Source organism: Burkholderia sp. Bp9140, from assembly GCF_003853425.1.
Taxonomy (GTDB): Bacteria; Pseudomonadota; Gammaproteobacteria; order Burkholderiales; family Burkholderiaceae; genus Burkholderia.
Genome location: NZ_QTPQ01000057.1, coordinates 1 through 43,085, shown reverse-complemented (window position 1 = coordinate 43,085; position 43,085 = coordinate 1). Strand labels below are relative to the sequence as shown.

General features: G+C 61.7%; 49 protein-coding genes, 1 tRNA gene and 1 pseudogene. 2 read left to right on the top strand and 49 right to left on the bottom strand.

The genetic code is table 11. The features are described 5' to 3' along the window. The 3 genes and pseudogenes from DIE21_RS33720 to DIE21_RS33705 all read right to left on the bottom strand — a co-directional run. Nucleotides 1–145: pseudogene (locus DIE21_RS33720) on the bottom strand (c-type cytochrome biogenesis protein CcsB); the annotation flags it as partial. A 4-nt stretch (nucleotides 146–149) separates the two neighbouring features. After that, nucleotides 150–2,366, bottom strand: a complete 2,217-nt coding sequence (locus tag DIE21_RS33715) for a cytochrome c biogenesis protein ResB (RefSeq protein WP_124501699.1) — start codon at nucleotides 2,364–2,366, stop codon at nucleotides 150–152. A gap of 201 nt (nucleotides 2,367–2,567) precedes the next feature. Then, nucleotides 2,568–3,221, bottom strand: coding sequence for a cytochrome c (locus DIE21_RS33705; protein ID WP_124501700.1), 654 nt, complete (start codon nucleotides 3,219–3,221; stop codon nucleotides 2,568–2,570). Nucleotides 3,222–3,437: 216 nt separating this feature from the next. Between DIE21_RS33705 and yihA the strand changes: the two genes are divergently transcribed. Both yihA and hemB read left to right on the top strand, forming a co-directional pair. Continuing rightward, nucleotides 3,438–4,097 carry a ribosome biogenesis GTP-binding protein YihA/YsxC gene (yihA, locus tag DIE21_RS33700; protein ID WP_006758791.1) on the top strand — a complete coding sequence of 220 codons (660 nt, stop codon included), beginning with the start codon at nucleotides 3,438–3,440 and terminating at the stop codon, nucleotides 4,095–4,097. A gap of 254 nt (nucleotides 4,098–4,351) precedes the next feature. Beyond that, entirely contained in the window at nucleotides 4,352–5,350 is a 999-nt protein-coding gene (gene hemB, locus DIE21_RS33695; protein ID WP_124501698.1) for a porphobilinogen synthase, read from the top strand. Between the two features lie 102 nt (nucleotides 5,351–5,452). On the opposite strand, the gene dsbD is transcribed toward hemB, so the two are convergent. From dsbD to tuf (DIE21_RS33460), 46 genes are all read right to left on the bottom strand, one after another. Next, nucleotides 5,453–7,300: a protein-disulfide reductase DsbD gene (gene dsbD / locus DIE21_RS33690; RefSeq protein ID WP_124501697.1), complete on the bottom strand. Its 1,848-nt coding sequence runs from the start codon at nucleotides 7,298–7,300 to the stop codon at nucleotides 5,453–5,455. Then, nucleotides 7,293–7,619 carry a divalent-cation tolerance protein CutA gene (gene cutA, locus DIE21_RS33685; RefSeq protein WP_057924809.1) on the bottom strand — a complete coding sequence of 109 codons (327 nt, stop codon included), beginning with the start codon at nucleotides 7,617–7,619 and terminating at the stop codon, nucleotides 7,293–7,295. Before cutA ends, dsbD begins: the two co-directional genes overlap by 8 nt. Before the next feature lie 205 nt (nucleotides 7,620–7,824). Then, entirely contained in the window at nucleotides 7,825–8,220 is a 396-nt protein-coding gene (rplQ, locus tag DIE21_RS33680) for a 50S ribosomal protein L17 (protein WP_006477175.1), read from the bottom strand. A gap of 136 nt (nucleotides 8,221–8,356) precedes the next feature. Continuing rightward, nucleotides 8,357–9,334, bottom strand: a complete 978-nt coding sequence (locus DIE21_RS33675) for a DNA-directed RNA polymerase subunit alpha (RefSeq protein WP_006477176.1) — start codon at nucleotides 9,332–9,334, stop codon at nucleotides 8,357–8,359. 124 nt (nucleotides 9,335–9,458) lie between these two features. Continuing rightward, nucleotides 9,459–10,082: a 30S ribosomal protein S4 gene (gene rpsD / locus DIE21_RS33670; protein WP_124501696.1), complete on the bottom strand. Its 624-nt coding sequence runs from the start codon at nucleotides 10,080–10,082 to the stop codon at nucleotides 9,459–9,461. Between the two features lie 156 nt (nucleotides 10,083–10,238). Continuing rightward, on the bottom strand, nucleotides 10,239–10,640 hold the full coding sequence (rpsK, locus tag DIE21_RS33665) for a 30S ribosomal protein S11 (protein WP_004197937.1): 402 nt from the start codon (nucleotides 10,638–10,640) through the stop codon (nucleotides 10,239–10,241). Nucleotides 10,641–10,668: 28 nt separating this feature from the next. Next, a complete protein-coding gene (gene rpsM / locus DIE21_RS33660; RefSeq protein WP_014898353.1) occupies nucleotides 10,669–11,034 on the bottom strand; it encodes a 30S ribosomal protein S13 in 366 nt (121 codons plus the stop codon). Between the two features lie 38 nt (nucleotides 11,035–11,072). Next, a complete protein-coding gene (rpmJ, locus tag DIE21_RS33655) occupies nucleotides 11,073–11,189 on the bottom strand; it encodes a 50S ribosomal protein L36 (RefSeq protein ID WP_004199844.1) in 117 nt (38 codons plus the stop codon). Nucleotides 11,190–11,209: 20 nt separating this feature from the next. Next, on the bottom strand, nucleotides 11,210–11,428 hold the full coding sequence (gene infA / locus DIE21_RS33650) for a translation initiation factor IF-1 (RefSeq protein WP_004521905.1): 219 nt from the start codon (nucleotides 11,426–11,428) through the stop codon (nucleotides 11,210–11,212). A gap of 9 nt (nucleotides 11,429–11,437) precedes the next feature. Next, nucleotides 11,438–12,787 (bottom strand): preprotein translocase subunit SecY, encoded by a 1,350-nt coding sequence (gene secY / locus DIE21_RS33645; protein ID WP_006400642.1) that lies wholly within the window; start codon nucleotides 12,785–12,787, stop codon nucleotides 11,438–11,440. Between the two features lie 42 nt (nucleotides 12,788–12,829). Further along, complete coding sequence (rplO, locus tag DIE21_RS33640; protein WP_006482880.1) at nucleotides 12,830–13,264, bottom strand: 50S ribosomal protein L15; 435 nt, start codon at nucleotides 13,262–13,264, stop codon at nucleotides 12,830–12,832. A gap of 26 nt (nucleotides 13,265–13,290) precedes the next feature. After that, a complete protein-coding gene (rpmD, locus tag DIE21_RS33635) occupies nucleotides 13,291–13,473 on the bottom strand; it encodes a 50S ribosomal protein L30 (RefSeq protein ID WP_006400644.1) in 183 nt (60 codons plus the stop codon). A 15-nt stretch (nucleotides 13,474–13,488) separates the two neighbouring features. Further along, entirely contained in the window at nucleotides 13,489–14,007 is a 519-nt protein-coding gene (gene rpsE / locus DIE21_RS33630; protein WP_006752931.1) for a 30S ribosomal protein S5, read from the bottom strand. A gap of 14 nt (nucleotides 14,008–14,021) precedes the next feature. Then, nucleotides 14,022–14,387, bottom strand: a complete 366-nt coding sequence (gene rplR / locus DIE21_RS33625) for a 50S ribosomal protein L18 (protein ID WP_006477183.1) — start codon at nucleotides 14,385–14,387, stop codon at nucleotides 14,022–14,024. 12 nt (nucleotides 14,388–14,399) lie between these two features. After that, nucleotides 14,400–14,930, bottom strand: coding sequence for a 50S ribosomal protein L6 (gene rplF, locus DIE21_RS33620; protein WP_006758786.1), 531 nt, complete (start codon nucleotides 14,928–14,930; stop codon nucleotides 14,400–14,402). 18 nt (nucleotides 14,931–14,948) lie between these two features. After that, nucleotides 14,949–15,344 (bottom strand): 30S ribosomal protein S8, encoded by a 396-nt coding sequence (gene rpsH, locus DIE21_RS33615; protein ID WP_006477185.1) that lies wholly within the window; start codon nucleotides 15,342–15,344, stop codon nucleotides 14,949–14,951. Between the two features lie 14 nt (nucleotides 15,345–15,358). Beyond that, entirely contained in the window at nucleotides 15,359–15,664 is a 306-nt protein-coding gene (gene rpsN / locus DIE21_RS33610) for a 30S ribosomal protein S14 (protein WP_006482884.1), read from the bottom strand. Between the two features lie 7 nt (nucleotides 15,665–15,671). Then, a complete protein-coding gene (rplE, locus tag DIE21_RS33605; RefSeq protein ID WP_006477186.1) occupies nucleotides 15,672–16,211 on the bottom strand; it encodes a 50S ribosomal protein L5 in 540 nt (179 codons plus the stop codon). 16 nt (nucleotides 16,212–16,227) lie between these two features. Further along, a complete protein-coding gene (rplX, locus tag DIE21_RS33600; protein WP_006477187.1) occupies nucleotides 16,228–16,536 on the bottom strand; it encodes a 50S ribosomal protein L24 in 309 nt (102 codons plus the stop codon). Between the two features lie 9 nt (nucleotides 16,537–16,545). Beyond that, complete coding sequence (rplN, locus tag DIE21_RS33595) at nucleotides 16,546–16,914, bottom strand: 50S ribosomal protein L14 (RefSeq protein WP_006752929.1); 369 nt, start codon at nucleotides 16,912–16,914, stop codon at nucleotides 16,546–16,548. A gap of 309 nt (nucleotides 16,915–17,223) precedes the next feature. After that, nucleotides 17,224–17,496 carry a 30S ribosomal protein S17 gene (gene rpsQ, locus DIE21_RS33590; RefSeq protein WP_047899582.1) on the bottom strand — a complete coding sequence of 91 codons (273 nt, stop codon included), beginning with the start codon at nucleotides 17,494–17,496 and terminating at the stop codon, nucleotides 17,224–17,226. Then, nucleotides 17,493–17,687, bottom strand: coding sequence for a 50S ribosomal protein L29 (gene rpmC, locus DIE21_RS33585; RefSeq protein ID WP_006400652.1), 195 nt, complete (start codon nucleotides 17,685–17,687; stop codon nucleotides 17,493–17,495). The genes rpsQ and rpmC overlap by 4 nt, the downstream gene beginning before the upstream one ends. Before the next feature lie 9 nt (nucleotides 17,688–17,696). Further along, nucleotides 17,697–18,113 carry a 50S ribosomal protein L16 gene (gene rplP / locus DIE21_RS33580; protein ID WP_006752927.1) on the bottom strand — a complete coding sequence of 139 codons (417 nt, stop codon included), beginning with the start codon at nucleotides 18,111–18,113 and terminating at the stop codon, nucleotides 17,697–17,699. Between the two features lie 2 nt (nucleotides 18,114–18,115). Then, on the bottom strand, nucleotides 18,116–18,916 hold the full coding sequence (gene rpsC, locus DIE21_RS33575; RefSeq protein WP_006482899.1) for a 30S ribosomal protein S3: 801 nt from the start codon (nucleotides 18,914–18,916) through the stop codon (nucleotides 18,116–18,118). Between the two features lie 11 nt (nucleotides 18,917–18,927). Further along, nucleotides 18,928–19,257, bottom strand: a complete 330-nt coding sequence (rplV, locus tag DIE21_RS33570) for a 50S ribosomal protein L22 (protein WP_004199272.1) — start codon at nucleotides 19,255–19,257, stop codon at nucleotides 18,928–18,930. Nucleotides 19,258–19,269: 12 nt separating this feature from the next. Then, nucleotides 19,270–19,545 (bottom strand): 30S ribosomal protein S19, encoded by a 276-nt coding sequence (gene rpsS, locus DIE21_RS33565; RefSeq protein ID WP_004199273.1) that lies wholly within the window; start codon nucleotides 19,543–19,545, stop codon nucleotides 19,270–19,272. Between the two features lie 10 nt (nucleotides 19,546–19,555). Further along, nucleotides 19,556–20,383: a 50S ribosomal protein L2 gene (rplB, locus tag DIE21_RS33560; protein ID WP_006482900.1), complete on the bottom strand. Its 828-nt coding sequence runs from the start codon at nucleotides 20,381–20,383 to the stop codon at nucleotides 19,556–19,558. A gap of 2 nt (nucleotides 20,384–20,385) precedes the next feature. Then, nucleotides 20,386–20,700: a 50S ribosomal protein L23 gene (rplW, locus tag DIE21_RS33555; RefSeq protein WP_004199275.1), complete on the bottom strand. Its 315-nt coding sequence runs from the start codon at nucleotides 20,698–20,700 to the stop codon at nucleotides 20,386–20,388. After that, a complete protein-coding gene (gene rplD, locus DIE21_RS33550; RefSeq protein WP_006477192.1) occupies nucleotides 20,697–21,317 on the bottom strand; it encodes a 50S ribosomal protein L4 in 621 nt (206 codons plus the stop codon). The genes rplW and rplD overlap by 4 nt, the downstream gene beginning before the upstream one ends. Beyond that, entirely contained in the window at nucleotides 21,317–21,967 is a 651-nt protein-coding gene (rplC, locus tag DIE21_RS33545) for a 50S ribosomal protein L3 (protein WP_124501695.1), read from the bottom strand. The genes rplD and rplC overlap by 1 nt, the downstream gene beginning before the upstream one ends. A 178-nt stretch (nucleotides 21,968–22,145) precedes the next feature. Further along, nucleotides 22,146–22,457 (bottom strand): 30S ribosomal protein S10, encoded by a 312-nt coding sequence (rpsJ, locus tag DIE21_RS33540; RefSeq protein WP_004199280.1) that lies wholly within the window; start codon nucleotides 22,455–22,457, stop codon nucleotides 22,146–22,148. Between the two features lie 284 nt (nucleotides 22,458–22,741). Beyond that, the gene (gene tuf / locus DIE21_RS33535; RefSeq protein ID WP_011350666.1) at nucleotides 22,742–23,932 is read right to left on the bottom strand and encodes an elongation factor Tu; all 1,191 of its coding nucleotides are present in this window, start codon (nucleotides 23,930–23,932) and stop codon (nucleotides 22,742–22,744) included. Between the two features lie 39 nt (nucleotides 23,933–23,971). Continuing rightward, nucleotides 23,972–26,074: an elongation factor G gene (gene fusA / locus DIE21_RS33530; RefSeq protein WP_124501694.1), complete on the bottom strand. Its 2,103-nt coding sequence runs from the start codon at nucleotides 26,072–26,074 to the stop codon at nucleotides 23,972–23,974. A 123-nt stretch (nucleotides 26,075–26,197) separates the two neighbouring features. After that, nucleotides 26,198–26,668: a 30S ribosomal protein S7 gene (gene rpsG, locus DIE21_RS33525; protein ID WP_006477195.1), complete on the bottom strand. Its 471-nt coding sequence runs from the start codon at nucleotides 26,666–26,668 to the stop codon at nucleotides 26,198–26,200. A gap of 172 nt (nucleotides 26,669–26,840) precedes the next feature. Beyond that, nucleotides 26,841–27,221 (bottom strand): 30S ribosomal protein S12, encoded by a 381-nt coding sequence (gene rpsL / locus DIE21_RS33520; protein WP_006400662.1) that lies wholly within the window; start codon nucleotides 27,219–27,221, stop codon nucleotides 26,841–26,843. A gap of 227 nt (nucleotides 27,222–27,448) precedes the next feature. Then, a complete protein-coding gene (gene recQ / locus DIE21_RS33510) occupies nucleotides 27,449–29,296 on the bottom strand; it encodes a DNA helicase RecQ (protein ID WP_124501692.1) in 1,848 nt (615 codons plus the stop codon). Nucleotides 29,297–29,537: 241 nt separating this feature from the next. Beyond that, the gene (gene rpoC, locus DIE21_RS33505) at nucleotides 29,538–33,779 is read right to left on the bottom strand and encodes a DNA-directed RNA polymerase subunit beta' (protein ID WP_124501691.1); all 4,242 of its coding nucleotides are present in this window, start codon (nucleotides 33,777–33,779) and stop codon (nucleotides 29,538–29,540) included. Nucleotides 33,780–33,800: 21 nt separating this feature from the next. Next, the gene (gene rpoB / locus DIE21_RS33500; RefSeq protein WP_124501690.1) at nucleotides 33,801–37,907 is read right to left on the bottom strand and encodes a DNA-directed RNA polymerase subunit beta; all 4,107 of its coding nucleotides are present in this window, start codon (nucleotides 37,905–37,907) and stop codon (nucleotides 33,801–33,803) included. A 377-nt stretch (nucleotides 37,908–38,284) separates the two neighbouring features. Beyond that, nucleotides 38,285–38,659 carry a 50S ribosomal protein L7/L12 gene (rplL, locus tag DIE21_RS33495; RefSeq protein ID WP_014898360.1) on the bottom strand — a complete coding sequence of 125 codons (375 nt, stop codon included), beginning with the start codon at nucleotides 38,657–38,659 and terminating at the stop codon, nucleotides 38,285–38,287. 63 nt (nucleotides 38,660–38,722) lie between these two features. Then, nucleotides 38,723–39,220, bottom strand: coding sequence for a 50S ribosomal protein L10 (gene rplJ / locus DIE21_RS33490; RefSeq protein WP_038715103.1), 498 nt, complete (start codon nucleotides 39,218–39,220; stop codon nucleotides 38,723–38,725). Nucleotides 39,221–39,515: 295 nt separating this feature from the next. After that, nucleotides 39,516–40,214 carry a 50S ribosomal protein L1 gene (gene rplA / locus DIE21_RS33485; protein WP_059535563.1) on the bottom strand — a complete coding sequence of 233 codons (699 nt, stop codon included), beginning with the start codon at nucleotides 40,212–40,214 and terminating at the stop codon, nucleotides 39,516–39,518. After that, the gene (rplK, locus tag DIE21_RS33480) at nucleotides 40,215–40,646 is read right to left on the bottom strand and encodes a 50S ribosomal protein L11 (RefSeq protein WP_006400671.1); all 432 of its coding nucleotides are present in this window, start codon (nucleotides 40,644–40,646) and stop codon (nucleotides 40,215–40,217) included. A gap of 140 nt (nucleotides 40,647–40,786) precedes the next feature. After that, entirely contained in the window at nucleotides 40,787–41,344 is a 558-nt protein-coding gene (gene nusG / locus DIE21_RS33475) for a transcription termination/antitermination protein NusG (protein ID WP_006400672.1), read from the bottom strand. 1 nt (nucleotide 41,345) lies between these two features. Beyond that, the gene (gene secE, locus DIE21_RS33470) at nucleotides 41,346–41,726 is read right to left on the bottom strand and encodes a preprotein translocase subunit SecE (protein ID WP_006482892.1); all 381 of its coding nucleotides are present in this window, start codon (nucleotides 41,724–41,726) and stop codon (nucleotides 41,346–41,348) included. 42 nt (nucleotides 41,727–41,768) lie between these two features. Further along, nucleotides 41,769–41,844: transfer RNA gene (locus DIE21_RS33465), tRNA-Trp, on the bottom strand. Nucleotides 41,845–41,903: 59 nt separating this feature from the next. Beyond that, the coding region (tuf, locus tag DIE21_RS33460) for an elongation factor Tu (protein ID WP_027805213.1) at nucleotides 41,904–43,085 on the bottom strand (1,182 nt) is incomplete at its 5' end.

Here is a 43,085-nt window from a genome sequence, read left to right as displayed (position 1 = left end):
AGCCCGCGCCGACCACGAGTGCCAGGGCGAACAGCCAGTCGATGACCGACAGGCGTGCGAGGAACGGACGGTCGTCGAACAACGCCACCGGATTCGGGGCCTGGGCCGGCCCCGCACGGGAAGAGGAAACTTGAGTGAGATCCATGATGTTACCGGGTGGAATTCTCGGAGTCGGAACCGCCGCCGGCGGGCGGACGGGCAGTCGCTGCCGCACCAGCAGGCGCGGCAGCGCGCGGTGTGGCGCGCAAGGCGGCGCCGGCCGCGTCGCGCGTCTGCACGAATTCTTTCTCGAAATCGAAGGTCTTGCGGGCCGTGGACATCGCCATCACCACATCGACGCCCGAACCGGCATCCTTGAGCCAGAACCAGAGGCGCCGCTCGCGCACGTAGAACATCGAGAAGATGCCGGCGACCAACAGCAGGCTGCCAAGATACACCAGATTCTTGCCGGGTGCGCGCGTCAACTGAAATACCGAAGCTTGCACCTGCTTGAAGGAGTCAAGCTGCAAATAGACCGGCGATCCATACAAGAAACTGTCGGATAGCGCATTGATCGCGTTCTGCACGAAGCGGATCGTGTCCGTGCCCTGCTGGGCAGCCGGCTCGCCGGCGCGCTCGCGCGCGATCTGCCAGACCTCCCACATCGAACCCTCGAGCATGCGCAGCAGCAGGCTGGCCGCCTTCTCCTGCTCGGCCTTCGGCACCGAACGGTCGATGAAGGTGGCCACCGCCTGGAACCCGCCGATCGGCTGGCCGTCGGCGCCGCGGCCGACGCTGTCGTCGCCCGCCGCAAAGAGGGTCAGCACCTTGAACGCGCTGTCCTGCAGGCGGCCGCGCAGCGACGCTTCGGTCGTCGGCAGGGAACGCTGCGCGAAGCGCGCGGCGGCGTCGGCACGCACGGCGGGATCCTCGAGCGCGGCGCGCAGGCGCATCCATTCGGCGATCGAATCCTGGCTGTCGGCCGGGATCCGCATGTAGCGGAACGGATCGTTCGGGCTCGCGCGCACGCCGGCGAGGAACACGCGCGTGCCGCCCATGTCGACGGGCAGCATGTAGTTGTTGAATTCGCGCGCCTGGCCGTCCTTGCCGCGAATCTTGTACTGCACCGACGGGCCGATGTTGTGGAGCTGCATCGGCTTCGACGTCTTCGCGCCCGAACCGAGGCGCTCGTCGAACACCTCCTTCAGCGACTCCGTCTTCGCGACGCCGCGCACGTCCGGCTTGCCGTTCGCGTCGGCCATGTTCTCGACGTTGATCGCGCGGAAGTCGGAGAACTCGATCGTGTCGCCGTCGCTACCCGGCATCTGCAGCGGCGCCGTACTGCCGATCGTGCCCTTCACCGCGAAGGTCTTCGCGTTGCCGCCCGTCATCGGGTAGGCCGTCATCTGCATCTGCGAGCCGCCGTCCTGGAAGCTCGACTGGTAGATCGACACGCCCTTGTACGTGAACGGCTTGTTCACCTCGACGCGCGCGGGAATCTTCTGGCCCGTCTCGCGATCGATCACGACGATGTCGCTCGCGAACAGCTTCGGCATCCCCGTCGTGTAGTAGTCGACGATGAACTTGTCGAGCTGGATCGAGAACGGCAGGTCCTGGATCAGCGAGCCGCTCGGCTGGTTCAGGATCGCGGTCGACACGAACTGGCCTTCCGGTACCCACGCGTAGCCGCGGAACGTCGGGTTCGACGCGGACAGCCGGTGCTCGGGCGAGATCTCGCTGATCGTCGCGCTGGTGTTGACCGGGCTCTTGCCGAACATCCGCATCTGGAATTTGATCGGCAGGTTGCTGTCGAGCAGGCCGCCGATACAGATCACGACGATCGCAAGGTGGGCGGAGATATAGCCCCACTTCGTCAGCGCGCCGCGCTTCGCGGAGATCAGCGTCGCGCCGTCGGTCTCGCGCACGACGTGCTTGTAGCCAGCCTTGGTGACGAACGTGGCGAGCGTGGCCGCAGCGGTCGCGCGCGTGCCGGACGCCGTGTATTCGGCCTTGTGGTGGAACGCGCGCAGGCTGCCTTCGCGGACCTTGTCCTTCCAGCTCTTCGCATCGGCGAGCATCTTCGGCGCGTTGCGGATCACGCACAGCGAGACCGACACGACGAGGAAGATCAGGATCAGCATGAACCACCACGCGCTGTACACGTTGTACAGGCCCAGCGAGCGGAAGATGTCCGCCCAGAACGGCCCGAACTGGTTCACGTAGTTCGGATACGGGTCGTCCTGGGTCAGGACCGTGCCGATGATGCTCGCGATCGACAGCACCACCAGCAGCGCGATCGCGAAGCGCATCGAGCTCAGCAACTCGATCGCGCGCCTGGACGCACTTTGACCCGACTTCGACTGCAACCCCGACGTGGTAACGCTCATTCAAACTCCGACTAAGGGGATACAGCCCCCACGCTCACTATGTTCGCTGCCCCCGAGGGGGCGGTCAGCACGCTTGGGACGGCCCGGCGAGTGCTGACAAAAAAGGGCGAGGCAACCGCAATCACACGGTGCCCCACCCTTTTCTTGTTCTGACTCCGGCCGCCCTTCGGGCGCCCGGTCATTCCGTTCGCGACCGTCCGTTCAACGCAGGCCCGCGATGTAGTCCGCGACGGCCTTGATCTCGTTGTCCGACAGACGCGATGCGATCTGATGCATCGCCTCGTTGTTGTTGCGCGCGCCGACACCCTGCTGGAACGCGGTCAATTGGGCAACCGTGTAATCGGCCCACTGCCCCGACAGACGCGGGTACTGGACCGGCATCCCCTGCCCCGCCGGCCCGTGACAACTTGCGCAGGCCGGTACACCCTTTTCCGCGATGCCGCCGCGATAGATCTTCTGGCCGACCGGCACGGTCGCCGCATCGCGTGCAGTGCCGAGCTTCGTCGCCTGCGATCCGTAATACGCGGCGACGTTGCGCATGTCGTCCGCACTCAACGCGCTCGCGAACCCGACCATCACCGGATTGGTCCGCGCCGGCCCCTTCGCGCCCGGCTGGGCCTTGAAGTCGTTCAACTGCTTGACCAGATATTCGGGATGCTGGCCGGCGAGCTTCGGGAAACTGCCCGACGCGCTGTTGCCGTCGGCGCCGTGACACGACGCGCAGACCTGCCCGGCAATCGCCTTGCCGCGGTCCAGATCCGGCTTTGCCGCATCCGCCGCGTTTGCCTCCGCTACGAAACCTACGAACCCTGCTGCAACCTGAAGCACCATCAGAGACTTGCACAGTCGATTCATTCGCACACCCTGTTTCGTCTTGTGGGAATTTGAGGTTCTGCAAAAAACGACGTCGACCAGTCTACCGCAGAAGCTGCATAAAAGCGCGAGGCAGGCGCCCGCAGCCCTTCGGCAAAACCGGCATATTGTACAATATCGCGCTGAAAGCTCCCGCGCCTATCGGGGCTACCCCGCCTCCACCAAGCGGCTCGCGCCGCCCCGTCCCACCGGTTTCCCATGGCCTTTTTGCTCCATCAAGCCCGCTTCTACACGACCGTCAACCATCTGCGCGACCTGCCGCCGACGGTGCAGCCGGAGATCGCGTTCGCGGGCCGCTCGAATGCCGGCAAATCGACGGCGATCAACGTGCTGTGCAACCAGAAGCGGCTCGCCTTCGCGTCGAAGACGCCCGGCCGCACGCAGCACATCAACTACTTCTCCGTCGGCCCGGCCGCCGAGCCCGTCGCGAACCTCGTCGACCTGCCCGGCTACGGCTATGCGGAAGTGCCGGGGGCCGCGAAGGCCCACTGGGAAATGCTGCTGTCGTCCTACCTCGCGACGCGCTCGCAGCTGTGCGGCCTGATCCTGATGATGGATTCGCGCCGCCCGCTGACCGACCTCGACCGCCGGATGATCGAGTGGTTCGTGCCGACCGGCAAGCCGATCCACACGCTGCTGACGAAGTGCGACAAATTGACGCGGCAGGAAAGCATCAACGCGCTGCGTAACACGCAAAAGGGACTCGACGCGTACCGCGACCAGGGCGTGAAGGGCAAGCTGACCGTCCAGCTGTTCTCGGCGCTGAAGCGCACGGGGCTCGACGAGGCGCACGAACTGATCGAGAGCTGGGTGCGGCCGTCCGTCGCCGACGAAAAAAGCGAGCCTGTAGCACAATGAGCGGGCAACGCGCGGCCGGGATCGGCTGCGCGCCCCTGACGGCACCTGCGGATTCGGCCGGCTCATAAAAAAACCCGCCGTTGAACGGCGGGTCAAACAGCCTAATCGAATAACGACAGGCACCCGCTCAGGGAGGAGAAGCGGGGAGCAGCACGCGACGCGTGCCGCTCGATCGCTATCATATACCAACGATCTCGAAAATGACCTAAGGGTTCCGTAAGGTCCTTCTTGCCCTGATTTTTTGCCCAATCGCCATGAGCTTCCATCCGCTTCACCGTCCGCGCCGGATGCGCCGCGACGACTTCTCCCGGCGCCTGATGCGCGAAAACCGCCTGACCACCGACGACCTGATCTATCCGGTGTTCGTCGTCGAAGGCGCCAACGAACGCCAGGCCGTGCCGTCGATGCCCGGCGTCGAACGCGTGTCGGTCGATCTGCTGATGCATGTCGCCGAGCAGTGTGTCGAACTCGGCGTGCCCGTGCTGTCGCTGTTCCCGGCCATCGAGCCGTCGCTGAAAACGCCTGACGGCCGCGAAGCGGCCAATCCGGAAGGCCTGATCCCGCGCGCGGTGCGCGAGCTGAAGAAGCGCTTCCCCGAGCTCGGCGTGCTGACCGACGTCGCGCTCGATCCGTACACGAGCCACGGCCAGGACGGCGTGCTCGACGAGAACGGCTACGTGATCAACGACAACACGATCGAGATCCTGGTCGACCAGGCGCGCGCGCAGGCGGAAGCCGGCGTCGACATCGTCGCGCCGTCGGACATGATGGACGGCCGCATCGGCGCGGTCCGCGAAATGCTGGAAAGCGACGGCCATATCCACACGCGCATCATGGCCTATTCGGCCAAGTTCGCATCCGCGTTCTACGGCCCGTTCCGCGATGCGGTCGGTTCGGCCTCCAATCTGGGCAAGGGCAACAAGATGACCTACCAGATGGATCCGGCGAACAGTGACGAAGCGCTGCGCGAAGTGCGCCTCGACATCGACGAAGGCGCCGACATGGTGATGGTCAAGCCCGGCATGCCGTATCTCGACATCGTGCGCCGCGTGAAGGACGAGTTCCGCTTCCCGACCTACGTGTATCAGGTGAGCGGAGAATACGCGATGCTGAAGGCTGCCGCGATGAACGGCTGGCTCGACCACGACAAGGTCGTGCTCGAATCGCTGCTCGCATTCAAGCGGGCGGGCGCCGATGGCGTGCTCACGTACTTCGCGCTCGATGCCGCGCGCCTGCTGAAAGCGCAGCGCTGAGCCGAGCGCCGGCAGACATCAAGAAAAACGGCGCTCGGGCGCCGTTTTTCATTTGCAGTCCAGTCGACGCAGAGGCCGCCCATGCACGCCAACGAGCGTGCGTTACACCGTCGGTACCGCCGCGCGATCGAGGCTGCGCAGGAACGTCTCGGCTGACTGATAGCCGACCACGCGGCCGATTTCATTGCCGCTGCGATCGAAGAAGATGATGCCCGGCGGCCCGAACAGGTTGAAGCGCTTGAGCAACGCCTGATCGTCCGGATTGTTCGCGGTGACGTCCGCACGCACGAGGTGAAGCTGCGCGAGCCGCGCCCGCACGCGTGGATCGGTGAACGTCAGATGCTCCATCTCCTTGCAGCTCACGCACCAGTCGGCGTAGAAGTCGAGCATCACGGGCCGGGCCGACGTCTTCAGCAGCGCGTCGAGTTCGCCGCTGGAGCGCACGGATGCGAATGCAGGCCCCGCCTGTCCCGACGCGGCACCGGCAGCCGACGCATCCCCCGACGCAACCGTGCGCGCCGCGAGTACGGCCAGCGGCTTCACGGGGTCGTTGGATCCTGCTGCGAGACCGACGAGCAGCGTCGCAGCCCAGATCGCAAGCGCTGCGCCGAGGCCTCGGCCAAGGCGGCGCCAGATCGACGCGGCGCCTGCATGCGGCGTGAACAGGCCGAGCGCCGCGGCCGCGACAAGCAACCACAGCGCGGCGAGCACCATCTTCAAGCCGCCCGCCAGCACCGGCCATACAATCCACAGCGCCGCGGCGAGCAGCACGATGCCGAAGAACACCTTCACGGCATCCATCCACGCGCCCGCGCGCGGCAGCACCGTGCCGGCACCGATGCCGACCACGAGGAGCGGCACGCCGAGCCCCAGCCCCATCGCGAACAGCGCGGCGCCGCCGAGCAGCGCATTGCCGGTATGCGCAATGAACGCGAGCACCGCAAACAGTGGCGCGGTCATGCATGCACCGACGACCAGCGCCGACAACGCGCCCATCGCGGCAACCGCGACGAAATGGCCGCCCTGGCGCGCGCTCGATGCCTGGGCGGCGCCGTTCTGCCAGCGCTCGGGCAGCGCGATGTCCTTGCCCGAAATCAGCGATACCGCGAACGCAGTGAGCAGCACACCGAACGCACCGAGCACCCACGGGTTCTGCAGCCACGCGCCAAGGCTCTGTCCGACGAGCGCGGCAGCGATGCCGAGCACCGTATAAACCAGCGCCATGCCGACCACGTAGGTGAGCGACAGCGCAAAGCCGCGCGCATGCGTCGCGCGCGTACCCTGACCGATGATGATCGCGGACACGATCGGGATCATCGGATACGAACAAGGCAGGAGACTCAGCACGACGCCCGCGACGAAATACAGCGCGATGATCGTGAAGAAGCCGTGCCCCTCCAGCAGCGACTGCGCGAAATCCGCGCTCGTGACCTTGTCGAACCAGTTGCCGGCAGCCACCGCGCCATCGGCCGGCGCGGCCGCGCCCAGCGCTGCGCCGTCGACCTTCACGACGTGCTCGGCGGGCGGATAGCAGATCCCTTCGTCGGCGCACCCCTGCGACGTTACCGCGAGCTCGAACGGCCCCGCTGCCTGCTTGACCGGCACGTGAATCACGACCTCGTCGCGATAGGTTTCGACTTCCTTCTGGAACGTCTGGTCGAACTTCACATGGCCGGCCGGCAATTGCGGGGCGCCGAGCGTCGCCTGCCCGCTCTTCACCGAGAACGCGAACCGCTCGCGGTACAGGTAGTAGCCGTTGGCAACCTTGAAGCGGACGTCCACCTGCCCCGGCGATTCGCTCGCGCTGAACTTGAACGCCACCGACGGATCGAGAAAATCGTCGGCCGCGCGCGCGACCGACTGGCCGCCCAGCAGGAACATGAACGACAACAGGACTGCGAGGAACCGCAGCGCGCGCATGCGCACGGAAAGCGCCATACCGTTAAACATGAAATAGACGTTGAGTTTCGCTGGTCACCCACTGGCCGTAGGCGGCCGAGGCCGTCGCCTGCCACGAGACGATTTCCGGCGTCTCGTACGGATGATGCGCGAGAATAAATCGCTCCAGTTCGAGCGAGCGCACGGGGCTCGTCTTGAACAGCAACTGGATCTCGTCGGCCGTTTCGACCTTGCCCTGCCAGTGATAGCGCGACTTGATCGCACCGAGCTCCGACACGCACGCGGCAAGCCGTGCATCGAGCGCACCGTCGGCGAGCGCTGCGGCCGTCGCCGCATCCGGCACCGTCGTCAGCATCAAGACCACCACCATACGCGCCCTCCTGGCTCGCTTACCGGATTTCGCCGCCACGGATCGCCCATCGAGGGCCCGTGTCGACAATCCTGTATCGTAGCGCAGCGCGCGCGACGCTGCCGGCACCGGCCTGCGACAATCGATCGCAGCCCGCAGACCGCCAAAAACAAAAAGGGCCAAGCATTTGCTCGGCCCCTTTCAGATACTGCTGCGTACCGGAAGCTTACTCAGCTTCTTGCACGTTTTCCGTTTCGTCGACTTCCGGACGATCGAGCAGCTCGACCAGTGCCATCGGTGCGTTGTCGCCGACGCGGAAGCCGAACTTCAGCACGCGCAGGTAGCCGCCCGGACGGTTCGCGAAACGCGGACCGAGCACGTCGAACAGCTTCGCCACCGAGTCACGATCGCGCAGGCGGTTGAACGCCAGGCGACGGTTTGCCAGCGACGGCTTCTTGCCGAGCGTGATCAGCGGCTCGACGACTTTACGGAGTTCCTTCGCCTTCGGCAGCGTCGTCTTGATGACTTCGTGCTCGATCAGCGAGTTGGACATGTTACGGAGCATAGCCAGACGGTGGCTGCTCGTGCGGTTCAGTTTCCGCAGACCATGACGATGGCGCATTTCAGTTTCCTTGATTCAAAGTTTTGATCCAGCTCTTCTATCGCACCGCTGGGGTGCACGGGCCGGTAACGAAAAAAGCAAGATGCGGATTTTAAGGGAAAATCCGCATCCTTGCCAACTGCAGCAACAAACGGGCTTACTTGTCGAGACCAGCCGGCGGCCAGTTTTCGAGCTTCATGCCCAGCGTGAGACCGCGCGAAGCGAGCACTTCCTTGATCTCGTTGAGCGACTTGCGACCGAGGTTCGGCGTCTTCAGCAGCTCGTTTTCCGTGCGCTGGATCAGGTCGCCGATGTAGTAGATGTTCTCGGCCTTCAGGCAGTTCGCCGAACGAACCGTCAGCTCGAGATCGTCCACCGGACGCAGCAGGATCGGATCGATCTGCGGTGCACGCGACGGTGCTTCGGCAGCCGTTTCCGTGCCTTCCAGTGCCGCGAACACGGACAGCTGGTCAACCAGGATGCGGGCCGATTGACGGATCGCCTCTTCCGGGGTGATCACGCCGCTCGTCTCGATGTTCATCACGAGCTTGTCGAGGTCGGTACGCTGCTCGACACGTGCGCTTTCAACGGCATAGCTCACGCGGCGAACCGGCGAGAACGATGCGTCGAGGACGATGCGGCCGATGATCTTGGCCGTGTCTTCGCCGTAGCGACGGACGTTGCCGGGCACATAGCCGCGACCCTTCTCGATCTTGATCTGAACGTCGAGCTTGCCGCCCTTCGACAGGTGCGCGATCACGTGATTCGGGTTGATGACTTCGCAATCGTGAGCCAGCTCGATATCGCCGGCCGTGACGACGCCTTCGCCTTCCTTGCGCAGGGTCACCGTCACTTCGTCACGGTTGTGCAGCTTGAACACCACACCCTTCAGGTTCAGCAGCAGGTTGACGACGTCCTCTTGCACGCCATCAAGCGTCGAGTACTCGTGCACCACGCCTGCGATCGTGACTTCGGTCGGCGCGTAGCCAACCATCGACGACAGCAGCACGCGGCGAAGCGCATTGCCCAAGGTGTGGCCGTAACCGCGTTCGAACGGTTCCATGACCACCCTCGCGTGGTTCTCGCCAAGCGATTCCACGGCGATGATCTTGGGTTTCAGCAAACTGGTTTGCATGGGCTTTCCTTTTCAATACCCTCGGCTCGTTACACCGATAAGGCTGACCGGTAACAACCAGAAAATAAACAGCCGAGGCCCCTCCTTGCGAAACGCAATCGGGGTACCTCGGCCGTCAATCGGATTAACGCGAATACAATTCGACGATCAGGCTTTCGTTGATGTCGCCTGCGATGTCAACGCGTTCCGGCATTTGCTTGAACGTGCCTTCGAACTTCTTCGCATCGACTGCAACCCAGCTCGGCATGCCGCCTTGCTCGGCCAGCGACAGCGCTTCGACGATACGCGCCTGCTTCTTCGCCTTTTCGCGGATCGCGACGACGTCACCCGCCTTCACTTGCTGCGACGGCACGTTTGCGACGACGCCGTTCACGGTGATCGACTTGTGGCTCACCAGCTGACGCGCTTCAGCGCGGGTCGAGCCGAAGCCCATGCGATACACGACGTTGTCGAGACGCGACTCGAGCAGTTGCAGCAGGTTTTCACCCGTGTTGCCCTTGCGGCGGTCGGCTTCAGCGAAGTAGCGGCGGAACTGACGTTCCAGGACGCCGTAAATACGCTTGACCTTCTGCTTTTCGCGCAGCTGCGTACCGTAGTCGGACGTACGTGCGCCCGAGGTACGGCCGTGCTGACCCGGCTTGCTGTCGAGCTTGCACTTGTCGGCGAGCGAGCGGCGTGCGCTCTTCAGGAACAGGTCGGTGCCTTCACGGCGGGACAGCTTGGCCTTGGGGCCGATATAACGTGCCACTTTGCATTCCTTTATCAATCAGTCACGCGGATCGGAATCCGCGCTAGTTCGCGCCCTTTGGGGCGAACGGTGGGCTTAGTCAATCAAAAAAGCAACGCCCGTCGACGCTACGCGGCGACAGGCAAATGTGCCAGCACGAACGTGCCAGCAACATTCTTAGATACGACGACGCTTCGGCGGACGGCAGCCGTTGTGCGGAATCGGGGTGACGTCCGAAATCGCGGTGATCTTGATGCCGAGGCCATGCAGTGCGCGCACTGCCGACTCGCGACCCGGGCCCGGGCCCTTGATCCGCACTTCCAGATTCTTCACGCCGTATTCCATCGCCACGCGACCGGCCGACTCAGCAGCAACCTGAGCAGCGAACGGCGTCGACTTGCGCGAGCCCTTGAAGCCCTGGCCGCCCGACGTCGCCCATGCCAGTGCATTGCCCTGGCGATCGGTGATCGTGATGATCGTGTTGTTGAACGACGCGTGAACGTGAACCACGCCTTCAGCGACGTTCTTCTTAACCTTCTTGCGAACGCGTTGCGCCGCGGTGTTCGAAGCCTTAGCCATTACGTTTTCCTGTAACTGTCAGTTCCGCTTACTTCTTCAGCGCTTGCGCTGCACGACGCGGACCCTTGCGGGTACGTGCGTTCGTACGCGTACGCTGACCGCGCATCGGCAGGCCCTTGCGATGACGAACACCACGGTAGCAACCGAGGTCCATCAGGCGCTTGATGTTCATCGTCACTTCACGGCGCAGATCGCCTTCGACGATGAACTTGCCCACTTCCTCACGCAGCTTTTCGAGGTCTGCGTCGGTCAGGTCCTTGACCTTCTTCGAGAATTCCACGCCAGACGCCACGCAGATGCTGCGCGAGCGCGTGCGGCCGATACCGAAGATTGCCGTCAGGCCGATCTCGGTATGCTGGTGATTCGGGATGTTAACCCCTGCGATACGAGCCATTGTTTTTCCTCAAACAAAAAGCGCAAACAAACGCGCGGTCAGCCTTGGCGCTGCTTGTGGCGCGGATCCGAGCTGCAGATCACGCGAACGACGCCTTTGCGCTTGATGATCTTGCAATTGCGGCAAATGCGCTTAACCGATGCCATCACTTTCATGATAATACCCTTTTTTCAAATCACTTCGCCCGGAACACGATCCGCGCACGAGACAGATCGTAAGGCGTCAATTCAACCGTCACCTTGTCGCCCGGCAGGATGCGGATGTAGTGCATCCGCATTTTCCCGGAGATATGCCCCAACACGACATGGCCGTTTTCCAGCTTCACACGGAAGGTCGCATTCGGGAGGTTTTCGATCACCTCACCCTGCATCTGGATTACATCGTCTTTGGCCATAGTCCTGAATTAACGCATTGGGATGTTGCCGCCCTTGAAGTTTGCCTTCTTGAGCAGCGACTCATACTGTTGCGACATAACGTACGACTGCACCTGCGCCATGAAGTCCATCGTGACGACGACAATGATCAGCAGCGACGTTCCACCAAAATAAAACGGCACGTTCCAGCGCAGCACCAGGAATTCCGGCAGCAGACACACGAAGACGATGTAGATCGCACCGGCCAGCGTCAGACGCGTGAGGATGCGGTCGATATACCGTGCGGTTTGATCGCCCGGACGAATGCCCGGAACAAACGCGCCGCTCTTCTTCAGGTTGTCGGCGGTTTCCCTGCTGTTGAACACCAGTGCGGTGTAGAAGAAGCAGAAAAACACGATTGCCAGCGTGTACAGCAGCACATAGACCGGCTGGCCCGGCTTGAGCGCCTCCGCGACGTTATGCAACGTGTTGGAGATCCAGCTTCCCGACGGCTGACCCGTGCTGAACCAGCCGAGAATCGTGGCCGGGAACAGGATGATCGACGACGCGAAGATCGGCGGAATCACGCCCGACATGTTCAGCTTCAACGGCAAGTGCGACGACTGGCCACCGTAGATCTTGTTGCCGACCTGGCGCTTCGCATAGTTCACGAGGATCTTGCGCTGACCGCGTTCGATGAACACGACCAGGTAAGTCACCGCGGCAATCAGAACGACGATGATGATCGCCGAAATGATGCTCATCGAACCCGTACGCACCAGCTCGAACAGCCCACCGACGGCATTCGGGAACCCTGCTGCGATCCCGCCGAAGATGATGATCGAGATGCCGTTGCCCAGACCACGCTCGGTGATCTGCTCACCCAGCCACATCAGGAACATCGTGCCGGTAACCAGCGTCACGACCGTCGTCAGTCGGAACAGCATGCCGGGGTCGATCACGAGGCCCGGCTGGTTTTCCAGCGCAGCCGCGATACCGAACGCCTGGAAGGTCGCGAGCACCACGGTGAAATACCGCGTGTACTGCGTGATCTTCCGTTGCCCTGCCTGCCCTTCCTTCTTCAGCGCCTCGAGCTGCGGCGAGACGATCGCCAGCAACTGCATGATGATCGACGCCGAGATGTACGGCATGATCCCCAGCGCAAAGATCGTGAAGCGGGAAAGCGCGCCACCCGAGAACATGTTGAACATGCCCAGGATGCCGCCCGCCTGGCTCTGGAACAGCTTTGCCAGTTGATCCGGATCGATGCCCGGCACGGGGATGTGCGCGCCGATGCGATAGACGATCAGCGCCAGGAGCAGGAACATCGCTCGCCGACGCAGATCGCCGAATTTCGCCGTGCTTCGACCGGGTTTTGCAAGACTCGGGCTGTTAGCCAAGTACCTTCTCCGATGAATGCAAGTAACGACGCGCTACGCGTGTCACTCGGCGAACGAACCGCCAGCCGCTTCGATCGCAGCGCGCGCACCCTTGGTGGCACCGAGACCCTTCACGACGATCTTGCGCTTCAGTTCGCCCGTCGCGATGATCTTTGCGCTCTTCGTCAGCTCGCCGACCAGGCCGGCTTGCTTCAGTGCGAGCAGATCGATTTCATCGACCGGCAGCTTCTCGAGGTCGCCCAGACGCACTTCACCGACGAATTCCTTCGTCAGCGACGTGAAACCGCGCTTCGGCAGACGACGTTGCAGCGGCATCTGACCGCCTTCGAAACCGACTTTGTGGAAGCCGCCCGAACGCGATTTCTGACCCTTGTGACCACGGCCAGCCGTCTTGCCGAGGCCCGAACCGATGCCGCGGCCGACGCGACGCTTGGCGTGCTTGGCACCAGCGGCCGGCTTCAGGTTATTCAATTCCATATCAACTCCTTGATCCGTAGGGCCGCTTACGCGATGACCTTAACGAGGTACGAGACCTTGTTGATCATGCCGCGGACCGCCGGCGTGTCCTGCAGCTCGCTAACCGAGTTGAGTCGGCGCAGGCCCAGGCCACGCACGGTCGCGCGGTGCGATTCGCGGGTCCCGATCAGGCTCTTCACGAGCTGAACCTTGACAGTTTTTTCAGACATGGTGACCACCCGGGCTTAGCCCAAAATATCTTCGACGGACTTGCCGCGCTTCGCCGCGATGTCTGCCGGGGTCGACTGCTTGCGCAGACCGTCCAGCGTGGCACGAACGAGGTTGTACGGGTTCGTCGAACCGTGGCTCTTTGCCACGACGTTCTGAACGCCCATCACGTCGAACACTGCGCGCATCGGGCCGCCGGCGATCACGCCCGTACCCGCCTTCGCCGGAGCGAGGAGGACAGCGGATGCGCCATGCTTGCCGTGCACTTCGTGCTGCAGCGTGCCGTTCTTGAGCGGCACCTTAAACATGTTGCGGCGAGCTTGTTCCATTGCCTTCTGGACAGCGACCGGCACTTCCTTCGCCTTGCCCTTGCCCATACCGATGCGGCCATCACCGTCGCCAACCACGGTCAGTGCGGCGAAGCCGAGAATACGGCCACCCTTCACGACCTTGGTCACGCGATTGACCGAAATCATCTTTTCACGAAGGCCGTCGTCGCGCTCGTCAGCCTGAACTTTCGCTTGCATCTTTGCCATGACGAATTCCTTCCTTAGAACTTGAGCCCAGCTTCGCGAGCTGCCTCAGCCAGCGCCTTGACGCGGCCGTGGTAGCGGAAGCCCGAGCGGTCGAAGGCGACGGATTCGATGCCGGCAGCCTTTGCCTTCTCGGCAATACGCTTGCCGATCAGCGTCGCGGCATTAACGTTGCCGCCCTTGCCCGACTTGTCGGCCAGTTCGGCGCGCACTTCTGCTTCGAGCGTCGACGCGCTGGCGAGCACCTTGGTGCCGCAGGGCGAGAACACTTGAGCGTAGATGTGCGTGTTCGTGCGATGCACGGCGAGACGCGCGACCTGCAGCTCAGCGATCTTGATACGCGTCTGGCGAGCGCGGCGCAGGCGAGATTGAGTCTTATCCATGATTGCGCACCCTTACTTCTTCTTCGTTTCTTTGAGGATCACAACCTCGTCGGAATAGCGCACGCCCTTGCCCTTGTAGGGCTCCGGCGGACGGTAACCGCGGACTTCCGCAGCTACTTGACCGACTTGTTGCTTGTTGATCCCCTTGATCACGATTTCGGTTTGCGTCGGGGTTTCAGCCTTGACGCCTTCCGGCATCTGGTGCACCACCGGGTGCGAGAAACCCAGCGACAGGTTCAGCTTGTCGCCTTGCGCTTGCGCACGATAACCGACGCCAACCAGCGTCAGCTTGCGCTCGAAACCCTTGGTCACGCCGTGCACGGCATTCGCGATGATCGCGCGCATCGTGCCCGACAGTGCATTTGCTTCGCGGCTTTCGTCGACCGGCGACAGATTCAGCGTGCCGTCGTTGTTCGCCACGTTCACGAGCGGATTGATCGCTTGCGTGATGGTGCCCAGCGGGCCCTTGACGGTGATCGCACCGTCGGCCAGCTTGACTTCCGCGCCTTGCAGCGCGATCGGGCTCTTACCTACTCGAGACATGTTTCTCTCTCCTCGGCTTTAAGCAACGTAGCAGATGACTTCGCCGCCGACGCCGGTAGCGCGCGCCTTGCGGTCGGTCATCACGCCCTTCGGCGTCGACACGATTGCCACACCCAGGCCGTTCATGACCTGCGGAATGTCGTTACGGCCGCGGTACACGCGCAGACCAGGCTTCGACACGCGCTCGAGGCGTTCGATGACCGGGCGGCCTGCGTAGTACTTCAGCGCGATATTCAGTTCGGACTTCGCACCTTCCGCCTTGACGGCGAAATCGTCGATATAACCTTCGTCCTTCAGGACTTGCGCGATTGCAACCTTGACCTTCGACGAGGGCATCGCGACCGATACCTTCTCGACCATCTGCGCGTTGCGGATGCGAGTCAGCATATCGGCGATAGGATCACTCATGCTCATTTACGTTTCTCCTATTACCAGCTCGCCTTGGTCAGGCCAGGAATCTCGCCACGGAATGCGATTTCACGAATCTTGTTACGCGCGAGGCCGAATTTACGGAACGTGCCACGCGGACGGCCCGTGATCGCGCAGCGGTTACGCTGGCGGGTCGGGTTTGCGTTGCGGGGCAGTTGCTGCAGCTCCAGGCGTGCTTCGTAGCGCTCTTCTTCCGACTTGCTTTGGTCTTCGACGATCGCCTTCAGCGCTTCGCGCTTTGCTGCGAACTTCGCGACCAGGCGGGCGCGCTTCTTTTCACGTTCGATCAGTGCCAGTTTAGCCACGGTAACCTCAGTTTCTGAACGGGAACTTGAAGCTGGCGAGCAGAGCCTTTGCTTCGTCGTCGGTCTTCGCAGTCGTCGTGATGCTGATGTTCAGCCCACGCAGTGCGTCGATCTTGTCGTAGTCGATTTCGGGGAAAATGATCTGCTCTTTCACACCGATGTTGTAATTGCCGCGGCCATCGAAGGCACGACCCGACACGCCGCGGAAGTCACGCACGCGGGGCAGGGCAACGGTCACGAAACGGTCGAGGAATTCGTACATCGCTTGACCACGCAGCGTCACCATCGCGCCGATCGGGTAACCCTGGCGGATCTTGAAGCCTGCGATCGCCTTGCGTGCCTTCGTGACGACCGGCTTCTGACCAGCGATCTTCGTGAGGTCGCCAACGGCGTTCTCGATGATCTTCTTGTCAGCGATCGCTTCGCCAAGACCCATGTTCAGCGTGATCTTGGTGATGCGCGGCACTTCCATGACCGACTTGTAACCGAACTTCTCGATCAGGCCGGGCACAACCTTTTCTTTGTAAAACTCTTGAAAACGAGCCATTTTTTACTCCGCTGCGTCAGGCGCTCAGTACGGCACCGGTCGTCTTCAGGAAGCGAACCTTCTTGCCTTCCTCGACCTTGATGCCAACACGCGACGCCTTGCCATTCGCGTCGACCAGTGCGACGTTCGAAATATGCAGGGGCATCGTCTTCGCTTCCACGCCGCCCGTCGTACCCTTCATCGGGTTCGGCTTCACATGCTTCTTGACGAGGTTGATACCCTCAACCGTCACATGTTCTGCACCGACAGCCAGCACGACGCCGCGCTTGCCCTTGTCTTTGCCAGTGACGACGATGACTTCGTCACCTTTGCGAATCTTGTTCATCGCGACTCCTTACAGCACTTCCGGCGCCAGCGAAACGATCTTCATGAATCGTTCGCTACGCAGCTCACGCGTCACCGGCCCGAAGATACGGGTGCCGATCGGCTCAAGCTTGTTATTCAAAAGCACAGCGGCGTTGCCGTCGAACTTGATCAGCGAGCCGTCTTGACGGCGAACACCCTTGGCGGTGCGGACCACCACGGCGTTGTAGATTTCGCCTTTCTTCACGCGCCCGCGCGGCGTTGCTTCTTTGACGGTCACCTTGATGATGTCGCCAATGCCGGCATAACGACGCTTCGAGCCGCCGAGCACCTTGATGCACATGACTTCACGCGCACCCGTGTTGTCGGCTACTTCGAGCCGAGATTCGGTCTGGATCATGGTTTGTCTTTCCCAACTTAATCCGGATGCACCACCATGATGCATTCGGTCAGTCTTGGTCCCGTCAGCCAATCGGCTGCTTGGGTTGGAACAGCAGCGACGGCAAACGAAACCCGCCATCGCAATTCGGTGAATCTTTCAGACAGGCTGGCGCCAGTCCGCTTCCCCCACCAATTTCGCCCGCGACGGGGCTCCCATAAAGAGGGAAGACCAGGATTATAACAAATAACCCTGGTCACGCAAGCAAAAACTTTGCGATTTCAAGCACTTCGTGCCGAAGTGCCTGTTACTGCCTACTGCGCTGCCCGCTTAGATGACGCGAGCTGCTTCGACGAGGCGCGACACCGCCCAGGCCTTCGTCTTCGAAACAGGACGAGTTTCCTGGATTTCGACGAGATCGCCTTCGTTGCAGGTGTTCGCTTCATCATGCGCGTGGTACTTCTTCGAGCGCACGACATACTTGCCGTAGATCGGGTGCTTGACGCGGTGCTCGATCAGCACGGTGACGGTCTTGTCCATCTTGTTGCTGACGACCCGACCGACCAGCGTCCGCTTCAGCGAGGTTTTCACGCTATCGTTCATTTCTGGTTCGCCTTCTGAGTCATGACGGTCCGCACACGTGCGATGTCGCGACGAACCTTCTTCAGCTGGCTCGTGTTCGTGAGCTGCTGGGTCGCGAGTTGCATGCGCAGGCCGAATTGCGCCTTCAGCAGGTCCGCCAGCTCCTTGTTGAGCGCGGCCTGGTCTTTCTGGAGAAGTTCGGAAGCCTTCATGTTTTCTCCTTAGGCGCCGAGCTGGCGCACGATGAATGCCGTCTTCAGCGGCAGCTTGGCTGCAGCCAGACGGAACGCTTCGCGTGCCAGTTCTTCGGTTACGCCGTCCATTTCATAGAGCATCTTGCCCGGCTGGATCTCGGCGACGTAGTACTCCGGGTTACCCTTACCGTTACCCATACGCACTTCTGCCGGCTTTTGCGAAATCGGCTTGTCCGGGAAGATCCGGATCCAGATGCGGCCGCCACGCTTGATGTGACGCGTCATTGCACGACGCGCCGCTTCAATTTGACGTGCGGTCAAACGACCGCGACCGATCGCCTTCAGGCCGAAGTCACCGAACGACACTGCGTTGCCGCGCGTCGCCTTGCCGGTGTTACGCCCCTTCTGCTCTTTACGATACTTCCTGCGTTTCGGTTGCAGCATCGTTATTCTCCAGTCTTGCCGTCTTCGGGCTTGCCGGCGCCACGGCGCGGTGCGCCACGACGAGCACCCGGAGCGCCGCCTTCGCCGTCACGGCGCGGACGACGGTCGCCCGGACGCGCATTGCGACGCGGACGCTTGTCTTCGGCTACTTCTTCGACCACCGGCGCGTCGTTACGGCCGAGCGTGTCGCCCTTGTACACCCACACCTTGACGCCGATGATCCCGTAGGTCGTCTTCGCTTCCGAAGTCGCGTAGTCGATGTCGGCACGCAGCGTATGAAGGGGCACGCGACCTTCGCGATACCACTCCGTACGAGCGATTTCGATACCGTTCAGACGGCCTGCGCTCATGATCTTGATGCCCTGGGCACCCAGACGCATCGCGTTCTGCATCGCACGCTTCATCGCGCGACGGAACATGATCCGGCGCTCGAGCTGTTGCGTGATCGAGTCAGCGATCAGTTGCGCATCGGTTTCCGGCTTGCGGATCTCTTCGATGTTGACGTGAACCGGCACGCCCATGCGGCGCTGCAGTTCCGTCTTCAGCTGTTCGATATCCTCGCCCTTCTTGCCGATGACGACGCCCGGACGCGAGCTGTAAATCGTGATGCGCGCGTTCTTCGCCGGACGCTCGATGACGACCCGACCGACCGAAGCGTTCTTCAGCTTCTTCTTCAGGTATTCACGAACACCGATGTCTTCCTGCAGCATCGCCGCGAAATTGTTGTTGTTCGCGTACCAACGCGAAGCCCAATTACGGCTGACAGCCAGGCGGAAGCCAGTCGGATGAATTTTCTGTCCCATCGTATGGCTCCTTAATTCCCGACCGTCACAGTGATGTGACAGGATTGCTTCTCGATGCGGTTACCGCGGCCCTTGGCGCGCGCGGTGAAACGCTTGAGCGATGCAGCCTTGTCGACGTAGATGCTCTTGATCTTGAGCTCGTCGATATCAGCGCCTTCGTTGTGCTCCGCATTCGCGATTGCCGACAGCACAACCTTCTTCACGATGCCAGCCGCCTTCTTCGGCGAGAACGTCAGAACGTTCAGCGCCTTGTCGACCGGCAAACCGCGGATCTGGTCAGCCACAAGGCGCGTTTTTTGCGCCGAGATGCGGGCACCGCGATGAATTGCTTTCACTTCCATCTTGATTGCCCCTTATTTCTTGGCCTTCTTGTCGGCCGCGTGACCCTTGAACGTACGGGTCAGTGCGAACTCGCCAAGCTTGTGGCCGACCATGTTTTCCGAGATGTACACCGGAACGTGTTGACGGCCGTTGTGAACAGCGATCGTCAGGCCGATGAAATCCGGCAGAATCGTCGAGCGACGCGACCAGGTCTTGATCGGCTTTTTGTCGCGCGAAGCTGCAGCCGCCTCAACTTTCTTCAGCAAATGGGCGTCGCAGAACGGACCTTTTTTTACAGAACGTGCCATTGCCTACTCCTTAACGCTTGTGACGGCGCTGGACGATCATCGTCGTCGTGCGCTTGTTGCTGCGGGTGCGGTAACCCTTAGCCGGCGTACCCCACGGGCTCACCGGGTCGCGACCTGCAGCCGTCTTGCCCTCACCACCACCGTGCGGGTGATCAACCGGGTTCATCGCAACGCCACGCACCGTCGGGCGGATACCGCGCCAGCGGTTCGCGCCAGCCTTGCCGATTTGGCGCAGGCTATGCTCTTCGTTGCCGACTTCACCGATCGTTGCACGGCACTCGATGTGCACGCGACGGATTTCGCCCGAACGCAGACGAACCTGCGCGTAGACGCCTTCACGTGCCAGCAGCATGGCCGACGTGCCAGCCGAACGCGCCATTTGCGCGCCCTTGCCCGGCAGCATCTCGATGCAGTGGATCGTCGTACCGACCGGAATGTTGCGGATCGGCAGCGTGTTGCCTGCGCGGATCGGCGCTTCCGAACCCGACATCAGCTGTTGGCCGACGGTCAGGCCCTTCGGGGCGATGATGTAGCGACGCTCGCCGTCTGCGTAGAGCACCAGCGCGATGTTCGCGCTACGGTTCGGGTCGTACTCGAGACGCTCGACCTTTGCCGGGATGCCATCCTTCGTGCGACGGAAATCGACGATACGGTAGTGCTGCTTGTGACCACCACCCTTGTGACGCGTGGTGATACGACCGTTGTTGTTACGGCCGGCGGTCGAGCTCTGCGAGTCGAGCAGTGCCGCGAACGGCTTGCCCTGATGCAGGTTCTTGTTGACCACCTTGACCATCGCGCGGCGACCCGGCGATGTCGGTTTAACTTTAACGATTGCCATGATTACTTGGCCTCCGCTTCAAAGTTGATTTCCTGGCCGGGCTTCAGGCAAACGTACGCCTTCTTCACGTCCTTGCGGCGGCCCATCGAACGGCCGAAGCGCTTTTGCTTGCCCTTCTGAACCAGCACGTTGACCGAATCAACTTCAACCTTGAACAGCAGCTCGACGGCCGCCTTCACTTCCTGCTTCGTGGCATCCGGTGCGACTTCGAACACGACTTGCTCGTTCTTGTCGGCAACCAGCGTCGCCTTTTCCGAGATCACCGGTGCGAGCAGGACCTGCATCAAACGATGATCGTTCTTGCGAATCTCGCTCATGACAGCAACTCCTCGATCTGGGCGACCGCAGCCTTCGTGACCAGCACTTTCTTGAAGTAGATCAGCGACAGCGGGTCAGCGTAGCGCGGCTCGACAATCGCCACGTGCGGCAGGTTGCGCGAAGCCAGGTACAGGTTCTCGTCGACCGTATCCGTAATGATCAGCACGGAGTCGAGACCCATGGTCTTGAATTTGTCAGCCAGCAGCTTGGTCTTCGGCGCTTCGAGGATGATGTCCTCGACGACCGACAGACGGCCTTCACGGGCCAGCTGCGAGAAGATCGAGCAGAGACCTGCGCGATGCATCTTCTTGTTGACCTTGTGCGAGAAGTTTTCTTCCGGCGAGTTCGGGAAGATGCGACCACCGCCACGCCACAACGGGCTCGACGACATACCGGCACGAGCGCGGCCCGTACCCTTCTGACGCCACGGCTTCTTGGTGGTGTGCTTGACTTGCTCACGGTCCTTCTGTGCGCGGTTACCCTGGCGAGCATTCGCCTGGTACGCGACGACGACCTGGTGGATCAGCGCTTCGTTGTAGTCACGACCGAACACGACGTCCGACGCGTTGACCACTGCACCTTCCTGACCATTTTCATTCAGGAGCTTGAGTTCCATTATTTCGCCCCCTTGGTCTTGACGGCCGGCGTCACGAAAACCTTGCCGCCCTTCGCGCCCGGAATCGCACCCTTGACGAGCAGCAGCTTGCGCTCTGCGTCGATACGAGCAATTTCGAGGTTCTGCACCGTCACCGTAACGTCACCGAGGTGACCCGTCATGCGCTTACCCGGGAAAACACGACCCGGATCCTGCGCCATACCGATCGAGCCCGGCACATTGTGCGAGCGCGAGTTACCGTGCGTGGCACGGCCGGAGGAGAAGTTGTAACGCTTGATCGTACCGGCGTAGCCCTTACCGATCGACACGCCTTGCACGTCGACCTTCTGGCCTACTTCGAAAAGATCAGCACCGACCACGGCGCCATTCGACAGCTCAGCTGCCTTGGCCGCGTCAATGCGGAATTCCTTGAGGACTTCACCGGCTTCGACGCCGGCTTTGGCGAGATGACCTGCCAGCGGCTTCGTCACGCGCGATGCGCGGCGGGAGCCGAATGCAACCTGCACGGCCGTGTAGCCGTCGGTTTCAACAGTCTTGATCTGCGTCACGCGGTTGTCCGACACGTCCAGCACGGTGACGGGAATCGAATCCCCTTCAGCCGTGAAGATACGGGTCATGCCAACCTTGCGACCTACGAGTCCAAGGCTCATCATTTTCTCCATTCCCGACTGCGATTGGTCGGGGCTGATTTACAAAATGCCGGGCACGCAAGGCCCAACTTTTTTACGCGAATACGCGAAAAGCCAAGCAGTATAGCCCGACTTCTCGATTTCCGCAAGCAATACAAAGACTTAGCACCGCCCGGCATGCCGGTTGGCGCCGAAAGCCTTACTGCAGCTTGATTTCCACGTCGACGCCAGCCGGCAGGTCGAGCTTCATCAGCGCGTCAACCGTCTTGTCGGTCGGATCGACGATGTCCATCAGGCGCTGGTGGGTACGGATTTCGAGCTGATCGCGCGACGTCTTGTTGACGTGCGGCGAACGCAGGATGTCAAAACGCTGAATGCGCGTCGGCAGCGGCACCGGGCCACGGACGATTGCGCCAGTCCGCTTCGCGGTATCGACGATCTCGGCAGCCGATTGATCGATCAGACGATAGTCGAAAGCCTTCAGGCGAATGCGGATTTTCTGTTGCTGCATGACGATTCCTTGAAAAGAGCGAGGCGATGTTGCATCGCCGGACACTAAAAGAACGCGAAACCTGTTGCCTGCGGGGAGCGAGGCGACACGTCCCGAACGGTACTTCCACTGCTAAGCCCGCGATTCTACACGAAAATTCGGAGCGGTGGTGTGCGTTTGTCAATGCAGCGATGCGCGCCACAAAGACAAAACCGGGCGCCAGATCAAACTGGACACCCGGTTTCGACGGCACAACTGCCTACCGTGGAATCGCGGACCCCAGAGGGATCCGCGGATCGTCGATATTACTCGATGATCTTGGCGACGACGCCGGCGCCGACGGTACGGCCGCCTTCGCGGATTGCGAAGCGCAGACCTTCTTCCATCGCGATCGGAGCGATCAGCTTCACCGTGATCGACACGTTGTCGCCCGGCATCACCATTTCCTTGTCCTTCGGCAGCTCGATCGAGCCCGTCACGTCCGTCGTACGGAAGTAGAACTGCGGACGGTAGTTGTTGAAGAACGGCGTGTGACGGCCGCCTTCGTCCTTGCTCAGCACGTACACTTCAGCCGTGAAGTGCGTGTGCGGCGTGATCGAACCCGGCTTCGCCAGAACCTGGCCACGCTCCACGTCTTCACGCTTCGTGCCGCGCAGCAGGATACCGACGTTGTCGCCTGCCTGACCTTGGTCCAGCAGCTTGCGGAACATTTCAACGCCCGTGCAGGTCGTCTTCACCGTCGGCTTGATACCGACGATTTCGATTTCCTCGCCGACCTTCACGATGCCGCGCTCGACACGACCCGTCACCACCGTACCACGGCCCGAGATCGAGAACACGTCTTCCACCGGCATCAGGAACGCGCCGTCAACTGCACGCTCCGGCGTCGGGATGTACGTGTCCAGCGCATCTGCCAGGCTCATGATCGCCACTTCGCCCAGCTCGCCCGTGTCGCCTTCCAGCGCCAGCTTCGCCGAACCCTTCACGATCGGCGTGTCGTCGCCCGGGAAGTCGTACTTCGACAGCAGTTCGCGAACTTCCATCTCGACCAGCTCGAGCAGTTCGGCGTCGTCCACCATGTCGCACTTGTTCAGGAACACGATGATGTACGGAACGCCAACCTGACGCGCCAGCAGGATGTGCTCACGCGTTTGCGGCATCGGGCCGTCTGCTGCCGAGCAAACCAGGATCGCGCCGTCCATCTGCGCTGCGCCCGTGATCATGTTCTTCACATAGTCAGCGTGGCCCGGGCAGTCGACGTGTGCGTAGTGGCGGTTTGCCGTTTCGTACTCGACGTGTGCCGTATTGATCGTGATGCCGCGCGCCTTTTCTTCCGGTGCCGCGTCGATCTGGTCGTAGGCCTTCGCTTCGCCGCCGAACTTCTTCGTCAGCACCGTCGTGATCGCTGCCGTCAGCGTCGTCTTGCCGTGGTCAACGTGACCAATCGTACCAACGTTGACGTGCGGCTTGGTCCGCTCAAATTTACCTTTTGCCATGATTCTCTTCTTTCAAAAATAATCGATTGTGATAGCGAATTACTTCGACTTCGCGCTGATGATCGCTTCTGCAACGTTCTTCGGAGCTTCAGCGTAGTGCTTGAACTCCATCGTGTACGTTGCGCGACCCTGCGTCAGCGAACGCAGCGACGTGGAGTAGCCGAACATTTCCGACAGCGGCACTTCAGCGCGCACGATCTTGCCGCCGCCCACCATGTCGTCCATGCCCTGGATAATGCCGCGACGACCCGACAGGTCGCCCATCACGTTACCCATGAAGTCTTCCGGCGTTTCCACTTCCACGGCCATCATCGGTTCAAGCAGAACCGGATCAGCGCGGCGCATCGCTTCCTTGAACGCCATCGAACCAGCCATGCGGAACGCATTTTCGTTCGAGTCGACGTCGTGGTACGAACCGAACGTCAGCGTGACCTTCACGTCGACGACCGGGAAGCCTGCCAGCACGCCGCTCTTCAGCGTTTCCTGGATACCCTTGTCAACCGACGGAATGTATTCGCGCGGGATCACGCCGCCCTTGATCGCGTCGATGAACTCGTAGCCCTTGCCCAGTTCGCTGCGCTCGAGCGTAATGACCGCATGACCATACTGACCACGGCCGCCCGACTGCTTGACAAACTTGCCTTCGACGTCCGCGGCCGACTTGCGAATGGTTTCGCGGTACGCCACCTGCGGCTTGCCGACGGTCGCTTCCACGCCGAATTCACGCTTCATCCGGTCGACGAGAATTTCGAGGTGGAGTTCGCCCATGCCCGAAATGATCGTTTGACCCGATTCTTCGTCGGTCTGCACGCGGAACGACGGATCTTCCTGAGCGAGACGGTTGAGCGCCAGGCCCATCTTTTCCTGGTCAGCCTTCGTCTTCGGCTCGACTGCCTGCGAAATCACCGGCTCCGGGAAAATCATGCGCTCGAGCACGATCGGATGAGCCGGATCGCACAGCGTGTCGCCCGTGGTCGCTTCCTTCAGGCCGACCGCAGCAGCGATGTCGCCCGCGCGAACTTCCTTGATTTCTTCGCGCTGGTTCGCGTGCATCTGCAGAATACGGCCGAGACGTTCCTTCTTGTCCTTGGTCGCATTGAGCAGCGTGTCGCCCGAATTGACAACGCCCGAGTAGACGCGGAAGAAGATCAGCTGGCCGACGAACGGGTCGGTCATGATCTTGAACGCGAGTGCCGAGAACTTCTCGTCGTCGGCAGCACGGCGCTCCGTCTTCTCGCCATTTTCGAGTTCGCCCGTAACCGGCGGAATGTCGACCGGCGACGGCAGGAAATCGATCACGGCGTCGAGCATACGCTGCACGCCCTTGTTCTTGAACGCGGTACCGCACAGCATCGGCTGGATTTCGCACGCGATCGTACGGTCACGCAGACCCTTCACGATCTCGGCTTCGGTCAACTCGCCCGCTTCCAGATACTTGTTCATCAGGTCTTCGTTCGACTCGGCAGCCGCTTCGACCATCTTTTCGCGCCATTCGTCGCATGTGTCGACGAGTTCAGCCGGGATGTCGACGTAGTCGAACTTGGTACCTTGCGACGCCTCGTCCCAAATGATCGCCTTCATCTTGATCAGGTCGACGACGCCCTTGAAGCCTTCTTCCGCGCCGATCGGCACCACGACCGGAACCGGGTTTGCCTTCAGGCGCAGACGGAGCTGGTCGTAGACCTTGAAGAAGTTCGCGCCGGTACGGTCCATCTTGTTGACGAACGCGAGACGGGGCACCTTGTACTTGTTAGCCTGGCGCCACACCGTTTCCGACTGCGGCTGCACGCCGCCCACTGCGCAGTACACCATGCACGCGCCGTCGAGCACGCGCATCGAACGCTCCACTTCGATCGTGAAGTCGACGTGGCCCGGGGTGTCGATGATGTTGATGCGGTGTTCCGGATAGTTGCCGCCCATGCCCTTCCAGAAGGCCGTGGTAGCAGCGGACGTGATCGTGATGCCACGCTCCTGTTCCTGCTCCATCCAGTCCATCGTGGCTGCGCCGTCGTGAACTTCACCGATCTTGTGGTTCACACCGGTGTAAAACAGAATGCGCTCGGTCGTCGTCGTTTTGCCGGCGTCGATGTGAGCGCTAATACCGATATTGCGGTAGCGCTCGATAGGAGTCTTGCGAGCCACTTTGATCCTCTACTGGGATGACGTGATGCAGCCCTGCTGCATCACGCTTCAACACAAACGGGCGAGGCGCCTGAAAAGCGCACCCGCCCGGAATTTATTTCCGCTAACAGCCCAGCCAGGCGCTTAGAAACGGAAATGCGAGAACGCGCGGTTGGCTTCTGCCATGCGGTGAACTTCGTCGCGCTTCTTCATCGCGCCGCCACGGCCTTCGGCCGCTTCGGAGAGTTCACCTGCCAGGCGCAGAGCCATCGACTTCTCGCTGCGCTTCTTCGCAGCCTCACGCAGCCAGCGCATCGCCAATGCCATACGACGCGACGGGCGCACTTCGACCGGAACCTGATAGTTGGCACCACCAACGCGGCGGCTCTTCACTTCGACCACCGGCTTCACGTTGTTGAGCGCAACCGTGAACACTTCCAGCGGGTCCTTGCCACCCTTGGTCTGGATTTGTTCGAATGCGCCATAAACGATGCGCTCTGCGACCGACTTCTTGCCGGACAGCATCAGCATGTTCATGAACTTGGCTACATCAACGTTGCCGAACTTCGGATCCGGCAACACTTCCCGCTTGGGGACTTCGCGACGACGCGGCATGATTCTTCCTTTACCTGTTCAGTTGGAGCTGGTTCCAGCCCCGCGGCCACCAACAAACCCGATCACATCTTCACGACTAACCAGCTTGGCCGGGTGACCACTTACTCGACAGCACCGGCAATCCGGCACTCCCGCCTTGACCGCCCTGCGGCGATCCCTGATCAAAAACTGCTTACTTGGCAGCCTTTGCACGCTTCGCGCCGTACTTCGAGCGCGCTTGCTTACGGTCCTTGACGCCCTGGGTATCCAGCGAGCCGCGAACCATGTGGTAACGCACACCCGGCAAGTCCTTCACACGGCCGCCGCGGATCAGCACAACCGAGTGTTCCTGCAGGTTGTGGCCTTCACCACCGATGTACGAAATCACTTCGAAGCCGTTCGTCAGACGAACCTTGGCGACCTTACGGAGTGCCGAGTTCGGCTTCTTCGGCGTCGTCGTGTACACACGGGTGCACACGCCGCGACGCTGGGGGCAGTCCTGCAGGGCCGGGCTCTTGCTCTTCGTCGTTTCCGACTGACGGCCTTTGCGAACCAGTTGGTTGATGGTTGGCATTGTTTATTCCTGAAATTGAACAAAATCTGCACATCGATTTCGGGCAAAGCGAGAATCGGCGCACAGTTGACTTCCGAACCGGCGATACGGACACGAACCTTCGAACGCGACTCGGCCCACCGAATACCGGAACCCAACATCATATTCCGGAAATGCCAACTAAGTCAACGGCTTGCGTGATTTGCCGGCCGCGCGATCGGTTTACCGGAAGGGCCCGAACACCTGCGTCAGGCCGATTCGACGACGTCGATGATCTCGTCGCCGAAGCGCTCGAGCTTGCGCACGCCCATGCCGGGGATGTGGCGCAGGTCGTCGATCGTCTCCGGCGCATTGCGCGCGATCTCGGCGAGCGTCGCGTCGTGGAAGATCACGTAGGCCGGCACGCCGTCGGACTTCGCGGTTTCCGCGCGCCATGCGCGCAGCGCGTCCCAGCGGGCGCGCTCGCGCGTGCCCATGCCGGCCGTCGGGTCGACGCGGGTGCCGCTGCGGCTCGACGACTGGCGCGTGCGCTGCGGCTTCACGTAGCGGCGCAGCGTGACCTTCTCCTCGTTCTTCAGGACCGGCTTCGCTGCCTCGGTCAGCATGAGCGCGCCGAAACCGCCGTGATCGACCGCCAGGTAGCCGTACGCGACGAGCTGCCGGAAAATCGCGCGCCACTCGGGTTCGGACAGCGACGCGCCGATCCCGAACGTGCTGAGCTGGTCATGGCCGCGCTGCAGCACCTTCTCGGTGCGGCCGCCGCGCAGGATCTCGATCAAATGGCTCGAGCCGAAGTTGAAGCCGCTCGCGCGCTGCGCGCGGAACACGCACGACAGCGCCATCTGCGCCTCGCGCGTCGCGTCCCACGAATCGGGCGGCTCGAGGCATGTGTCGCAGTTGCCGCACGGCTGACTCGCCTCGCCGAAGTAGTTCAAGAGCCGCACGCGCCGGCACGAGATCGTCTCGCACAGCCCGAGCAGCGCGTCGAGCTTCGACGTCTGCACGCGCTTGTGCGCGTCGTCCGCATCGGACTCGTCGATCATCTTGCGCTGCTGGACGACATCGCCGAGCCCATACGCCATCCACGCGTTCGCCGGCATCCCGTCGCGGCCCGCACGGCCCGTTTCCTGGTAGTAGCCTTCGACGCTCTTCGGCAAGTCGAGGTGCGCGACGAAGCGCACGTCCGGCTTGTCGATGCCCATGCCGAACGCGATCGTCGCACACATGACGATGCCTTCCTCGCGCTGGAACATTTCCTGGTGCCTCTGCCGCACCTCGAACTCCATCCCCGCGTGATACGGCAGCGCGCGCACGCCCTGCGCCTTCAGCCACTCGGCCGTTTCCTCGACCTTGCGGCGCGACAGGCAGTAGACGACGCCGGCGTCGGTCGTGCCGTCCGCGTTCGTGTGCTCGGCGCGGATGAAGTCGAGCAGCTGCGAACGCGCGTTGTCCTTCTCGACGATCCGGTAGCGGATGTTCGGCCGATCGAAGCTCGACACGAACACGCGCGCGTCGTCGAGCGCGAGCCGATGGATGATCTCGTCGCGCGTGATCGCGTCGGCGGTCGCCGTCAACGCGATGCGCGGCACCGACGGGAAGCGCTCGTGCAGCACCGACAGCTGAATGTATTCGGGACGGAAGTCATGTCCCCACTGCGACACGCAGTGCGCCTCGTCGATCGCGAACAGGCCGATCTTCGCGCGCTCGAGCAGGTCGAGGAAGCGCGCGGTCATCAGTCGCTCGGGCGCGACGTACAGCAGGTCGATCTCGCCTTCGCGCAGCGCGCGCTCGGTCGCCGCGGCTTCGGCGCCCGACAGCGTCGAGTTCAGGTAGGCCGCGCGCACGCCGACTTCGCTGAGCGCGGCGACCTGGTCCTGCATCAGCGCGATCAGCGGCGACACGACGATGCCCGCCCCCTGCCCGGCCTCGCGGCGCAGCAGCGCCGGAATCTGGTAGCACAGCGACTTGCCGCCGCCCGTCGGCATCAGCACGAGGCAATCGCCGCCGCCGGCGACGTGTTCGACGATCTCGCCCTGCTGGCCGCGAAATGCGGAATAACCAAAGACTTCGTCGAGGATTTCGAGGGCGCGGGACATGAACGAGAAAGTGGACGGCGGAACGATGACCGCAATTTTAACAACCCGCTCGCGCAACGCGCGGCGAATCGTGCATCGTTGGCCAATCGGACAGGGTTCGTGCGCGCGCATGACGGGCCTGCGCAGTCGCGCGGCAAGCCCGTCATGCACGTGCACGGCGGATAAAAAAAACCGCCCGGCGGACCGGGCGGTTTCGATGACAGCGAATACAGCACCGCGAGGCGGCTCGCGCCGCCCGTGCTTACTCGGCTGCCGGGTGTTGCGGCTCTTCCGCCGGCGTGCTCGGCGTACCGAAGTCGAATGCCTCTTCCGCTGCGATCTGGTCGAAACGCTCGCGGTCGGACATCTCCTTCGCCTTGCGCGCCTTGTGGAACGCGAGACCCGTACCGGCCGGGATCAGACGGCCGACGATCACGTTTTCCTTCAGGCCGCGCAGATCGTCGCGCTTGCCCATGATCGCCGCTTCGGTCAGCACGCGGGTCGTTTCCTGGAACGATGCCGCCGAGATGAACGAGTCGGTCGACAGCGACGCCTTCGTGATACCGAGGAGCACGTTGTCGTACGAAGCTGGGCGCTTGTCCTCGGCGATCATGCGATCGTTCTCGTCCAGCATGTCGGAACGCTCGACCTGTTCTCCCGGGATGAAGCGCGTATCGCCGTTATCGGTGATCTGCACACGACGCAGCATCTGGCGAACGATCACCTCGATGTGCTTGTCGTTGATCTTCACGCCCTGCAGACGATACACGTCCTGCACTTCGTCGACGATGTAGCGCGACAGCGCCTCGATACCCTGCAGACGCAGGATGTCGTGCGGATCGGCCGGGCCGTCCACGATCATTTCGCCCTTGTTGACGACCTGAGCATCGTGGACCAGCACCTGCTTTTCCTTCGCGATCAGGAACTCGTGCTGATTGCCTTCGAGGTCCGTGATGACGAGACGCTGCTTGCCCTTCGTGTCCTTGCCGAACGACGTCGTACCGGTGACTTCCGCGAGAATGCCGGCATCCTTCGGCGAACGCGCTTCGAACAGTTCCGCCACCCGCGGCAGACCGCCGGTAATGTCACGCGTCTTCTGCGCTTCGGTCGGGATACGTGCGAGCACTTCACCCACCTGCACTTGCTGGCCGTCCTTCACGGTGATCAGTGCGCCGACCTGGAAGCCGATCTGCACTGCGTGTTCCGTGCCCGGGATCTTCACTTCGTCGCCGTTCGCGTCGAGCAGTTTCACCTGCGGACGCACGCTCTTCGAAGCTTGCGAACCACGACGCTTCACGTCGATCACGACCAGCGTCGACAGGCCGGTCACGTCGTCGATCTGCTTCGCGACGGTCACGCCTTCCTCGACGTTCTCGAACTTCACCGTACCACCGTACTCGGTGATGATCGGACGCGTCATCGGATCCCACGTCGCCAGCTGCGTGCCGGCCTTGATCGCCGCGCCGTCGAGCTGCAGCAGCGTCGCGCCGTACGGGATCTTGTGACGTTCGCGCTCGCGGCCGATATCGTCGGTGATCAGCGCCTCGCCCGAACGCGAAATGACGATCTGCTCGCCCTTCGCGTTGGTGACGTAACGCATGGTCGCCGTGAAGCGCACGATACCGTTGCTCTTCGCTTCGACCGACGACGCCACTGCCGCACGCGATGCCGCACCACCGATGTGGAACGTACGCATCGTCAGCTGCGTGCCCGGTTCGCCGATCGACTGAGCCGCGATCACGCCGACCGCTTCGCCGACGTTCACGAGCGAGCCGCGGCCGAGGTCACGGCCGTAGCAGGCCGCGCACAGACCGTAACGCGTTTCGCAGGTCAGCGGCGTGCGCACGCGCACTTCGTCGATGCCGAGGCGTTCGATTTCCTCGACCGCCGTTTCGTCGAGCAGCGTACCCGATTCGTACAGCGTTTCCTGCGTTTCCGGGTTCACGACGTCCGCAACCGCGACGCGGCCGAGGATACGGTCGCGCAGCGCTTCGACGACTTCACCGCCTTCGACCAGCGCCTTCATCGCCACGCCGTTCGACGTGCCGCAATCGTCCTCGACCACCACCAGATCCTGCGTGACATCGACGAGACGACGCGTCAGGTAACCCGAGTTCGCGGTCTTCAGTGCCGTATCAGCCAGACCCTTACGTGCACCGTGGGTCGAGATGAAGTACTGCAACACGTTCAGGCCTTCGCGGAAGTTCGCGGTAATCGGCGTCTCGATAATCGAGCCGTCCGGCTTCGCCATCAGGCCTCGCATACCGGCCAGCTGACGAATCTGCACCGCCGAACCCCGGGCGCCCGAGTCGGCCATCATGTAGATCGAGTTGAACGACTCCTGGCGCGTCTCGTTGCCGTCGCGGTCCGTCACCGGCTCCGTCGACAGCTGCTCCATCATCGCCTTGCCGACCGCTTCCGACGTTGCCGACCAGATGTCGACCACGTTGTTGTAGCGTTCCTGCGCGGTGACGAGACCCGACATGTACTGGCGGTCGTACTCCTTCACCTTCTTCGCGGCGTCGCCGACGATCGTTTCCTTCTGCGGCGGCACGAGCATGTCGTCCACGCAGATCGAGATACCGGCACGCGTCGCGAGACGGAAACCCGACTGCATCAGCTGGTCGGCAAACACGACCGTCGCACGCAGACCGCACTTGCGGAATGCGGTGTTGATCAGGCGCGAGATTTCCTTCTTCTTCAGCGGCTTGTTCAGCACCGAGAACGGCAGGCCGTGCGGCAGGATCTCCGACAGGATCGCGCGGCCGACGGTCGTCGCGTACAGCGAGATCTTCGGCACGAATTGCGGCGCGCCTTCCGACGTGTCCTCGTTGTGGACCATTTCGGTGATCCGCACGTTGACGCGCGATGCCAGCTCGACTTCCTTGTTCTCGTACGCGCGGATCACTTCCGACACGCCAGTGAACGACAGGCCTTCGCCCTTGCCGTTGATCGCTTCGCGGGTCGCGTAGTACAGACCCAGCACGATATCCTGCGACGGCACGATCGACGGATCGCCGTTGGCCGGGAACAGCACGTTGTTCGACGCCAGCATCAGCGTGCGCGCTTCCATCTGCGCTTCGAGCGACAGCGGCACGTGAACGGCCATCTGGTCACCGTCGAAGTCGGCGTTGAACGCCGCGCAGACGAGCGGGTGCAGCTGGATCGCCTTGCCTTCGATCAGCACCGGCTCGAACGCCTGGATACCGAGACGGTGCAGCGTCGGCGCACGGTTCAGCATCACCGGGTGCTCGCGGATCACCTCTTCGAGGATGTCCCACACCACCGGCGTCTGGTTCTCGACTTCCTTCTTCGCAGCCTTGATGGTCGTGGCGACGCCCATCACTTCCAGCTTGTTGAAGATGAACGGCTTGAACAGCTCGAGCGCCATCAGCTTCGGCAGACCGCACTGGTGCAGCTTCAGCGTCGGGCCGACCACGATGACCGAACGGCCCGAGTAGTCGACGCGCTTGCCCAGCAGGTTCTGACGGAAACGACCGCCCTTGCCCTTGATCATGTCGGCGAGCGACTTCAGCGGACGCTTGTTCGCGCCCGTCATCGCCTTGCCGCGACGACCGTTGTCGAGCAGCGAGTCGACGGCTTCCTGCAGCATCCGCTTTTCGTTGCGGACGATGATTTCAGGGGCCTTCAGCTCGAGCAGGCGCTTCAACCGGTTGTTACGGTTGATCACGCGGCGATACAGGTCGTTCAGGTCCGACGTCGCGAAACGGCCGCCGTCCAGCGGCACGAGCGGACGCAGTTCCGGCGGCAGCACCGGCAGCACTTCGAGGATCATCCACTCGGGCTTGATGCCCGAGCGCTGGAATGCCTCGAGGACCTTCAGGCGCTTCGCGTACTTCTTGATCTTCGCTTCCGAGCCGGTGTTCTTCAGCTCGGTGCGCAGCGTCTCGACCTGCTCGTCGATGTTGATCGCGCGCAGCAGTTCACGCACGCCTTCCGCGCCCATCTCGGCACGGAATTCGTCGCCGTATTCCTCGACCTTGTTGTAGTAATCCTCTTCGGTCATGATCTGCCGCGCCTTCAGCGGCGTCATGCCCGGTTCGATCACCACGTACGCTTCGAAGTACAGCACGCGTTCGATGTCGCGCAGCGTCATGTCGAGCACCATGCCCAGACGCGACGGCAGCGACTTCAGGAACCAGATGTGCGCGACCGGCGAGGCCAGCTCGATGTGGCCCATGCGCTCGCGGCGCACCTTCGCCAGCGTCACTTCGACGCCGCACTTCTCGCAGATCACGCCGCGGTGCTTCAGACGCTTGTACTTGCCGCACAGGCACTCGTAGTCCTTGATCGGCCCGAAGATCTTCGCGCAGAAGAGACCATCGCGTTCCGGCTTGAACGTACGGTAGTTGATGGTCTCCGGCTTCTTCACTTCGCCGAACGACCACGAACGGATCTTGTCCGGCGAGGCCAGACCGATCTTGATCGCGTCGAAAACTTCTTCCTGTTGGACTTGCTTGAATAGATCGAGCAGAGCTTTCATTGCTTTCTCTCCGTAGTCCGATTAATTGCGGTCGAGATCGATGTCGATACCGAGCGAGCGGATTTCCTTCACGAGCACGTTGAAGGATTCCGGCATGCCTGCATCGATCACGTGATCGCCCTTGACGAGGTTCTCGTAAACCTTCGTCCGGCCGTTCACGTCGTCCGACTTCACCGTCAGCATTTCCTGCAGCACGTAGGACGCGCCGTACGCTTCGAGTGCCCACACTTCCATTTCACCGAAACGCTGGCCACCGAACTGCGCCTTACCACCCAACGGCTGCTGCGTGACGAGCGAGTACGGGCCCGTCGAACGCGCGTGCATCTTGTCATCGACCAGGTGGTGCAGCTTCAGGTAGTGCATGTAGCCGAGCGTCACGCGACGTTCGAACATTTCACCCGTGCGGCCGTCGTACAGGCGGACCTGGTTCTTCGACGGATTCATGCCGAGTTGTTCCGCGATGTCGTCCGGGAACGCGAGGTCGAGCATCTTGCCCATTTCTTCCTCGGTCGCACCGTCGAACACCGGCGTTGCAAACGGCACGCCTTCGCGCAGGTTCTTCGCGAGTTCGAGGATCTCGTCGTCGGTGAAGCTTTCCAGATCTTCCTGGCGGCCCGAGTCGTTGTAGATCTTCGTCAGGAACACGCGCATTTCCTCGATCTTCGCCTGACGCTGCAGCATTTCGCCGATACGCCAGCCGAGGCCCTTCGCGGCCCAACCGAGGTGCACTTCCAGAACCTGACCCACGTTCATCCGCGACGGCACGCCGAGCGGGTTCAGCACGACGTCTGCCGGACGGCCGTCGGCCATGTACGGCATGTCTTCGATCGGGACGATCTTCGACACGACACCCTTGTTGCCGTGACGGCCTGCCATCTTGTCGCCGGGCTGCAGACGGCGCTTCACCGCGAGGTACACCTTGACCATCTTCAGCACGCCCGGCGGCAGTTCGTCGCCTTGCGTGAGCTTCTTGCGCTTCTCTTCGAACGCGAGGTCGAACTGGTGACGCTTTTCTTCGATCGAGTTCTTGATCGCTTCGAGCTGCGCCGCTGCTTCGTCGTCCGCGAGGCGGATGTCGAACCAGTGGTAGTGATCGAGATCTTCCAGGTACGCCTGGTCGATCTTCGTGCCCTTCGCGAGCTTCTTCGGACCGCCGTTCGCGACCTTGCCCACGAGCATGCGCGCGAGACGCTGGAACGCGTCGCCTTCCACGATGCGCAGCTGGTCGTTCAGGTCGAGACGATAGCGCTTCAGTTCGTCGTCGATGATCTGTTGCGCACGCTTGTCGCGCTGGATGCCTTCACGCGTGAACACCTGGACGTCGATCACGGTGCCGCTCATGCCCGACGGCACGCGCAGCGACGTGTCCTTCACGTCCGAAGCCTTCTCGCCGAAGATCGCGCGCAGCAGCTTCTCTTCCGGCGTCAGCTGGGTCTCGCCCTTCGGCGTGACCTTGCCGACCATCACGTCGCCCGCTTCGACTTCCGCACCGATGTACACGATGCCCGATTCGTCGAGACGGCCGAGCTGGACTTCCGCCAGGTTCGAGATGTCGCGCGTGATTTCTTCCGGCCCGAGCTTCGTGTCGCGTGCAACGACGTTCAGCTCTTCGATGTGGATCGACGTGTAGCGATCGTCGGCAACCACCTTCTCCGAGATCAGGATCGAGTCCTCGAAGTTGTAGCCGTTCCACGGCATGAACGCGATCAGCATGTTCTGGCCGAGCGCGAGCTCGCCCAGGTCCGTCGAGGCGCCGTCGGCCAGCACGTCGCCGCGCGAGACCTTGTCGCCCATCTTCACGATCGGACGCTGGTTGATGTTCGTGTTCTGGTTCGAACGCGTGTACTTGATCAGGTTGTAGATGTCGACACCGACTTCACCTGCGACCGCTTCATCGTCGTTCACGCGAATCACGATACGGCCTGCGTCGACATAGTCGACGACGCCGCCACGGAACGCCTGAACCGTCGTGCCCGAGTCGACCGCGCAGGTACGCTCGATGCCCGTACCGACGACCGGCTTCTCCGGACGCAGACACGGCACGGCCTGACGCTGCATGTTCGAACCCATCAGTGCACGGTTCGCGTCGTCGTGCTCGAGGAACGGAATCAGCGAAGCTGCAACCGACACGATCTGCGACGGTGCGACGTCCATGTACTGGATACGGTCCGGCGTGACCATCATCGTTTCGCCGGCTTCACGCGACGACACAAGTTCGTCGATCAGCGTGCCGTTCTCGTCGATCGCGGCGTTCGCCTGCGCGATCATGTAGCGGCCTTCCTCGATCGCCGACAGGTAATCGATCTGGTCGGTCACCTTGCTGTCCACGACCTTGCGGTACGGCGTCTCGAGGAAGCCGTACTCGTTCAGGTGCGCATACAGTGCGAGCGAGTTGATCAGGCCGATGTTCGGACCTTCCGGCGTTTCGATCGGGCACACGCGGCCATAGTGGGTCGGGTGCACGTCACGCACTTCGAAGCCTGCGCGTTCGCGCGTCAGACCGCCCGGGCCCAGTGCGGAAACACGGCGCTTGTGCGTGATTTCCGACAGCGGGTTGGTCTGGTCCATGAACTGCGACAGCTGCGACGAACCGAAGAACTCGCGGATCGCCGACGAAATCGGCTTCGAGTTGATCAGGTCGTGCGGCATCAGGTTTTCGCTTTCGGCCTGGCCGAGGCGTTCCTTGACCGCGCGCTCGACACGCACCAGACCCGCGCGGAACTGGTTTTCCGCCAGTTCGCCGACGCAACGCACACGACGGTTGCCGAGGTGGTCGATGTCGTCCACTTCGCCCTTGCCGTTGCGCAGCTCGACGAGGATCTTGATCGTCGCGAGGATGTCGTCGTCCTGCAGCGTCATCGGGCCGGTGATCTCGTCACGGCTGACGCGGCGGTTGAACTTCATGCGGCCGACCTTCGACAGGTCGTACGCTTCTTCGCTGTAGAACAGACGGTTGAACAGCGCCTCGACCGCTTCTTCGGTCGGCGGTTCGCCCGGACGCATCATGCGGTAGATCGCGATGCGCGCGGCCGTCTTGTCGGTCGTTTCGTCGACACGCAGCGTCGACGAGATGTACGGACCCTGGTCCAGATCGTTCGTGTAGAGCGTCTGGATATCCTTGATGCCCGCTTCGCGCAGCTTCTCGAGCACGCTTTCCGTGACTTCGTCGTTCGCGCTCGCGATCACTTCGCCGGTGTCGCCGTCGACGACGTTCTTCGCCAGCACGCGGCCGAGCAGATAGTCTTCCGGCACCGAGATGAACTTGGTCTTCGCGGCTTCGAGGTCGCGAATGTGCTTCGCGTTGATCCGCTTGTCCTTCTGGACGATGACCTTGCCGTCGCGATCCGTGATGTCGAAACGCGCGACTTCACCACGCAGGCGCTCGGGCACGAACTCGAGTTGCGCGCCTTCGTCCATCAGCGTGAAGTTGTCGAACACGAAGAAGTTCGCGAGGATCTGTTCCGGCGTGAGGCCGATGGCCTTCAGCAGGATCGTGACCGGCATCTTGCGGCGACGGTCGACGCGGAAGTACAGGATGTCCTTCGGATCGAATTCGAAGTCGAGCCACGAGCCGCGGTACGGAATGATCCGTGCCGAGAACAGCAGCTTGCCCGAGCTGTGCGTCTTGCCCTTGTCGTGTTCGAAGAACACGCCCGGCGAACGGTGCAGCTGCGAGACGATGACACGCTCGGTGCCGTTGATGACGAACGAGCCTGTCGGCGTCATGAGCGGAATTTCGCCCATGTACACTTCCTGCTCCTTCACTTCCTTGACGACCGGCTTGTTCGGCGATTCCTTGTCGAGGATGACGAGGCGGACCTTCGCGCGCAGCGCGGAGCAGTACGTCAGGCCCCGCTGCTGGCATTCCTTGATGTTGAATGCCGGCGAGGACAGCGCATAGCTCACGAACTCGAGGCGCGCGAAGCCGTTGTGCGAAACAATGGGAAATACCGATGTGAATGCGGCCTGCAAACCTTCAGGCTTGCGTTGCGTGCCCAGCACATCGGCTTGCAGAAACGTGCTGAATGATTCAAGCTGGGTAGCCAGCAAGAACGGAACCTGGTGAACGATGGGGCGCTTCGCGAAACTCTTGCGAATGCGCTTCTTCTCGGTGAAGGAATATTGCATACGATCTCCGAATCACGGCGGGTGCTATCGAGGCGGAATACCTGGACGTTTCAAACCCGAGTGTTCACCGACTGAGACCCGATGGCCGTCCAACGGCTTGAACGAGCCGAGAAGCTTGGTGGTTGGCCGCTACCAACCGCTGGCTGACGGCAGCGGATGCCTGTGTTGCCCGCTACCCGACCAAACTTGCCTTCTGCAGTCGCTTCAGAAGACAAAGAGAAACGCCAGTCGTGACCATTGACAACGATTTGGCGGTTTTCTTTGGCTTCTGGGGCCGATTATTCGGGCTCTCGAATGAGTGCCAGAATAACGTCCCCACAAAGCACAAAAAGGCCGGCGGTGAAAATACCGCCAGCCTTCGCACAGCGCGTCGAAACTTACTTGACTTCGACCTTCGCGCCCGCGTCTTCCAGCTTCTTCTTGGCTTCTTCAGCAGCAGCCTTGTCGACGCCTTCCTTGACAGCCTTCGGTGCGCCGTCAACGACGTCCTTCGCTTCCTTCAGGCCCAGGCCCGTCAGTTCGCGAACTGCCTTGATGACTGCAACCTTGTTGCTGCCTGCTTCAGTCAGAACGACCGTGAATTCGGTCTTCTCTTCTGCAGCAGCAGCAGCGCCGCCGCCTGCCGGGCCAGCGACTGCCACTGCAGCTGCCGACACGCCAAACTTCTCTTCGAACGCCTTGACCAGTTCGTTCAGTTCCAGAACGGTCATCCCTTCGACTGCTGCCAGGATGTCTTCTTTTGCGATTGCCATTTGAAATACTCCTAAATTGAATTCGGATACAGCCAGCGATCAGTAACGCTGATGCACGTTCGCTTACGCAGCTTCCGCTTGCTTCTTCTCGGCGAGCGCGGCCAGAGCACGCGCGAAGCCCGAAACAGGCGATTGCATAACGAACAGCAGCTTCGAGAGCAGTTCTTCGCGGCTCGGGATGCTTGCCAGCGCTTGCACGCCAGCCTTGTCCATCACCTTGCCATCGAACGAACCAGCCTTGATGACCAACTTGTCATTGCTCTTGCTGAAGTCGTTGACGACCTTAGCAGCGGCAATTGCATCTTCCGAGATGCCGTAGATCAGCGGACCAGTCATCTGCTCTGCCAGCGGAGCAAAAGGCGTACCTTCAACAGCGCGACGCGCCAGCGTGTTCTTCAACACGCGCAGGTAAACCTGTTGCTCACGCGCTTTCGCGCGCAGCTTGGTCAGATCGCCAACCGCAATTCCACGATACTCAGCCAGCACAACGGTCTGGGCCTTCGCGACTTGCGCGGCAACCTCAGCGACGACGGCTTGCTTGTCTTCTCTATTAAGCGGCACGGTTAGCCTCCAGAAACGATACGTTCGGCACGAAACCTCACGTACCTCGTTCAACAACGGCGTCCGACCTCGTTAGGAGTATTTCCACCTCACGCCGTGAATCGCTTCACGACCTGCGGCTTCACCACTGCAAAACTTTTTCGGGTTCGCCATCTGCGTTGGCTTGAATTAAGGGATCGCCTGCCTGCTGCGTCCCACCAACGGTCTTTGATAACCGGTTGCCCGCGCTACTGCACGAACAACCGCCCAAAGCCCATGTAGGCCGCTTCGCGAACGAAGCGGCCCGGATACTTGCTTACTGTGCTGCCAGCGTAGCCTGGTCGACACGCACGCCGACGCCCATCGTGCTCGACAGTGCGATCTTGCGCAGGTAGACGCCCTTGCTCGTTGCCGGCTTGGCCTTCTGCAGCGCTTCGATCAGCGCCGACAGGTTCGAACGCAGTGCGGTCGATTCGAACGATGCACGGCCGATGGTCGCGTGGATGATACCGGCCTTGTCGACACGGAATTGCACCTGACCAGCCTTCGCGTTCTTGACTGCAGTCGCGACGTCCGGCGTGACCGTGCCGACCTTCGGGTTCGGCATCAGGCCGCGCGGGCCGAGGATCTGACCGAGCGTACCGACGATACGCATCGTGTCCGGCGAAGCGATCACGATGTCGAAGTCCATCTGGCCAGCCTTGATCTGCTCAGCCAGGTCTTCCATACCGACGATTTCCGCACCTGCTGCGCGAGCCTGCTCGGCCTTGTCGCCTTGCGCGAACACGGCAACGCGAACCGACTTGCCCGTACCTGCCGGCAGCACGACCGAACCACGAACGACCTGGTCCGACTTCTTCGCATCGATGCCGAGCTGGACTGCGACGTCGATCGATTCGTTGAACTTCGCGCTCGCGCATTCCTTCACGAGTGCCAGTGCGTCTTCGATCGCGTACAGCTTCTGACGGTCGACCTTGGCGGCAAATGCCTGACGGCGCTTGGAGATCTTAGCCATTTACACGCCCTCCACAGTGATGCCCATCGAGCGTGCGCTACCAGCGATGGTGCGAACGGCTGCGTCCAGATCAGCTGCCGTAAGGTCCGGCATCTTGGTCTTCGCGATTTCTTCGGCTTGAGCGCGCGTGATCGAACCGACCTTGTCGGTGTGCGGCTTGCTCGAGCCCTTGTCCACCTTCGCCGCCTTCTTGATCAGGACGGTCGCCGGCGGCGTCTTCATCACGAACGTGAAGCTCTTGTCAGCGTATGCCGTGATGACCACCGGCACCGGCAGACCCGGCTCCATGCCTTGAGTCTGCGCGTTGAACGCCTTGCAGAACTCCATGATGTTCAGGCCGCGCTGGCCCAGTGCCGGACCGACCGGCGGCGACGGGTTGGCTTTACCTGCAGGAATCTGCAGCTTGATAAAGCCGACAATCTTCTTTGCCATTTGTAAACCTCGTTGGAACGCCAGGCGGCGTTCGGTGAGTGATAACGCGCGTTCGCCGCTGGCTACTGACGCTCCTCAACGGCCATGACGCGGACCGTAAGCGCGAAGGTGGGCAGCCGAGGCTGCCCACCAAATCGGGATCAAACTTTTTCGACCTGGCCGAACTCGAGTTCGACCGGGGTGGAGCGGCCAAAGATGGTGACCGACACACGCACGCGCGATTTTTCGTAGTTGACTTCTTCGACCGTGCCGTTGAAGTCCGTGAACGGGCCTTCCTTGACACGCACCATCTCGCCAACTTCGAACAGGGTCTTCGGGCGCGGCTTCTCGACGCCTTCCTGCATCTGCGACATGATCTTTTCGACTTCCTTCGGGGAAATCGGGGTCGGGCGGTTACGCGCACCGCCGACGAAACCCGTGACCTTCGCCGTGTTCTTCACGAGGTGCCACGTTTCGTCCGTCATTTCCATTTCCACCAGCACGTAGCCGGGGAAGAAACGACGCTCGGTTACAGCCTTGTGGCCACCCTTGACTTCGACCACTTCTTCGGTCGGAACCAGGATCTGACCGAATTTGTCCTGCATGCCAGCACGTTCGATGCGCTCCTGAAGCGCACGTTGCACGCTCTTCTCCATGCCGGAGTAGGCGTGCACGACGTACCAACGCTTTCCGCTCGGGGATGCCGGAGTATCGCTCATATCATTTCCAACCCAGAATCGCCGAGAAAATCACCCATTCGATCGATTTGTCACTCAACCAGAGGAAAATCGCCATCACGAGCACGAAACCAAACACGACGAGTGTGGTTTGCGTTGCTTCCTTGCGGGTGGGCCAAACGACCTTGCGGACTTCCTTGTACGAATCCTTGGCAAACGCGATGAGGCTCTTGCCAGGTGCGGACATCAGACCGACGGCCACGCCGGCGATGATACCTACCGCCAATGCGGCACCGCGGACATACCACTGCTGGTTGGCCAGCCAGAAGAAGCCCACGAATCCGGCCAAGACCAGCAATACGCCCAGGGCCAGCATCAGCTTATCGCCGGAGGTATTTACAGTTTCGACGGATGGATTCGCCATAACACCTTAAAACAAATGCCACGTGGGACACGTGGCGATTTTTGGCAGGGGCAGAGGGAATCGAACCCCCAACCTTCGGTTTTGGAGACCGACGCTCTGCCAGTTGAGCTATACCCCTAAACCATGCTGGGGCCGGCTGCTGCCAGCCCCAAAACTGTCGATCAACGAATAACTGGCTTACTCGATGATCTTGGCGACGACGCCGGCGCCGACGGTACGGCCGCCTTCGCGGATTGCGAAGCGCAGACCTTCTTCCATCGCGATCGGAGCGATCAGCTTCACCGTGATCGACACGTTGTCGCCCGGCATCACCATTTCCTTGTCCTTCGGCAGCTCGATCGAGCCCGTCACGTCCGTCGTACGGAAGTAGAACTGCGGACGGTAGTTGTTGAAGAACGGCGTGTGACGGCCGCCTTCGTCCTTGCTCAGCACGTACACTTCAGCCGTGAAGTGCGTGTGCGGCGTGATCGAACCCGGCTTCGCCAGAACCTGGCCACGCTCCACGTCTTCACGCTTCGTGCCGCGCAGCAGGATACCGACGTTGTCGCCTGCCTGACCTTGGTCCAGCAGCTTGCGGAACATTTCAACGCCCGTGCAGGTCGTCTTCACCGTCGGCTTGATACCGACGATTTCGATTTCCTCGCCGACCTTCACGATGCCGCGCTCGACACGACCCGTCACCACCGTACCACGGCCCGAGATCGAGAACACGTCTTCCACCGGCATCAGGAACGCGCCGTCAACTGCACGCTCCGGCGTCGGGATGTACGTGTCCAGCGCATCTGCCAGGCTCATGATCGCCACTTCGCCCAGCTCGCCCGTGTCGCCTTCCAGCGCCAGCTTCGCCGAACCCTTCACGATCGGCGTGTCGTCGCCCGGGAAGTCGTACTTCGACAGCAGTTCGCGAACTTCCATCTCGACCAGCTCGAGCAGTTCGGCGTCGTCCACCATGTCGCACTTGTTCAGGAACACGATGATGTACGGAACGCCAACCTGACGCGCCAGCAGGATGTGCTCACGCGTTTGCGGCATCGGGCCGTCTGCTGCCGAGCAAACCAGGATCGCGCCGTCCATCTGCGCTGCGCCCGTGATCATGTTCTTCACATAGTCAGCGTGGCCCGGGCAGTCGACGTGTGCGTAGTGGCGGTTTGCCGTTTCGTACTCGACGTGTGCCGTATTGATCGTGATGCCGCGCGCCTTTTCTTCCGGTGCCGCGTCGATCTGGTCGTAGGCCTTCGCTTCGCCGCCGAACTTCTTCGTCAGCACCGTCGTGATCGCTGCCGTCAGCGTCGTCTTGCCGTGGTCAACGTGACCAATCGTACCAACGTTGACGTGCGGCTTGGTCCGCTCAAATTTACC

Excerpts from the sequence above, each read along its gene's own strand:
- rplW (WP_004199275.1), bottom strand. The coding sequence starts at position 20,700 with ATGAGCGAGATTCGCAAGAACGATCATCGTTTGATGCAGGTCCTGCTC.
- rplN (WP_006752929.1), bottom strand. The coding sequence starts at position 16,914 with ATGATCCAGACCGAATCTCGGCTCGAAGTAGCCGACAACACGGGTGCG.
- secE (WP_006482892.1), bottom strand. The coding sequence starts at position 41,726 with ATGGCGAATCCATCCGTCGAAACTGTAAATACCTCCGGCGATAAGCTG.
- dsbD (WP_124501697.1), bottom strand. The coding sequence starts at position 7,300 with ATGTTTAACGGTATGGCGCTTTCCGTGCGCATGCGCGCGCTGCGGTTC.
- infA (WP_004521905.1), bottom strand. The coding sequence starts at position 11,428 with ATGGCCAAAGACGATGTAATCCAGATGCAGGGTGAGGTGATCGAAAAC.
- rpmC (WP_006400652.1), bottom strand. The coding sequence starts at position 17,687 with ATGAAGGCTTCCGAACTTCTCCAGAAAGACCAGGCCGCGCTCAACAAG.
- rplF (WP_006758786.1), bottom strand. The coding sequence starts at position 14,930 with ATGTCTCGAGTAGGTAAGAGCCCGATCGCGCTGCAAGGCGCGGAAGTC.
- rpsL (WP_006400662.1), bottom strand. The coding sequence starts at position 27,221 with ATGCCAACCATCAACCAACTGGTTCGCAAAGGCCGTCAGTCGGAAACG.
- yihA (WP_006758791.1), top strand. The coding sequence starts at position 3,438 with ATGGCCTTTTTGCTCCATCAAGCCCGCTTCTACACGACCGTCAACCAT.
- DIE21_RS33705 (WP_124501700.1), bottom strand. The coding sequence starts at position 3,221 with ATGAATCGACTGTGCAAGTCTCTGATGGTGCTTCAGGTTGCAGCAGGG.
- rplE (WP_006477186.1), bottom strand. The coding sequence starts at position 16,211 with ATGGCTCGTTTTCAAGAGTTTTACAAAGAAAAGGTTGTGCCCGGCCTG.
- DIE21_RS33675 (WP_006477176.1), bottom strand. The coding sequence starts at position 9,334 with ATGCAAACCAGTTTGCTGAAACCCAAGATCATCGCCGTGGAATCGCTT.
- rplA (WP_059535563.1), bottom strand. The coding sequence starts at position 40,214 with ATGGCTAAGATCTCCAAGCGCCGTCAGGCATTTGCCGCCAAGGTCGAC.
- cutA (WP_057924809.1), bottom strand. The coding sequence starts at position 7,619 with ATGGTGGTGGTCTTGATGCTGACGACGGTGCCGGATGCGGCGACGGCC.
- rplX (WP_006477187.1), bottom strand. The coding sequence starts at position 16,536 with ATGAACAAGATTCGCAAAGGTGACGAAGTCATCGTCGTCACTGGCAAA.
- rpsQ (WP_047899582.1), bottom strand. The coding sequence starts at position 17,496 with ATGAACGATAGCGTGAAAACCTCGCTGAAGCGGACGCTGGTCGGTCGG.
- rpsK (WP_004197937.1), bottom strand. The coding sequence starts at position 10,640 with ATGGCTAAGGCTTCGAACACCGCGGCGCAACGCGTTCGCAAGAAGGTT.
- rpsH (WP_006477185.1), bottom strand. The coding sequence starts at position 15,344 with ATGAGCATGAGTGATCCTATCGCCGATATGCTGACTCGCATCCGCAAC.
- rpsJ (WP_004199280.1), bottom strand. The coding sequence starts at position 22,457 with ATGCAGCAACAGAAAATCCGCATTCGCCTGAAGGCTTTCGACTATCGT.
- hemB (WP_124501698.1), top strand. The coding sequence starts at position 4,352 with ATGAGCTTCCATCCGCTTCACCGTCCGCGCCGGATGCGCCGCGACGAC.
- recQ (WP_124501692.1), bottom strand. The coding sequence starts at position 29,296 with ATGTCCCGCGCCCTCGAAATCCTCGACGAAGTCTTTGGTTATTCCGCA.
- rplO (WP_006482880.1), bottom strand. The coding sequence starts at position 13,264 with ATGGAATTGAATAACCTGAAGCCGGCCGCTGGTGCCAAGCACGCCAAG.
- nusG (WP_006400672.1), bottom strand. The coding sequence starts at position 41,344 with ATGAGCGATACTCCGGCATCCCCGAGCGGAAAGCGTTGGTACGTCGTG.
- rpmJ (WP_004199844.1), bottom strand. The coding sequence starts at position 11,189 with ATGAAAGTGATGGCATCGGTTAAGCGCATTTGCCGCAATTGCAAGATC.
- tuf (WP_011350666.1), bottom strand. The coding sequence starts at position 23,932 with ATGGCAAAAGGTAAATTTGAGCGGACCAAGCCGCACGTCAACGTTGGT.
- rpsS (WP_004199273.1), bottom strand. The coding sequence starts at position 19,545 with ATGGCACGTTCTGTAAAAAAAGGTCCGTTCTGCGACGCCCATTTGCTG.
- rpsE (WP_006752931.1), bottom strand. The coding sequence starts at position 14,007 with ATGGCAAAGATGCAAGCGAAAGTTCAGGCTGACGAGCGCGACGACGGC.
- rpsG (WP_006477195.1), bottom strand. The coding sequence starts at position 26,668 with ATGCCGCGTCGTCGCGAAGTCCCCAAGCGGGAAGTGTTGCCGGATCCG.
- rpsM (WP_014898353.1), bottom strand. The coding sequence starts at position 11,034 with ATGGCTCGTATCGCAGGGGTTAACATCCCGAATCACCAGCATACCGAG.
- rplK (WP_006400671.1), bottom strand. The coding sequence starts at position 40,646 with ATGGCAAAGAAGATTGTCGGCTTTATCAAGCTGCAGATTCCTGCAGGT.
- rplP (WP_006752927.1), bottom strand. The coding sequence starts at position 18,113 with ATGCTGCAACCGAAACGCAGGAAGTATCGTAAAGAGCAGAAGGGGCGT.
- rplL (WP_014898360.1), bottom strand. The coding sequence starts at position 38,659 with ATGGCAATCGCAAAAGAAGACATCCTGGCAGCAGTCGAAGGGATGACC.
- rplV (WP_004199272.1), bottom strand. The coding sequence starts at position 19,257 with ATGGAAGTGAAAGCAATTCATCGCGGTGCCCGCATCTCGGCGCAAAAA.
- rplB (WP_006482900.1), bottom strand. The coding sequence starts at position 20,383 with ATGGCAATCGTTAAAGTTAAACCGACATCGCCGGGTCGCCGCGCGATG.
- rpsC (WP_006482899.1), bottom strand. The coding sequence starts at position 18,916 with ATGGGACAGAAAATTCATCCGACTGGCTTCCGCCTGGCTGTCAGCCGT.
- rplD (WP_006477192.1), bottom strand. The coding sequence starts at position 21,317 with ATGGAACTCAAGCTCCTGAATGAAAATGGTCAGGAAGGTGCAGTGGTC.
- rpoB (WP_124501690.1), bottom strand. The coding sequence starts at position 37,907 with ATGCAATATTCCTTCACCGAGAAGAAGCGCATTCGCAAGAGTTTCGCG.
- rpoC (WP_124501691.1), bottom strand. The coding sequence starts at position 33,779 with ATGAAAGCTCTGCTCGATCTATTCAAGCAAGTCCAACAGGAAGAAGTT.
- DIE21_RS33715 (WP_124501699.1), bottom strand. The coding sequence starts at position 2,366 with ATGAGCGTTACCACGTCGGGGTTGCAGTCGAAGTCGGGTCAAAGTGCG.
- rplQ (WP_006477175.1), bottom strand. The coding sequence starts at position 8,220 with ATGCGCCATCGTCATGGTCTGCGGAAACTGAACCGCACGAGCAGCCAC.
- rpmD (WP_006400644.1), bottom strand. The coding sequence starts at position 13,473 with ATGTCTGAAAAAACTGTCAAGGTTCAGCTCGTGAAGAGCCTGATCGGG.
- rplR (WP_006477183.1), bottom strand. The coding sequence starts at position 14,387 with ATGGATAAGACTCAATCTCGCCTGCGCCGCGCTCGCCAGACGCGTATC.
- rplC (WP_124501695.1), bottom strand. The coding sequence starts at position 21,967 with ATGAGCCTTGGACTCGTAGGTCGCAAGGTTGGCATGACCCGTATCTTC.